Below are 57,671 nucleotides of genomic sequence, written 5' to 3' on the forward strand. Positions count from 1 at the left end.
GAATATTAAACTGTTGACGGGAGAGTAGCAGTGAATGCGGAGTTGAACACTTCGCGTTAGGGATTGGAGCAATTGTTTGAGCTCTCCGTCCGTCTGAGACGGACGGAAGCGAGTGTGAAAAGCCCGCCACCCACAGTTGCAAACTGTTGGGGTGGAACGCCCAAAATAAAAGGCGTATAATCTTTTGATTTGTATTTGATTGATTTCTATTGCTTTTGCTAAAAGGATATGCTGAGCAACAATTTTGGATGGCAGTTCATTTGAAAATAGGAGAAAAGAGATTCTTGCGTTTTCAGTTCAAAACAGTATTTTAGTGAAAAATCTACTTATGTCGAAAAACCATCAAGCAATTCCTAAAAAAGGAAGAGGGATTCCATTGCATTGGAAAATAATTATTGGAATGATTTTAGGGATCATTTTTGGTGTAGTGATGTCCCAAATCGACGGTGGAAAATCATTCACAATTAATTGGGTAAAACCGTGGGGAAGTATTTTTATCAACTTGCTAAAATTAATAGCAATTCCATTGATATTGGCATCTTTATTAAAAGGAATATCTGATTTGAAGGACATTTCGAAGTTCAAAAAAATAGGAGGGCGATCAATCTTAATATACATTGGAACGACTATTGTTGCGATTACGATAGGTTTATTGGCTGTTAATATTATAGAACCTGGTGGAGGAGTAGGGCAAGAGACCATAGATACGATGATAGAAAATTATAGCAATAACCCTGATATTGCTAAGAAATTTGCAGCAGCGGATTCTCAATCGAAAAGTGGACCTTTAAGTTTTATTGAAAACATGATTCCAAGTAATATTTTTGGAGCGATGTCGGAGAATGGCAATATGTTACAAGTAATATTTTTTGTAATATTTTTTGGTATTTCCTTATTACTGATTCCTGATGAGAAGGCGAAACCGATTAAAGATTTTTTTGATGCTTTGAACGAGGTTGTATTAAAGATGGTGGATTTAATAATGCTTTCTGCGCCCGTGGCCGTATTTGCATTAATGGCGGCTGTTGTGGTCTCTTCAGAAGATCCAGAAATTTTATGGGCTTTGATTCAATATACAGGCACTGTTGCGCTAGGTTTATTATTGATGATTGTATTTTATTTGTTTTTAGTTGGATTTTTTGTGAAAAAGAATCCTATTTGGTTTTTGAAGGAACTTTCACCGGCCCAATTATTGGCATTTACGACAAGCAGTAGCGCCGCAACCTTGCCGGTAACAATGGAGCGGGTTGAAGAGCATATTGGTGTAGAAAAAGAAGTATCATCTTTTGTATTGCCAGTTGGTGCAACAATAAATATGGATGGCACCAGTCTTTATCAGGGAGTAGCAGCTGTTTTTATAGCGCAAGCCTTGGGTGTTGATTTAGATTTTATGGATCAGATAACTATAGTTTTAACAGCGTTGATGGCTTCAATTGGATCCGCTGCAGTGCCCGGTGCAGGAATGGTCATGTTAATTATTGTTCTACAGGCTATTGGTAAATTTGAACCAGAACAAATTGGTATTGGTTTGGCGTTGATTTTTGCCGTAGATAGACCTTTAGATATGTTGCGTACAACCGTAAATGTTACGGGAGACGCTACGGTTTCGATGATCGTTGCGAAATCGTTGGGTAAATTAGGGAAACCAAAAGTTAAAAATTGGGATGATCATCCTGAACATTTATAAGCAATTAGATTAGTTCAAGTTGCTTTAGTTTATTGTACATTTTTAGACAGACCCAGGCGTCAGTTGCGGCATATATTTCTTGCTTTTTGTTGAGTGTTTGAGCTTCCCAATTTGAAACCTGTGCATTTTTTGAAATTCTAAAACCGAGAATTATAGCTGTTAACTTTCTAAGTCCGTTGGCATCAATATTTATTTTATTGACTATTTCATTGATTTCTACAAATCCTTTTGCCTTAAATGGTTGCATTTTATTCAGGAACAATAAATCGTCACGTAAACCCACGCCAACCTTGATAATGTTTGGATTCTCGAAAAGGCTAATTAACTCTTGGATTAATCCCAAAACATTGATTCGAATGAGATATACTTTTTCGGGAATTGCAATTTGAACCAGAGCGACATCATTGGATTGTCCTTTAACAAAAACCGGTTTAGTTTCCGTATCAAAACCAACAACTTTGTGTTTTCTAATTGATTCAATACAGTTTTTTAATTGAGCTTCACGATCAACGATCACAATTTCACCTTGATATCGATCAAGTGGGAGCTCGTTGATTTCTTCTTTGGTAATATTAGTTGCGAACATTAAAAATGTTTTGTCTCAATATAAAAAAAATCCATTAGAATTAACACAAAGCGTTGAAAAAGGACAATATTTAGACAATACTAGCCTAAATATTATCCTAGTCATTCATAGGTTGATGGGAATCTTTTTTAGTCGGATGGATTCGATATGAGAAGGTAAAGTTCACTAAGTAATCGGCAAAGGCTGCGTCACCATGTCTTTCACCTAAGGGATCAGAGAGATCATAGACGCTTTTGACTCTATTTCTATACACAGCTGTTGGTACTGATAGTCCAAAATTTAGTGCTTTGTGTGCGTAAGAAATACCTGGCTCAGCAGATAAAACGTGTCCTGGTCTTCTGTAGCCATTGCTTGAACCGATTAAATCGTGACTAGGAACACCTTCAAATCGTGCACCTAGACTAAATGATAAACCGTGGACTTTTGAAACTGTTTGATTTAGGCCCGCACGAATAGCGAATTGATCTGGAATTGAATGATAGGCAATTATTGGGTTTACATTTAGAAGTGTTCCTCTTGCTAAGGTAGTGTTTTCCGTCATTGGATTCGACATATAAAAACCGTTTGAGTAAAATAGCGTTCCTTTAAATAATTTTCTCATAGCTTGGTATTGAAAAATTATACCAAAACCGCCATCACCGAGTTGAATTGATTGGTCTACAGCTTTTGTAACGATAGAATCTTGGTCAATACTTGAACGTTTATGGAAATTACCTTGAACGTTTTCGTTTCCGGTCGGTAATTTAATTCCCAGCCCTAATGCTATATTTCCTTTCGAATCTGAATTTAGTGGATCAAAAAGCCAAAAATTAGTATTGATTCTTATATCGCCTAATCCGTTTGAATTTGTTTCAAACCTTAATTGATCAGGATTCCGGTCCAAAGAGTTTCCGTAATGTTCGTAAAGCGAAGTTCTACTATAAGAAAGATAAGGAATACTAATGCTTGCAGATAAACGACTAGTAACACCATATTCAACTCTTAATTCAAAGCTATGGGAAAAATTTTCGACTTGTGTATTATTTTCAATTCTTTCTTTTTCTTGGTGGCTACCTCGAAAGTGTCTGAAAGATTTAAAGTATTGATAGTTTGTACTGAATTGGAGTGCACCTTTTTCAAGAATGTTTAAGCTATTAGCGTTGGTTGAAGAACAGCTCATTGGTCGAATAGCCACACAACCTTGTGAATAGGAATTCAAAGAAAATAGTGCACTAAATAGTAGGCTCCCAAAAGGGATGAATAGGTGTTTCATAATGTAAAAATTGGTTGAAACAAATCTATTTTTTTTGATGATAAAAAAAAGGGGCAATACACCAAACCTGCTTTTCCATTTATCAACTCACTAAATAAATGTGTGAAAAAAAACCGTTACACTTATCATGCAACGGTTTTTTCTTGAGTGTTAATATTAACTAGCAGAGCATACCACCGCAAACATTAATTGTTTGTCCAGTAACATAAGCCGATAAATCAGAAGCTAAAAATACCGTAGTATTGGCAACATCTTCAGGTGTTCCACCTCTTTTCATTGGGATGTTATCTCTCCAGCCTTGAACAACTGTTTCATCTAATGCAGCAGTCATTTCTGTTTCAATAAAACCAGGTGCGATGGCGTTGCATCGAATATTTCTAGAACCTAATTCTTGCGCAACAGATTTTGTAAAACCGATCATACCCGCTTTGGATGCAGCATAATTTGCTTGACCAGCGTTTCCTGAGACACCAACAACAGAGCTCATATTAATTATAGAGCCTTTCTTTGCTTTAAGCATTGGACGAAGGACAGCTTTTGTTAGGTTAAAAGCTGATTTTAAATTCGTATTCATCACTTCATCCCATTGCTCTTCATTCATTCTCATTAATAAATTATCACGTGTGATACCTGCGTTATTTACAAGAATATCGATTTGCCCGAATTCTTTCATAACAGCATCAGCAAGCTCTTGTGCAGCATCAAATTCTGCGGCATTAGACTTAAACCCTTTTGCTGTACCACCGTTTGCAGTTAATTCAGCTTCGAGTGCTTTAGCTTTTTCATCCGAAGACAAGTAAGTAAATGCAACTTTTGCACCTTGTGTAATAAAAGTTTCTGCGATTGCTTTCCCAATTCCACGAGAAGCTCCTGTAATTATGGCTACTTTACCATCTAATAGACCCATACGTAATGTTTTTTGGTTAAATATACAATAATAATCTACTTTTCAATTCAGATCTTAAATTGAGTAGACAACGAATAAAAAATCCCTTGCCAAAAAATGACAAGGGATGGAAAATATCTTTTTTTGGTTTAATCTTCGTGAGGAGGTTCAACGAGGATTCGGCCACAATGTTCGCAAACGATTAATTTCTTTCTTGCTTGAATATCGAGTTGTCTTTGTGGTGGTATTTTATTGAAACATCCGCCACAAGAATCACGCTCTACAGAAACGACAGCTAAACCATTTTTAGAATTGTTTCTTAATCGGTCATACGCCACTAGTAAACGATCAGAGATAACTTTTCGAGCCTTTTCAGACTTTTTTGTTAATCGCTCTTCATCTTTTTCTGTTTCAGCAGAAATATCATCTAACTCTTTTTGCTTAAGCTCTAAATCTGAAGTACGTTCAGCTAATTTTTCTTTTGAGGTATTGATGATTTCCATCTTGTGCTCAATTTTAGCCTTTGCTTCATTAATTTTCTTTTCAGAAAGTTCTATTTCTAAACCTTGAAACTCAATTTCTTTTGAGATTGAATCATATTCACGGTTATTACGAACATTCTTTTGTTGTTCGGTATATTTTTTGATTGCCGCTTTGGCATCTTTAATCATGTTTTTACGATCACTGATCTCCGTCTCCAATTCTTTTAACTCGTCTTCTAACTTAGATAAACGTGTTTGCAGTCCTTCAACTTCATCAGATAAATCTTGAACTTCTAGAGGTAATTCACCACGAATTGTACGAATTTTATCGATTCCTGAATCGATTTGTTGAAGCTCCCATAAGCTATTCAGCTTTTCTTCAATTGTCTGATCTGCAACTTTTTTCTTAGCCATGTATTAAAAATATTTTACCGGATTAGTGTTAATTTCGGTTAAACAAGGTGCAAATGTACGGAATTTTTTTCTTAATAACTCATCAATTAACTCAATTGTGTACTGTTCACTTTCAAAATGCCCAATGTCCGCAATAACGAGGTCAGATTCTGCATCAAAAAACTCGTGATATTTAAAATCCCCAGTGATATAAATATCAGCCATTTGAGATTTAGCTGCAGGTAATAAAAAGCTTCCAGCCCCACCACACCATGCGACGCGTTTAATGGGTTTATTTAAGAATTTCGTATGTCGAATTATTTGACAGTTAAAGACTTGTTTTACTTGCTTTAAAAAAGCAGCTTCGTCCATTTCTTCGTTCAATTCGCCAATCATTCCTGCGCCTTCATAATAATTTTTATTGTCTATTGGGTAAATATCAAACGCAACTTCTTCGTATGGATGAGCGTTTAGCAAAGAATTTACTACAGAATTTTGGAGGTGTCCATTAATGAGTACTTCAATCTTAACCTCGTCCTCATTGTGTCTTTCACCGATAGTGCCAACAAAAGGATCCGCTATTTCGGAAGGTTTAAAACTACCAATTCCTTCACTTTCAAAACTGCATTCAGAGTAGTTGCCAATATGACCAGCTCCAGCTTCAAAAAGAGCTGATTTAACCTGATGACTTGAGGATTTTGGGCAAAATACACTTAACTTTTTTAAATTTCCATTTGTTGGAGCAAGTATTCGAGGGTTATTTATGCCAAGTGCTTGACCAATTTTATAATTCACTCCAAATTGATAATTATCTAAATTGGTATGAATAGCGTATAAAGCAATTTCATTTTTAATGGCTTTTATAACCGTTCTTTCAACATAGTTTTTACCATTTAATTTCTTTAACCCTTTAAAAACAATTGGATGGTGTGATATAATTAAATTACAGTTTTTTTTAATTGCTTCTTCTACAATATCTTCCGTACAATCTAACGAAATAAGAACGTTTGTACATTCATTATGTGGATTCCCTACAATGAGTCCAGAATTATCGTAAGACTCCTGACTGGATAGAGGAGCCAAAGACTCCAAATATTTAGTGATTTCTACTATCTTCATGAAACAAAGATAATTGAAGAATTAATTCTAAAAAAAACGTTGCTCTATAATTTTCAGACTTTCGTTTGGAGGCTTTTAACCCAATAATATTTCTATTTTTGGATGAAAGTTATAAAAATGAATAGATACAAACTTAGGGGATTACTTCAGAGGAATGGGTTTAGAGAGAATTGCGAAGTATTAGTGGGGGATAACGGTAAGATTGAGGCAATAAATTACGGGATTCCTGCCAGTGAATGTTTAAATGTCTTTGCTCTTCCTGGTTTTCAGAACGCACATTCTCACGCTTTCCAATATGCTATGGCAGGTCTTGCAGAGCGGCATAATACAACAGCAACACCCGATGATTTTTGGTCTTGGCGAGAAGCAATGTATCGATTGGCCCTGACGATTAGTCCTGATGATATTGAGGCAATTGCTTCGATGCTCTATTCAGAAATGTTGCGTCATGGTTATACCAATGTGGCGGAATTTCATTATGTCCACCATAATCAAAACGGTAGTGAATATGATAACCTATCTGAAATGGGAGAACGGCTTGTAGCGGCAGCGAAAAAAGTAGGTATCGGTATTACTTTAATCCCAATTTGTTATCAAAAAGGAGGTTTTGGACTAGATCCAACGGAAGGACAGAAGCGATTTATTACAAATGATATTGATTCTTACTATCGATTATTGGATGCAAGTGCAAATTCGGTGAAAAAATACGAATACGCTAATTTAGGTATTGGAATGCATTCGATGCGGGGCGTTGATCCAAAAGTGATAGTCGAAATTGCTAAAAATGGGCCTCAAAATTTACCATTTCATATACATGTATCTGAGCAGTTAAAAGAAATAGAAGATTCATTAGCATACCTTAATAAACGGCCTGTTGAGTGGCTATTAGAAAATCTAAATTTAAATGAACGTTATCATTTGGTACATGCTACGCATTTGATTCAAAAAGAAGTAGAAGGGATAACGAAATCCGGGGCTAATGTTGTATTGTGTCCAAGTACGGAAGGTAATTTAGGTGACGGTATTTTTCCGTTAAGAAAATTTAATGAATTTGGGGGGAAATGGAGTATTGGAACAGACAGTCATGTCGGATTAAATCCTTTTGAAGAGTTACGAATTCTGGATTACGGTCAACGATTAATCAGTCATAAACGAAATACGTTTTATGATAAGAATCAGGGAGACAGTGGCTTGTATTCATTTGAAAAATCTATAGTTTCCGGTCGAAAGGCAATGAATAACTACAGTAGCGATTACTTTAAGGTTGGCGATTATTTTAATGCTGTTTTGATCGATGCTAATAGTCCATTAATAGGATCTTCATCTTTGGAAAACTTGCCTTCGACCATTTTATATTGTACGGATGCGACCATGCAATATGGAACTATTTCGCATGGAGAGTTATTGGTAAAAGAAGGTAAACATTTCTTATTCGAAGAAATTAATGCCGAATTTGCGGCTACTATGGCCAAGTTAAAGTCTAGATAGTATTAAGCAGGTTGTGCAATATTTTCCATCACTCTTGTTCGAATTAACTCTTCAATGAGTGAAACAGGTAGTGGTTGATCAATAGGAAATTGAATGCTGTCTTTTCGAATTGCAAACTTGTTTATTTTATGTTGCAAGTGAGGTAGGTTTGTAGGGACACCGTACAGGCTGATGTAATTTTTATAGCCGGCGAAGTGAACCAAATTACCATTCAGATAAAAGGTAGGCATATTATAAGAGATTTTTTCAGATGCCTCTGGAGCATTTTTTGCGATAAGCAATCTCAATTCTTCTAATTTAGTTCTAATGCTAGGCGGAAAATTAGAAACATATTGGTCTATAGTGTTAAATATCATATTAAAAAGGGTTTGGTTGGTGAAACCCAATTTAAGAAAAAACACAATACAAGTCAAGTGTTTGATTATAAGCTGGTTGTGTTTGTTGTGGAATGCTAAGAGAAAATTGTGTGTTTCCGGTAGTTTCGAGTTATTGGTTGAATCGATCTTTCAGAATTTTTTCTACTTTTTCACTGTGTTTAACCACTTTTTTTGCCCAATTGAGTTTGATTTCGTTCCGTTCTTTTTCTGATAATTGCCATGAAATGGTATCATTTTCTCTCATACGCTCGCTGGTATTGAATAGGGCAAGAGCTACTGAAACGGAGATATTATAACTCTCGGTGAAGCCATACATTGGCAATTTTACATAAGCATCAGCAGCATCTAAAGCATTTTGCGTTAAGCCGGTTGCTTCAGTACCAAACATCAAAGCAATGGGTTGGTCGAGTGGTAATTCGTTAATTTGGCAATCGTTAGTATGAGGAGTTGTCGCAACAATTTTATACCCTTTTGATTTTAAGTGGTTAATACAGTCAAGTGTATTGTCCGGTTTTTCATTATAGCGATTGATGTTGAGCCATTTAGAAGAGCCCATGTCAATTTCTTTGTTCGGCGAATAGGCATTGTCATTTTCAATCACATGGACATCCTGTATACCAAAACAATCACACGACCTAAGAACAGCTGCGGCATTATGAGGTTGAAAAATGTTCTCTAAAACCACGGTGATATGTCTGGTTCTGTCAAGAACGATAGTGTCAAATTTTTCTCTCTTATTTTCCGAGATATGTTCATAGAATTTCTCCAATAGGTAATCGACTTTTTCCATGGGACCAAATTTAGTTCTAAATTTACGAGTGATAATTTTTTTGAAACAAAAAATCCCCTCCCGAAAGTACGGGAGGGGACAAATATTTTTGAAAGTAAATTCTTAGTTTACTTTAGCAGAAAGATCTGCTCCAGCCTTGAACTTAACAACGTTCTTAGCAGCAATTTTGATTTCTTTACCAGTTTGAGGATTTCTTCCTGTTCTAGCAGCTCTTTGAGAAATAGAGAAAGATCCAAATCCAACTAAAGAGATTTTATCTCCCTTTTTTAAAGCTGTTTCTGTAGCTGAGATGAAACCTTCTAATGCTCTTTTAGAATCTGCTTTTGATAATCCTGATTGTGATGCAATAGCATCTACTAATTCTGATTTGTTCATAATCAATTTTGTTTTTATGGTTAAAAAATTAATGTCGAACAAATATATCTGAAAATCCTTATCCTGCAAGGAATTCCGAAGAAAAATTCAAAAATTTGTTAATAAAATCGGCAAAATGTTGATAAGTGAGTCTGAAAACGCCTATTCACAAGGGTTTTAAGGGGTTTTGTATGGGTGGATTAGTTTTTTAAATCGAGGTATTGATTTGATTAAGGATTTTTATAACTCCTTAAATTAAAAGGAATATACACAAAATTAACAGAATGTTTAAAAATTATGGTGGCTAGATTTTACTCAAATTGATTGATTAGTTTTTCGTCAATTTTTATCTGTTTTTAAAATCTTGTTTATAGGATTGAATTAGTAGTTTTTATAATCAATCGGTAAAGTAAAACTCACGCTTACATAATTAGCGGCTTGAATTCCTGGTTTCCATTTAGGCATATCTCTAAACAAATCTTTAAGGTTTTCATATTGACAATCGGAGACTTCTCCTGCGGTTATATTAAATGAGGAAATGGTGCCATCCCTGTTTACGATAAACTTCACATAAACTTTATTTTTTATTTCATCCTCACAATCATAGGCTAAGTTTTTTTCAATATAACTCGAAAAACCATCAATTCCTCCTGAGCTAAATTCTGGTTCACGTTCCCATGTGTCAAACTTATCTTTTTGACCATTATTGAACAAGTAACCTTGAACAAAAGAACCGTCTTTAAATTTAAGCTTGCCTTCAACTTCATCATCATAATTGTATTTCGTCCAAGTGCCGTTCATTAACCCATTTTTTATCGGACCTTCTATATAATATTCATCGAAATAAATGGCTTGTATGCCTTTACCATCTTTAATTAGTTGTACACCCTCTTCATCCCAAAGTTGATCGACTTTGACATACTGCTGTGGTAAGTCTACTACTGTACCGATATCGCATTTTTTTCCGTTTTCGTACCAAGAGTAGACGGAATCAATATTGTTTGTTGTGTTATAGATGTACAAATCACTCAACTGGCCATTTTCATACCAGTACATTGTTGAGTCTATCTCTTTGTCCATGTCAAACCGTTCATGAGCGCTTTTTTGTCCATTCTCATACCATTCAATATAATCACCATGGTATTTATTGTCGATAAAGGAAGACTCTTGCGCTTTGTTTCCGTTCGAATAATACCAAATAAACTTGCCTGTCATTATTTCATGAGAAGCATCTGCGTATTGCCCTTCCATTTGAAGAATACCTGACATGTAATAATCTCTAACCGGATATACACCCTCAACCGTTTCTCTAGAATAAATGCGATAAAAGGCAAGTTGATTAGAATAAGTGGTCTCATTCCAATCTACATCATAATATATTGTGTCCCATTCTTGCCCAAAAGAGACGGAATGGTTAAAAAGACAAATGAAAAATGCGAAACCCAAATAGTTCATGCTAATAATATCGAAGGGACAAGATAATAAATTCATAAATATATTACCCTAATAATCTAAATTTGATGAATTTTTAAATAGACTTCACTCTTCAAAAACAAATTCCCATTTAATTCCATCCAGGTCTTTAAAGAAAATAGCGTAATAAGATTCACCATGTTGAGGGTAGTATTGAGGTGGGATTATGTCCTTAGCTATTATTGATTTCAGTTTTAAGTAAAAATTATCAACTTCTATTTTAGTACTAGCTTTAAAAGCTATATGATGCACAGCACCTGGTTTTCTTCGATGGATTTCTTCATTTTCGAATTCTTTTCTTGGAGAATTAAAGCCAATGATAAAATCGTCACAATTATATTCGATTACCTCAAACGCATGTTCCGGCACATGGCCCTTAGACTTATTTTTGAGATTAAAACCCAGTAGCGGGAATACCTGATCAAAAAACAACTCTGTTGATTCGAGGTTTTTTACGGTAATTTGGATATGGTCTATTTTTGGTTTCATGTAGGATGTAAATTTCACTTATTAAACGGTGATAACTATTTATTCAAGTTTTTTTTAAAAAAAGTTATGAACAATTTAAAAAAAAATCTTTGGTGATATTCTACGATCTATACGTTTTAGGTTTTTTTAGGAGTTAAGATTACAATAAATCGACGTTAATTTCACCTGATATTTGTTGAAACATATTGTTAATTTTGTATATTTAGCCTGAAATAAATGTTAAAAACTACACAGTTATGAAGAAGATTTACATTGGGTTAGCAGCCTTGCTAACCGGATTAACTGGAATCAGTCAGGTCGTGTACAGCGAAGACTTTAATGATTCCGATGGAGGATGGACTGAAGAGTCAGGATTAGACTGGGCTTGGGGAGCACCAGTAGGAGCAACTATTAATTACGATGGTGATGCTTGTGGCGAAAATGCATGGGTAACTAACTTATCTGGCGACTATTCAAACAGTGCAAATGCAATTATTGAGTCACCAACAATTGATTGTAGTGGATTATTAGACGATCCATACGTAGAGTTCAGCTTAAACTATATAACAGAAAGTTGTTGTGATGAAGGTTGGATGGAGTTCTCTTTAGATGACGGAGATACATGGGTAAAATTGACTGATGGTGGAGAAGCAATCGGTTGGTATAATGACATGTCCAACCAATGGTGGGATGGAGAAGGAGACGGATGGTCTTTTGTTTCGAATAGAATACCTGGTGCTGCAGGTGTTGCAACAGTAAAGCTTCGTTTTGTTTTCACTTCAGATGGAAGTGTTACGCGTGAAGGATTTGGATTCGATAATATCGTGGTTGCTTCGGAAATCGCAAGTGTCTCAATGATTGGGGTTACAAATATTGAGTCAGGATTACCATTGACTGATAGCGAGAATATCGAGATTCAATTAACAAACAATACGGCAAATGATATCCTTGATTTATCGGTATGTTATGTTTTAGACGGAGGTGCTGCTGTTTGTGAAACAATCGGAGTTGTTACGCCAGGTTTGAATACCTATACTTTTACAGCAACTGAAGATTTTTCTGAAACTGGGGAATATGAAATAGTGGCTTATACTGATGCACTTGAAACAGATTATTATCACTGTGATGATACATCAGTAACTAATGCCGTGTTAATATTACCTATTAGTGAATTTCCTTTCGTAGAAGATTTTGAAGGAGCGACTGCATTCACGGGTTCAGGAACTTGGGAAATAGGAGCGCCTTTAGAAGGAAACCCTTTCTTTAATAACCTTGCTTGTGAGGGGGCTACTGTATTAGGAACAACAATTGCGGGTAATTACCCGAACAGTGCATTTGATTTTGCATATTCTCCTTATTTTGATTTTTCAGGATTAGCTGAAGATCCATATGTCTTAATGGATATTTATCGTGAAACGGAAAGTTGTTGTGATGAATCTTATATTGAATATACACTAGATGATGGAGTTTCATGGTCTAGATTCGGAGCTTCCGGTTCAGGTTTAAACTGGTATAATGACGGAAGTAATCAATGGTGGGACGGAACTAATGATGGATGGGAATATGCTTATCACCAAGCTACAGGATTAGCTGGAGAATCAAGTGTTAGATTTAGATTTGTTTTCTCATCTGACGGAAGTGTAACAAGACCAGGTATTGCAATCGATAACTTCACCATTCAAACAGAGGAGCCAATTGTTGTAGATGGTGTTCCTACAGGTGTTACCATGTCTAATGACTTCACTGTTTGTGGATTTACAACTTCTGATTATTTAATTGGAGAGTTCGAAATTTTAGGTGTTGATACATTATTTGGGTATACAGTTTGTTATGATTTAGGTGACGGACTTGTATGTGAAGAATTCCCAGAAGATACATTATTACCTGGTACTTATTTCCATACATTTGAAGGACCTATTGATTTATCAGGCGAATTATCGTATGACGTATTGTTGTCGATCACTTCAGATTCTGACTACAGAGATTGTGGTGGAAAGGTATTTACAATGACCACTGAAATTTTAGGAATGTCAAGCGAAGCTACTATCACTGATATTACTTGTAACGGTGAAGCAGACGGACAAATATTTGTTAATCCAGTTAACGGAGAAGGTGGATACGAAGTGAATTGGGAGTCTGGTGATGTAGGTTTCTTATTAAATGACTTAACTGCAGGTTACCATGTTTATACTATTACAGATGCAAACGGTTGTACTTTCACAGATTCTGCTGAAGTAGTTGAGCCAGATGCATTGGTATTAGATGTTGAAATTTCACATGATTATGAAGGTGGAGTTGGAGCAATTGACTTAACAGTAACAGGTGGAACAGAGCCTTATACTTTCGATTGGGACAATGATGGAACAGGAGATTATGATGCAGAAGATATCGAAGGGTTAGAGCCAGGAACATATACTGTGGTTGTAACAGATGCTAATGGATGTACAGAAGAAATTATGGTTAACGTGTTAAATACAGCGAGTATTGAAGAAACTACATTCGCAGGATTGAACGTTTATCCTAATCCTACTAATGGAGCATTCCAAATTGCGTTACAAGACGTTTCTAACAGTACATTTAATGTGACAATTTTCAATATTTTAGGAGAAGTAGTTTTAGCTCAAGAGCTTGTAAACGCTACTACTTCAATTGAAGCTGGCGTATTAGAGTCTGGTGTTTATTTAGTAGAAATAGCTACTGAAGGACAAACTAAAACTGTACGTTTAGTTGTTCAATAGACATAATAAAACGAATAAAAGAAATGGCGGCAAATTTTTGTCGCCATTTTTTTTTCTCTATGTTTGTCAATGTCAACTAACTAAACAGGTGTAATGTATACGCAACGACGATATCCCCTTAAAAAAGTATTAATTTGGACCAAAAGGGAAACAATTTTCTTTTTTGCACTAGTAACCATTGCTACAGTCTTGTATGAAGTTTTAAATCTAAAATGGATGCAATTACCTTTTACGCCAGTTGGCTTAATAGGAACAGCGGTTGCATTTATGGTTGGATTTCAAAATAATGCTGCATACGCCCGGATATGGGAAGCGCGTAAAATATGGGGTGGAATAGTTAATGTGTCGAGAACATTTATTATCACCGTTCGTGATAGCTTCCATCTTCATCACAAAAATGCAAATCATTTGGAGCGGGAAGAATTGCAAATAATTACGCATCGTCATATAGCTTGGTTAACCGCTTTGAGATATGCTATGCGATCAAAAAAATCGTGGGAAACGACTTATGAAAAACTCCAAGACCTTGAGGTTTTTAATTATAATGTTCCCGAAAATGTGACAAGTTTGGAGGATGAACTAGAAGGGTATTTATCCACTGAAGAATTAGCCTATGTTTTGACAAAGGATAATAAACCAAATGCCATAATCGGTTTGCAGTCACAGCACCTTCGCCGATTATGTGATGAAGATAAGATCTGGGATTTTTCTTTACTTAAACTACAACGTTTTTTGGAAGAAATGACGGCACTTCAAGGGAAATCGGAACGAATTAAAAATTTTCCTTACCCAAAGCAGTATGGCAGTATTGGTTATCATTTTGTCCATATTTTTATGTGGCTGTTGCCGCTCGCAATTATCCCACATTTTCATGAAATAGGAAATGATTTGATGAAGGTTTATAAAGATTCTTATTCATTCATAGGTGAATATTTTATCTGGGTGAATATTCCGTTTACCGTGATCGTTATTTGGGTATTTAATACAATGCTTAGAATTGGATTGGCTGGAGAAAACCCATTTGAAGGATCTCCAAATGACGTTCCCATATCAAATATTTCTAGAGGAATAACGCGAGACATTCTTCAATTGATAGATGAGGATGAGAATAATATTCCTCAACAATTTGAAAATCCTAATCACATTCAAATGTAATTAAAGGTTAGATTCGACTCTTTCTTTTAATGCCTTGTTCATATTGTTAAAACCATCTTTAATTTCCGTCAATAAGTTTTTTTTGAAAAGAAACACAAGTATGCCTGAGAAATCTTCACCATGAATAAAAGTTGTAGTACCATTTGCTTCAGGAATTAGTTGGAAATAATGACGGCCATCAAATAAACCTTTAATAAATAACTTTCCTTTCCAAGTTAAATTTTCTAATGGATCAAACCTTTCAACCTTTGGTTTAAAATTCATTCCTGGTAATTTGACAAATATGTGTTGATTAACAATTACTTTTCCTTCCAGCTTTGAAATGAAAGGGTTCCAGTCTGGATAGGATTTAAAATCTGAGAAAACCTTCCAAACTTGTTCCGGCTGCGCATTAATGTTAATTTTTGTTTCAATCGAGAGTTTCATAATTCTTTTTCTACAAAGATTCCCTCTTTTCGAATAGGTTGACTTGATTTAAATCAAGTTTTGTTTTTTTCTTATTCTGCTTAATGTTTCAGGAGTCATACCCAACATTGATGCAATATAATGAAGGGGTACTTGATTAAACATTTCCTTATTCTCGTTAAAAAATTGATTGTAACGTTCTTCAGCACTTAAAGATAAATGATTAAAAACTCTGTTTTCTAGCGTTAAAAAACATCCCGCAATGAACTTTTTTTCGATTTCATGCCAGTCAGGTAATTGATCAATAAGTTTTGCGTAATTTTTTTTGTCTATTGAATACAGTTGACATGATGTGAGTGACTCCATGTTCCATTGTGCTCGTGTATCAAACATAAAACTTGAGAGGTCGGTTATAAAATAACCTTTGCTTGAAATCCATTGCGTTGTTTCACGGTCATTTCGTTCCAAGAAAATCCGGATAAATCCATCACGAACAAAACTCATTTTATTACAGAATTGCCCTGGTTTTAAAATCGATTTTCCTTTTTCTATAGTTTCCTCATAGAAATATTGAGTGACAAGCTGCATTGAATCTTCTTTAATTCCAAAGTACAACTTTATATACTGTTCCAGATCATTCATTTTTAGTCGAAATAAAATTATCAAACTTAAGAATCCTTTTAAGAAAACGATTAATGCCCCATCAAATTAACGAATTTATATACACAGATTTTGCCAAGTTAACGAATCAATACTATTGAATCAATTACGAAAAACAACAATGGAACAGCTCATTCACTAACTAACACAAAGATTATACGTGTAAGACTTTCAAGATTTAGCGTTAAAATACAGCGTTAAACAACTGACTTTTTGTTAACCGTTATAGCATCGCTACAATGTATAATAGCGTGTACTGAAGTATTTGAGAATTTGTTTTTGAAAGAGATTTTCAAAACATAGGTAGGACCGAATATAAATGATCAGACTCTTAACTTAGTCGAATATACATTGGTTTTAAGCAACCAACTCTATAATGCTGATGAGCTGTTTTAGAAGCGGTATAATGCGATAATCATTGGATTATATCTTCATTAATAAGTCAATCGTTTTTTGTTGAATATTTCGGTAAAGTGAATCAATATTTGATTCAAAAACGAATATGTTTAGTTCCTCAGAATCCTCTTGAATATTATACTGACTGTTCAGTTGAATTAATTCATAGAGTTTGTTTTTACGATTATTGAATTGTTCAATCAGGTGCTCAACTGTTATAATTGAATGATTAATGAGTAAATATCGTTCCTCAAAATCCTTCACGTTAATCTGCTCTTGGTTATTAATTGACTTGATGATTTTATCATATTGTACAAAGGACATTTCATTGCGAGAAGCAGAAACTATGACTTTTTGAACACGATATTTATGTTTTTCGGCCATGTTTTCTTTGACTCCAAGAATTTGTGACGTACAAAATTCTCCAATATCTCGAAGTAAATACTTTTTCGATAGCTCCAACAAATCTGTAAGAATTATAGAGAGTTTTTCTTCATTTTTAGTAAGGCGAAGAATGATTTCATTTACTTTGTCACTGAGCGTTTCATTTACTGATCCTGGGAGTGATTTCAACCATTCATTAATTCTGATGACATCACTGCCACAAGCCTTTACTTTATTTTTTCCACTTCTATAATAAACTTTTGCACGCGCAAGTCCTTTTAAATGAATTCGAGAAGTAAGAGGTGCCTCATATTTGTGAACGGGCAATTCTAAAACACCAAATCGTAGATTATTAAATTCAATTTCGTGGTAACTAAAAACGGGCCGTGGGAAAACTTTGTTTTTTATCTTTTCTTGTAGTAACTCGTTTGTAACCTCATTTTCTATGCCAATAAGCTTTAAACTAGTTTCAGTTTTTTCTGCGACTCCGTATATGATGTAAGCTGTTTCATTACGAATTGTGTTCGCAAGACTTATAATGTCCTTTACCATTTTCGCAGTGTTCACAAAATGGCGATCATTCACAAAGTCATAAACATCTTTTTTAAAATGTAAGACGGAAGACTTAGGACTTTCAACAATTTCTAAAAACTTGTTTTTAGTCAACATTTCATTCATAAATTGGCTACGGGCTCAAATATAGTAGTTTTATACGAGGTATTTAATACGAGTTTTAAATCTATCTCTCAAAAAATGAAAGACTTGCTATACGAACGACAATAATTTAAAACGTAATTATGGATTGAGAAGAATTAACGGGATGGCAGAAATAGCAGTAGTTTAAACGATTTTTAATGGATGGTCTTACTCACTGGAAACATATTTAAGACCAATTACTGAGCCGATTAATGTCATTAAAAAAAAGATTCGCCAAAATGTTGCAGGTTCTTTAAAATACAAAATTCCAACAAGTACAGTACCAATTGCGCCAATTCCTGTCCATACGGCGTAGGCCGTTCCTATTGGTAGTGTTTGGGTGGCTTTAACCAGAAGGATCATGCTAATTGCGAGCGTCATTAAAAATCCAAAATACCAATATAAAGCGGTTCCTTCGTTTCCTTCTTTTGCTTTACCTAAACAAAATGCAAAAGCAACTTCAAACAACCCCGCGAGTATTAAAATAACCCAATTCATAATACTCAAAGATACCGTTAATCTTGATAATTGAGGTCATCGTACCAAAAGATTTATGGCCGAATAAATTTTAGTGTTTGGATTTTATTTTCGGTTTCAATACTGACCAAGAATACACCCTGCGCTAAGTCGCTTATTGGAATGGTATAATTACTTTCGAAAGAATTTATACGAATTTGTTTGATTCTTTGTCCATGCATGTTAAATACTGAAATCGATCGAACATTAACGGCATTTTCAACTGTTAATTCAATCATTTGTTCATGATGCACAAGTTTAAATGTCTCATCAAGAATGCTTTCTTCATTAATGTTAATTTGGTCATTCGAATAAACGAGTATTTTAGCTTTAGACTGATCAGACCAGTCGCAGAAACTCAAATAAAAACGATCATCATTTCCTTTAAAAAAAGCTTGGTATTCACCATCCATTGTTCGAGTAAATGGGCCAGTGTAAATTAGTTCAGGAGCGCTAAAGGAAATTCCGCCGTTAGCAGAAGCAATATAGAGAATTTGAAAAGCTGTGTCCACTTGTTTTTGATAAATTAAATGTAGAACGTTCTCATTGTCCATATAACATGAAGCGTAGGCGCCAGAATCAATCATTTTAGAATCGTAACTTAGCCCATTGTTGATTGAATAATGTAGATTTATCGGAGTGTTTTTTTGGTGCGGTTTATGGCTTATCAAGCCAATAAAATCACTTGATGAGGGGAAATATGGTTTTGTTATGTTGAATGAATCGTTTGCGGAAGGATTGCTTATATTTTGTAAATCCGACCAAGTTAAGCCTGCGTCTGTTGTTGTACTGTAGAAAATTGTATTGTTTTTAGTGTCTCCAAAAGTCAGGAAAACAGAATCTTGAGTAGCGTTAATTAAATCTGCTCCAACGGTTGCTTGGGACGGTATTTCCCAAATCTGTTCAGATTCCCACGACAAGCCAGCATTAGTCGATTTTTTAAAAACAATTTTTGATTCTAATTCACTCAAAATAGGGAAAAAGGTGTAGCTCACTAAGATTTCATTGGCTTTAGTTGAGATGATTTGTGGATAATCGGCTATTCCACTGCCAGATTGCGGAGAGGTTGTTGTTGCCCAAGTTTGTCCGTCATCTTCTGATCGATACATTTCCAATTCAACGCGTAACTCTGGGCTAGTATAGATACGCATAAAAAGCAGGTATATTTTTCCATCTTCATCAACTGTTATTACAGGATCAACAGCATTTAAGCTATGATTCATTCCATAATCTATTTGTGTCCAAGAATTACCTAAATCGACGCTTCGATATAGAAAGACACGGTCCTTAAAACTAATGGTATCCCGTTCCATAACTGTAGTTAGCAACGTGTTTTCCGGTGTCTGAACCATTTCTAATTCCACAACACTGCCGTTTTCTATGGTCTTGTGTATTTGTGTGAAGACGGGTGAATTATTGAAGAGAATCAAGGCGAAAAGGACCAACATTTTTTTCATGGGATAAAACTAAATTTATGTGTAAAAAATGGAGTTCCCCCTGTATTATTAAATGATTATGAATTTTTAGCTAGAGGAATAAACTACTTAAACTATGTGTCATTTTTTTACTTCAATTGGAAGAAACTGATTGGGAAAGCAAATAGCAAATTATTCGAGTGTAATACCCAAAGCATATTTGGTTTTCAAAGCTGCTTTTTGATTTTTTATGAGCGTTTCAACTAATTTTAACCGTGCATCAATCAATGATTTTTCACGGCTATTCACCATAAATAAAGAACTTTCACCAACTTCAAATAAAGTCTTTTCGCTTTGATAAAGTGTTGAAAAGTCATTCGTTGCTCCCTGCCATAAACTCGCCTGTTCATTGGTGATTTGCCATGCATTGATTGTCGATTGAACTTTAAACTGAATTGATTCAGATTTGAAAACCATTTCATTTTGCAAGTTTTCGAGTTCTAAACGATCAATTTTTAGTTGACCTCTTTCTTTTCGCAGAAAAATGGGAATTTCAACATTTGCTCCCCATTTATAATTATTCAAACTATAATAAAAATCAACCTCTTCGTTTGCTGGCTGGGCAAGTGCATTGTATTTTAAACTGATGATTGGTTTAATATTTTCACGACTTAGTTTTAAGTCAATCCGCTGTTGTTCATAAGCGTATTGGGTTTTCAATAAATCTGGGTGATAATTTAACAATGAATCTAGTCGTAGGTAGATGTTGGTTTCAACTGGAATAGGAGATAGGTCAGTAAGCGAAGGAGGAGTCATGCTACTATCCAATTCGAGTGGAATTTGACCATTTTCCCATAAATAAATTTCCAATAAAGCGCTAGCGTTTAGGTAATCAAGTCGCGAATCTAGATAGCTAAAATAACGACTTTGCAACTGTGTTCTGGCTTCAACGGTATCAATTGCAGGATCTGTTCCTAGAATCACATTTTGGACAACACTCTTGTAACGTTCTTCAGCATTGACAACAGCTTTTTCGTATATTTCAAGTTTGGCAGAAGCTTTAAACCATTCCCAGTACGCACTTGCAGCATCATAATACAAATTATTGAGGATGATTCGCCTAGATTGTACCGAGCTTTGTTGGTAAATTTTAGCTTTATCAAAAGCAGCTTTTCGTTGATTCATTAGCATACCTCGCCCTAGGTCAACCGAAAGTCCGGCATAAAATAAACCATTATTGGGTGTGTTTCTTTCAGGGTTTAGGTAATCTCCTGAATTTAAATCATATCCACCTTGAACAGCAACTCCATACCAAGTTGGGATTTTAAGTCCAGCATGCAATAAAGAATAGTAGTTTTTGTCTTTAAAATATTTTTGATCTGCACCTCCATTTATTTTTGGATCAAAACCACCTCGTGCTTTTTGAACATATGCCTCTCCAATTTTAGCAGCATTTTCGGCTTGAACTGTGATTGGGTGATGGTTTAATACTTGCGCAATAAAAGCATCAAAACTCAATATTTGGGTAGAATCCAATTGTGAGCGACCAGAATTGGCAACAAAGGACAACAATAGTATTAATATAGCAGCTGTTCTCATTGTTACTTTTTTGCAGCGGTTTTATCCATATCCGATTTATAATAATTAGGAGGGAAGCCGTTAATTTTTCGCCATAATTCATAGTAAATAGGAACGTCATCTAATAATAACATTGCATTTGCTCCACCACCAAATCTTAGGGCATTTGGCCAGGGTTCGTCGTTAGGATCTTGCCGAATAAGTATTCGATATTTTCCATTCGGCGAGAGGTATTGATCGATACCATAAATTAATCCTCCATAAGTTCCTGAGCTAGCATTGGGCCAACCAGAAAACACGATAGCAGGCCAACCATCAAATTGAATTCGAACAGACTCACCTATATGTACCAAGGGTAAATCAATTGGATCAATATAAATTTCAGCGGCAAGTTCATAAGTTGCTGGCATAATGGATAATAGTGGAGCTCCTTCTTTTAAAACTTCACCAATACCATTAGCAATAAGTTTTGTAATAAAACAATCTTGCGGGGCTAGTATGTATTGATAAGATCTTCTTACCGCATAATTGGTAACTTGATTTTCAAGTTTATTCACAGCTATTTCGGTGTCAAATTTTGCCGATTCGGAGGAATATTTATCACTATTGAGTTTAGCTAAATCGGCATCAAATTTTAATTGGATATTTGAGAGTTCAATTTTTGCAGCAATATACTCTTGTTTACTTGCTAAAAATTTATTTTCCGCGGCTACTTTTTTTGCAAAGCTGTCTTGCATTTTAACGTTTCTATTCTCAATATCAGTCAACGATTTCAATCCTTGTTCATAAAGCTCTTTTGCTCGATCATATTGTTCTTTAGCAGTATTGTAGGCATTATCGAATGCGATTAAGGATGTACTGTCGTTTTTCACCTTTAATGCTGCTTGACTCAGTTTAATTCTAGTTTGTTCTAACTTTAATTTTCGTTGGTTAGATAACATATTGATCTGACTTTCTACTGCTTCAATCTTAGCGTTATAACTCGCTACACTTTGCTCTTTGAACTGTTTTTGGTTGGCAGTTCGGTCGAGTAGATTTGGATCAAAATACGCATCTTTTACCTCAGTAATAAATGCGATTGTATCACCTTTTTTTACGAAATCACCTTCTTGAACGAACCATTTTTCAATTCTACCTGGTATGATTGAATGAATCGTTTGCGGGCGGTGTTCAGGCTTCAAGGTAGTGACATTACCAATGGACCTTATATTTTGAGTCCATGGAAGTATAAGAATTATAATTAGTAGAATGAGTGCCCCACCAATGATTCGAAGAAAAACATTGTTTGCACTTTGATTCTCTACCTTTTTTAAGGTCGGGTAATTTTCCCGATTGACATACTTATTGATTCTATTTTTAGAGATATTCAACATATTATATCAGTTTATCTTTAAGCGATTCGTAGTTTCCTTTATCTGAAATTTTACCATTTTCGAGGAAGACTATGTTGTTGATACGCTCAGCGAGGTAGCGATCTGATGAAATGACCACCACTGTCCAATTTTGTTCCCCGGAAAGAATAAAATCTATGATCATTTTCTTCTCTTTAAACCTGATGGATTTAAAGGCGTCTTTTATTAATAATAATTTAGGTTTATCGGCGATACTTCTTGCGAGTAAAATTTTATCTAAAATCCCCTGTGATAATCGTTGGCCCTCTGGAGCAATTATGCTATTGTAGCCTCTTGGCAAGGATTTTATAAAGTCATTCAAACCAAGACGATCGACCGCCCATCGCACATTTTCTACCGTTGCGTTTTTTCTGCCCATTGCTATGTTTTCCATGACAGTTCCTTCAAACACTTTTTCTTCCATCAAGCAATCCCCGATGACTGATCTCAAATTTTGAACTTCAAGATTTCCCTGTGCAAACCCATTGTAAGTTATATAACCTTCAGAGGGTTGGTATACACCCGCTAGTAGGTGAAGTAAAGTCGATTTACCAGTATTGTTTTCGCCTGTAATCAGTAATTTTTCTCCAGGGTCAAGTTTTAGGTTGATTTGATCTAGAATTCGCTTTGGACCACTCGGATACCCAAAGGTTATTCCATGCAGTTCAACTGCCATTCCGTGATTTTCGCAATGGTTAGATATTTTTTCACCTTCATTTGACTCTAATTCTAAATCAGTAACTTGCGCTATTTTTTCAAGGGAAGTCAGTACGTCGTAGATGGTTTCTAAACTAAGTATGAGTTTTTCTACAGCATTTAGTACCATGATAATAATAATTTCTGCCGCAACAAACTGTCCAATATTCATTTGTTGTTCCATAACAAGGATACTGCCCATAATTAGCAGACCTGCTGCAACAACAACTTTAAAACCCACTAATAAGGAGAATTGTTGAACCAAAACTTTAAAATGATTTTCGCGATACTTGATATAGTTGCCAACTTCCGTATCTGTTTTTGAAAGTGGTAAATCAGTTTCTCCGGCCAATTTAAATGTTACATTGTTTCGCGCTAATTCTTCTAACCAATGGGCAACCTTGTATTTGTTCTTGGATTCTTGTAAGCTGGTTATCATTCCTCTTCGTGCTGTAATTCGGAAGATTGCCACGACCAAAATCACAAGAATAAAACTAAAAATGATAAAAAATGGATGATAGAAAGAGAGGAGAATTAATCCAAAAACGACTTGAACAGCACCAGTCGTAAAATCCATTAACATTTTTGATAGTCCTTTTTGCACTGATATAATGTCGAAAAAACGATTCATCAATTCAGGCGCATAATGGTGATAAAGTGCTTCTAGTTTTATACGTGGAATACGGAAAGCAAATTCAAATGCTGCCCGTGTGAATATTTTTTGTTGCAGGTTTTCTACGATGCGCATTTGACTTATTGATAAGACGCCGTTTAGCACGAAACCTAGCAATACAAAAATGACTAAAATTATCCAGGAGGTATTTACTTGTCCTCCTTGAATGAGGTTAATTATTGCTTGAATTCCAACAGGAAGTGATAAGTTGACTAAACCGTTTACAATGGAATATAAGTAAACGCTTCTAATGTCTTTTTTATCGGGCTTGATCAGTAACCAAAATCGACGAATGGGTTTTGTTTGACTAAATTCTTCCATTTTATTTTAACTCAAGTTGGTTTTTAATTAATTCTTGATAAAAGTTGACGATATGGTCGTTATCTGAATGATTTTGGTCTGTTAATGAAGGTAAGTGGTTTGCGAAAAAACGTTGCCTTTTGGCTCCTTCAATACAGGTGTTAACAAGCATATTTGGGTATGTGTAGTTGGGATTTATTTCCATTATTATTGCGCTTACTCTTTTTAGAATGTTTTTATATGGCGAGAAAAACCCTTCTACATTATCCGATTCAACATTTTTGTTGAAGAATAGTTTTAATGATTCAGAAATGACAATCTGGTACAATTTTATTTCGTTGATGTGCGCAAATTTGGCGTCTTCACGTACTTGCTCAGTCAGTATTTTAATGGCTTTTAATAATCGCTCTTCTGCAGATTTAATATTCATTATTCCAAAAACTAGTTTATACTCTAGCCACCCCCAGTACCAAAAGGTAATGTAGACTAAAAATAAATGTTTGCTCTCAAAATAACGGTAAATTGAAGCTTCAGTTGAGTTGATTTGTTCTGCCAATTTTTTAAAAGTAAACTTTTCAAATCCTAATTCAGCAATTAAATCAATTCCTCCAGTTATTATTTTTCGTCCTAATTCACTGGTTTCTGGGTTTTTAATGTATACTTTTTCGTTGACTTCAATACGAATATTAACTTGTAAATCCTTCATTATAAATCTGATGATTTTATCACTTGCAAAAATAATAGTATTACTATCATCTAACAAAGTGATCAAGTTAAATGTTCGTTAATAAATGTTATTTTTTGCAATAACACTTTTGAATCAAGGATTTAGCAATTATTAACAATCTGAATAGGGGGGGATATTCGCGTTAAGGATTGTAGCAATTGTTTGAGCTCTCCTTCCGTCTGAGACGGACGGAAGCGAGTGCGAAAAGCCTGACCTCAAAATCAATTCTTTGATTTTGGGGGAACGCCCAAAATAATTATTGTAGAACCAGTTCTGCTTCTTTAAAATTGAAACCAGCAGTAAACTGATCGATTGACATTCTTTTTTTGCCTTCGAGTTGTAGTTCCAATAGCTGGATCCATCCATTGTTTGTACCAAAAAACACCCCGTTTTCGTTTTCTAAAATTTTACCGGTGTTATTTTGCTCATCAATTTTATAGCGCGTATTAAAGATTTTTAGCGACTTTTTTTTGCCTTTATTGTCAATAATTTCAGTCCATGCGGTTGGATAAGGAGAGAGGCCACGGATTTTATTATGGATTGTTTTTGTGCTGTGAGACCAATTAATTTTGCAGTCTGCTTTAAAGATCTTAGGGGCATGCTTGAGTGGTGTATCTAAATTCAGTTGATCTTGCGCTATGGCCTCAACCTTGCCCTCGAAAATATTATTAACCGTTTTTGTCAATAGTTCAGCACCTTTTACCATAAGTCGGTCATGTATTGAACCAGCGGTATCTTCCTCAGAAATAGGTAATGTAACTTTATCAATTATTTTACCGGTATCAATTTCCTTTTCTATAAAAAAAGTGGTTGCTCCAGTTTGTTGGTCGCCATTAATAACAGCCCAATTGATAGGAGCAGCACCACGATACTGCGGTAAAAGAGAGCCGTGAAGGTTAATGGTTCCTTTCGGCGGCATATCCCAAACAATTTCTGGTAACATGCGGAAAGCGACAACAACAAACAAGTCGGCATTAAGGGTTTTAAGCTCATTTATAAATTCGTCAGATTTAAGTTTTTCCGGTTGTAAGACGCGAAGGTTTTGTTCTTGAGCAAAGGTTTTAACGGCGGACATTTTAACCTGTTGACCACGGCCTGCTGGACGATCTGGAGATGTGACAACTGCTGCCACTTCAATTCCCGATTCTAAAATTTGTTTTAGAGATTCAACCGCGAAATCCGGCGTTCCCATGAATACGATTTTATGTGGCATTTATATGATATTTATTGTGATAAAATTTAAAATAAGCAAAACTACAAATTCCCATGGAACCAAAATAGATGTATTCTACCCACCAAACTTGGCGAATGTTCCAGTTCCAATGAATGAAGAAAAAGTAACAGCCAGTCAAATACAAAATAATGGCAATGACTTCAATAAAAAACGAGATTTGCGTTTTACCAACACCAGAGATTGAATTAAAAAAGACAACAGTAATTGCGTAAATTATAATTGAACCGCTGATAAACTGTAGGATAAATGTTGAATCGGCCATTACTTGCGGAGCAATAGATGGATTTTGATCAATTAGTCGAATTAGGGTTTCAGGGTATAAAATGGCCCCGTGAAAGATGGTTACCATAAAGATTAAAATGAGTAGAATAATGCGACTTTGAACTTTAGGTATATCCAGTTGGTTACCTTGACCAACAAGTGTACTGACAATGGTTTTAGTAGAGGCTGCAAATCCAAAAATAGGAACAAAAGCAAGGAAGTACATGTATCGGATATTGTGTGCTGTTTCAAGAGCTGAAGTACCCATATGCTCGACTAAGGTGAAAAATACCAACCAAGTGCTGAGTGAAAATACGCCCTGTAGCATGAGAGGGAAACTTAATTTGAGTACGTGTAAGTATTCTTTCAGTCGAATTTTAGTTCGGTCAAAATTATAGTTGAATTTTTTTAGAGATGGTTTGATAAGTAGGTAGATGAATAGGTAGATAAAGCCTAAAGCCTCAGAAATTGTTGAAGCTAAGGGAGCACCTTTTAATCCCATAGGAGCAATCAGCTCATTTCCATTAATTAAAACATTATCTAAAAATATATTGCTTGTAGCAATTAACAAAACGGAGTAGAGGATTACCCGCGTTTTTCCCAGTCCCATGAAAAATCCGACAAGTGCCATGTGTTGAGCAGCAAAAAAGAGTCCGAATCCACGAATACTTAAAAAGTCGTTCATGGCCGATGCTACTGCCGGAGATTCTGAAATACTAGCAGTAATTTTATGCGCAAATAATTGCAGAAAACTGAAGAGAATCAAACTAATGAAGATGTGGTAAACTTGAGCATTGATAAAAGCTTTACCAATTGCTGAATAATTTTCCTCACCATTTAAACGAGCAATTATAATTTGGGTTCCATCAGCCAGTCCTCGAGAGAACATGAAAAGAGCGACGTAAAGAAGGCTTCCATTTCCAAAAGCTCCAATGTTTATTTCTCCAAGATTACTTACAAAAATAGCATCTGTAAATGTAACGATTGATTGAACAAATGTTCCGACCATTAATGGAGCGGCAAGCAAGAAAATCTTTCGATATGTAAACTCTTTCATTTTATTCTACCTGTATTACTAGGCCCTTTAAGTATTCACCTTCAGGATGAGTAGAACTAATTGGATGGTCAGCGGGTTGATGCAATTGCTCAAGAATTCTTACTTTACGTTCGGCAGCAATTGAGGCGGCAATTACCGTATTTGTAAAAAGTTGCTTGTCCACCACCTGTGAGCAACTAAAGGTGAAAATAATTCCACCCGGTTTAATTTGACGAATCGCATGAGCGTTCAATCTCTTATAACCTTGAACGGCATTATGTTTAGCAGAGCGATGTTTAGCGAAAGCCGGTGGATCTAGGATAATAATGTCATAATCTTCTGGTAAATCCTTTATAAAATCCATTGCATCATCAACGATTGATTTGTGTTTTGATTGATCAAAATCACCCAAAGCAACATTTTCATCGGTGAGGTCGATAGCTTTTTGAGAGGCATCAAGTGAGTGTACGAGTTTGGCGCCAGCGTTTAAGGCAAAGATTGAGAATCCGCCAGAATAGCAGAAAGTATTTAACACCTTTTTGCCTTTCGCATATTGTCCAAGGAGCCTTCTGTTTTCACGTTGATCGATAAAAAAACCTGTTTTTTGACCGGTTACCCAATTGATGGCAAATTTATTATCGTATTCCAACGCAATTTGAGGAGTTTCTACCTCATTGTGTAGGAATCGATCGCCCGTATAATCTTCATATGTTTTTGGCAATGTTCCAGAACATTTTAGATAGATCGATTTTACATCATCGCCAATCACAGTCAATAGAGCAGATTTGATTTTTTCTACATCAAGGTACATTCCAATACTATGACATTGAATTACGATATGGCCGTTATAATGATCGATGATAAGACCGGGTAAAAAATCCCCTTCAGCATGTATTAAGCGGAATATATTAGTTTGTTTGTTGTTTGTTAAACCAAGTGCTTGCCTTAAATTATATGCTGAACGAATACGGTCTTCGTAAAGATTATCACTTAGTTCTTCATCTGCAAAGAGAAGCACCCGAACCATTATACTGCCGTTTTGGAAATGACCGTAACCGAGGTGTCGTCCTTTATTGGCGATTATTTCCACAAAATCACCTTCATGGACATCACCTTCAATTTCTTTTATTGCGCCAGAGAAAACCCAAGGATGTTTTCTAGCAATTGATTTATCTTTTCCGGGTTTTAGCCTAATTTTTACAATTTCCACAATACTTGATTTTAGTCGTGCAAAAATACGATTAGTCCTTGAATATGCAAAGTGCTAATTTTTATAGGACCAAATTTGGGTTAGCTACGAATGGAATTGCAAGTTGTAGATAAATTCTTCCAGCATCCTTATGATTTATGGTTTTAACCAAAGAACGGTATAAATGATTGAAATTTTGATAATTTAAATCAAATGTTTCAACCGTTTTTATGGAACTTTCGTTATCACGATTAAAAAGAAGCTTATGAAACGAAACTTACTTATTTACCTTGCTTTCTGTACTGGAGTAACCTGGGGACAAGATGTTAATCAGGACTTTGATGGTGCGGATACTTTGGCTTGTTGTTCTATTTTTATTGAATTGGATACAGCTGCAGAAAATAATTGGCAGATTGGACCACCGACCAAAGAACTATTTGACAGTCCGTTTTCTCCACCAAATGTATTAGTTACGGATACAATCAATCCCTACACTGACAATGCTATTTCTAGATTTAATTTTGAAATCGAATTGACTGAAGAAATCGAAATCTACGGAATTTATGCGATGCAATGGACCCAGAAAATCGATATCGATTCAATAAATGATATTGGTTATATCGAATATTCTGGTGACGGAGAAGAGTGGGAAAGCGTATTCGGTAGTCCTTATGTATATAGTTTTTACGGGTATGGCGCTGATGATGTTGACACTACAGATAGTGGAATAGTCGGATTTCAAGGAACCAATGATACTTGGGAAGATATTTGGCTGTGTTTTGATTTGTCATGGATGTCTTCTACTGATACGTTTCGCTTGCGGTATACCCTTGAATCGGATACTGTTGAAAATGAAGGTCATGATGGTTGGATGATTGATAATTTAAGTGCGCATATTACTTGGTTTCACACAATAAATGAAAATGAACAAGATAATTATCTCGAAATTTTTCCAAACCCTACTTACGGCGTGGTTAATATTCAAGCACGAAAAACAACAGCATATCATGTAATTGAAGAAATGCAACTTATGGATATTAATGGGAAAATTATACGTGAGTATGGATTAAGTCCGACTAAATTTGAGATTGACTTAAGGGATCTGCCCGATGGAGTATATATTTTGAAGATAAGAACGAATATGCAGACAGAAACTTTTAAAATAATTCGTGAACCACGTAACTAATTTTACTGTATTTCTCCTTTTATTTCTAGCGCTGTACTTTGGTCTCTCGTTTGCTTTAGAAGAGGATAAAATAACAGTTTATCAATTTGAGAAAATAGATTACTTTACAGAAATGCCAATTTCAGAAGATAACTTGGTAACGGAACAAGGAGTTGCCCTAGGTAGATTGCTTTTTTATGACCCTATTCTGTCTCGAGATAGTACTTTTTCATGTGTGTCTTGCCACCTTCAGGAGAATGCTTTTGCTAGTACTGAGCAATTCGATAAGGGTTTGGACGGCGAATTAATGCGGCGTAATACTATGCCTTTATTCAATTTGGCATGGTATGAAGGTTTTTTTTGGGATGGACGTGCAAATGCAATTGAAACGCAGGTTTTTCATCCAGTAAGGGATGTTAAAGAAATGGATTTAACTTGGGAAGAAGCTGAAAAACGAATTAGAAGAAGCAGCTTTTATCCCACATATTTTTATGAGGCATTCGGTTCGTTTGAAATTGATAGCGTAAAAATCGCAAATGCAATTGCACAATTTGAGCGAACAATGATTTCAGCAAATTCTAAATTTGATCAGGTTCTTAGAGGGGAATCATATTTAACGACGGATGAATATGAAGGTTTTGGTTTGATGAATAACCAGGTAAAAGGGAATTGTTTGCACTGTCATGTAACGGATGGTAATGGATTAGGAACTACTGGAAGATTTGCAAATAATGGACTGGACACAGCAAGTTATCCCAATAGCTTTAAAGACATCGGCCGAATGGAAAGTTCTGGTAAACACGAAGACGCTGGGGTTTTCAAAATTCCGAGTTTAAGAAATCTTGCCTTCACTGCTCCGTATATGCACGACGGTCGATTTCAAACGCTTCGAGAGGTTTTAGATTTTTATAGCAGTGGAATCCAACCTTCCTTTTCAATTGATAATAAAATGGCCTTTGCACATCAAGGTGGCATTCGCTTAACGGAAGAAGAAAAAGATAAAATTTTGATGTTTTTGGCAACCTTGTCCGATTCAAGCTTTATAATTGACCCAAAATATTCGAATCCATTTCCATTGGATTAACAACTTCAAAATTACTCATCTAATTAAAATAGTCAGCGCAAGCGTCCCCGGTAGCGATACCATTAAAACAAGGAACCAAAATGCGCGATCGTTCTTGCTTGCGATACCACTAATACTAGGTACTAAAAGGCGCAAGCGTCCCCGGTAGCGATACCATTAAAACAAGGAACCAAAATGCGCAAGCGTCCCCGCTTGCGATACCACTAATACTAGGTACTAATAGGCGCAAGCGTCCCCGGTAGCGATACCATTAAAACAAGGAACCAAAATGCCCGATCGTTCTTGCTTGCGATACCACTAATACTAGGTACTAATAGGCGCAAGCATCCCCGTTTGTGATACCACTCAGAAAGTAATTTTTGAAGATTTGCCAAGCTTACTACACTGATCAACGGCCAATACCTACCGCTATACATCTCAGAGCAATAAAGTCCAACTATATTTTATTTTAAATCTTTTCTATTTCCTATAGAATTATTAACTTACAAATAAACCCAAATGTCAACGAAGTACAAATTTCATAATCCTGATGGTGCATATTTTGTAAGTTTCGCTATTGTAAATTGGTACAATCTTTTTACTCAAGAGGTGTATTTTAATGTCTTGATTGATTGTGTTAATTATCTGCGTAAACACAAAGGAATGGAGCTTTATGCTTATTGTTTTATGCCGAATCATGTTCATATGGTATTCGGTTCAAAAACAGGTGAGCCATCCAATTTGATGCGAGATTTTAAAGGTTACACGGCTAAACAACTGATAGAGGTGGTTAAAGGAAATCCGAATGACAACAGAAAAGACTTAATTATAGGTATGTTTAAGAAGGCTGGTAGATTTAAAAGTAATATCAAAAATTATCAAGTTTGGCAACATGAAAGTCATCCAATAGAAGTATATAGCAAAAAATTTGTTCGACAAAAGGTAAATTACATACATAAGAATCCAGTGGTTGCGGGATTGTGTCGATTCCCTGAGGATTATATTTACAGTAGTGCTCGGAATTATGCTGAAAAACAAATTGTGATGGAAATAGATATGATGGACAGTTATTAATTCAAGTTAGGTTAAATTCGGTAGTCACAAGCGGGGACGCTTGCGCCTACCTTCACAGAGTACAAGAAGTTTAAATCCTCTGGTTATCGCGATCTAAGATTCTTGCGTCTAAATTTTCTTCGGATCTGTAATTTAAAACAGTCAGCGCAAGCGTCCCCGCTTGCGATACCATTAACACCAGGAGCCAAAAGGCGCAAGCGTCCCCGGTTGCGATACCATTAACACCAGGAGCCAAAAGGCGCAAGCGTCCCCGCTTGCGATACCATTAAAACCAGGAGCCAAAAGGCGCAAGCGTCCCCGGTTGCGATACCACTAATACTAGGTGCTAATAGGCGCAAGCGTCCCTGCTTGCGATACCATTAAAACCAGGAGCTAAAATGCATGATCGTCCTTCTTTGCGATACTATTTTCAAAAATCGTATAAATCAAATCAACAAAAAGCAATTATCGCCTTTCTTTCCCTACTTTTGTAATCATGCAAAAACAAGAAATTATTCAAGCTGTTGCAAACCATTTCAAAGAGGAATTTGCGCATGAGTCAACAGGGCATGACTGGTTCCACATAGAACGTGTTTGGAAGAATGCTAAACTTATTAATAAGGATGAAAACGCGGATAGTTTTATTGTCGAACTAGCCGCTTTAATGCATGATATTGCAGATCATAAATTTGTAGAGGATGCAGATGAAGTAGCGAAAAAACGAACGGTTAGTTTACTCGCTAATTTGGGAGTTGAACAAAATATAATTGATCAAGTTGTTCATATTGTACTCAATAGTTCGTTTAAAGGTGGAGTAGGAGCTAATAAGATGAAATTAAAAGAAGGACTTATTGTTCAAGACGCCGATCGATTGGACGCAATTGGTGCGATAGGAATTGCAAGGACATTCGCTTTTGGAGGTAAGTTTGGTTCGCAAATTTATAATCCAGAAATTGAACCTATGACTTTCAAGAATGCCGAAGAATATCGCAAAAATCGATCCCATACAATCAACCATTTTTACGAAAAATTATTACTTTTAAAAGACGGTATGAACACCGCAACAGGTAGAAAGTTAGCGGAAGATCGGCATAAATATATGGAAGAGTTTCTCCATCAGTTTTATGCGGAATGGGAAGGGGAGAAATAAACGAAACAATTTATAATGAGAAAGATTTTTTATATCGCTGTACTTATTATTTCCATCGGGTCTTACGGTCAAGAAGGAGTTAAGGTCGGTTTAAATGTATCACCCGGTTTTAAGGTAAACATGTCAAAACAAAAAGGGACAGGTTTAAGAAATAATAACACAGGTTACGGGTTTAATGTTGGATTGCCGGTTAAAGTTTGGGTTTCAGAATTTACGGCGTTAAATACAGGTGTGAATTATGATTTTGCAGCATTTGATTCTTATTTTGATGGACTGTTAATATCAAGTTTCAGGGTTAGCGCAATTGATGTGCCTGTCCTTTTCAATATACACATGAGTGGACAATATTATGGTCTACTAGGAGGAGGTGTTGCGTATAATTTGCGAGTTGCTGATTTAAACGCTGCCTTAGGAACAAACCTTACCGGTGTTTCCAATCGAATTCAACCTTATCTATCGGTGGGAATAAATAATTTAATGGAAAAAGACTTTGGCTTACTTGAAATTGGAATTTTAGGGCGTTATCAACTATTAGATATTTGGAAATCATCCTACCAACCCTATGAAAATATCAGCTCGCACTTAGTTTCATTGGATTTATTGTTTCGATATTATTTTTAACAGCATAAAATCATCGTAAACCTGTAACCAATCCCTCTATTTTAAGTAATATAAATTATCCCGTAATGATGGTATAATTGTTGTCTTTCAAAGTGCAAGACAAATTACCGTAAAGAAATTAGAATGAATTTGAAGAAAAAACTACTGACTTTAATCGTATTACCGTTGTTAGTTCAACCCACATTATTTGCACAAGAAGAAGAAGATGAAAGGTGCATGATGCCTGAAGATAAAAAAGTGGTTAAACTTTTGAAAGAGGCGGAGAGTGGAAAAAATGATGACCGAACGCGATCAATGGCCTTTGCAGAGTCTGTAAAGCTTGCGCCTGATAATGCTTACGTTTATTATGCATATGCCGTGTATAACTTTGGAAAAGCGGATGCTTTACAAAAACAGTTTGATGAGGGTAGAGCTAATTTTAATCAACTTGAAACTGCTTATAAAGGTGCAGCAACAGCCTATAAAAAAGTCATTGAAAACTGTTCAGATTTCCATTCTGATGCTTATTATAAACTTGGTTATATCTATTATTTATTAGGAGATAAGGCGCAAGCCGCCGGTTATTTTCAGTCTTTTGTTGATTTTTCATCTAAGGACCCAGATAAATACAGCGATACTTATTCAAAAAATAAAGCCGATGTAGAGCAAATACTTCCTGAAATGGCATTTTTTGAAGAGTTTTATAAAAATGAGGTTCCATTTGACCCTAAGAATGTTGCAAATGTAAGTTCGGATAAAGATGAATATCTGCCAATTATATCTCCTGATAACCAATTGATATTTTATACCCGAAGAGGTAAATCGGATAATCCCGGTGGTGTGGTAGAATTGGTTGAAGAGAAATTTACCATGAGTGAACGTAAAGATGTAAATTCGCCTTTTAACAAAGGAGAGGCTTTACGAAACCCTTTTAATACTGGGGAGTTTTTGAATTATGGCGGAGTTTCTTTGTCCTTGGATAATAAAGAAATGTTCATTTGTGCATGTGAATCCGTTCCACCACCACAAAAGATTAATTGTGATTTATACAGAACTACTTTTGAAAGAAGTGGAGAGGGAGGCTATGACTTTACTTGGACTCCTTTGGAAAACCTAGGGCCAAATATTAATACTCCGGATGGATGGGAAGCGCAGCCTACCTTATCCCCAGACGGGAATACATTATATTTTGCTTCATGGAGAGAGGGATCTCAATTAACAGATATATACTTCAGTAAACGGCAAAAAGATGGTTCGTGGGGAAGGGCAAATCCTGTTCCTGGGCCAATCAATTCAGCTGGTCATGATAAAGGTCCTTTTATTCATCAAGACAGTGAAACGATGTATTTTGTATCTGATTGTACGCCAGATAGACCGGGTGCTGGTGGATCTGATATGTTCTATAGTCGAATGAAGGAAGATGGATCGTGGGATGAGCCTAAAAATATAGGTTATCCGATAAATACCTCTGGCAATGAAGTGGGGATGGTTGTTTCTACGGATGGTCATCTGGCTTATTTTGCTTCTAGAAATGCAAATTCTAAGGGATTTGATATTTTTTATTTCGAACTATATGAAGAAGCTCGTCCACAAAAAGTAAAGTTTATTTCTGGTGTAGTTAAAGATGAGGCTGGAGAACCTATAAATGATGCTGTTGTTGAAGTTTCATATAAAGATTCTAAAGAGAATGTTGAGATAAAAGTAAATGGGGATGATGGTAAGTTTGCGGCCATTGTAAATGTGGATGAAGAAAAACCTGAAGATGTCATGGTAACTATAAAGAAAAAAGGTCATTCTTTCGATACAAAGCTTTATAAAGCAGAGGATTTAGCAGATGAAACAGCGGTATATGAAGAGGAAATTGCTATGGAGATTGATACGATAGAAGTTGGGAAAGCGTTTACTATTGATGATATATTATATGCTACCGATTCATATGAACTCTCAAGTGATGCAAAATTTATATTGGATCAATTTGCAAAGTTTTTGGAAGAGAACCCAACTGTTGAGGTAACCATTCAAGGACATACTGATGATGTCGGCAATGACGCTACAAATAAAACATTAAGTGCCAATCGTGCTAGAGGTGCAATGGAATATATTGCTTCCAGAGGTATTAGTTCTAATCGCTTAAAATCAGAAGGTTTTGGAGAGTCTAAGCCAAAAGTTCCGAATAATTCTGCAGAAAATCGTGCGAAAAACAGAAGAACCGATTTCTTAATCACTGCCTATTAATGTTTGTAGCTTCAAATAAAATTCAGGCCATTTACCCTTATTTTATGAATGAGCTGAATGGGATTTATGTGGAAAGGGAATTGGAGAATTTATTTTATTGGATGGTTGAGGATCGATTTGCCATCACAAGAATGGATTTTAAATGGAGTGATTATAGGTTGAGTGAATCTGAATTATTAACCATTCGTTCAATTGTAAAGCGTTTAAAAAACAAGGAACCGATTCAATATATTCTTGGAAGCACTTATTTTTATAACGCTAAAATTTTAGTAAATCAACATACATTAATACCACGACCAGAAACTGAAGAATTAGTCGACTTGATTTTAAAGGAAAATGGTCCTAAAAAAACGCTATTAGATATTGGAACGGGTAGTGGTTGCATTCCAATAGCTTTAAAAAAAGAACGTTCAGACTGGGAAATTACAGGTTTGGATATTTCGCACGAAGCCATCTTATTAGCAAGTGAAACTGCTGAAATAAATTCCGTTAAAGTAAATTTTATCAATAAAAACATCTTGATAGACAACTTAGATGTTTCAGGAAATTTTGATATTATCGTCAGTAATCCACCGTATGTGCTGGAATCAGACAAAAAAAACATGTCAGATAATGTTTTGAACTACGAGCCTCATTTGGCGTTGTTTGTAGACGATAATTCCCCTTTGCTATTTTATGAGCGAATTGCAGATATTGGACAAATTAAATTAAATAAAGACGGGAAATTATACTTTGAAATACACGAAAATTTTGGACGTGAAACAAAATTAATGCTGGAAAGTAAAGGATATTCTAATGTTAACATCCATAAAGATTTGCAAGGAAAAGATCGAATGATTAGCGCAAATCTTTAATCGTAGAGCAATCTCAATCTGCCTAATACATAAGAAGCAAAAAATAAAATGCCAAGTATTGAATAAGTACAAGGTGTATAGAAATTCTATATTTGTGGGATAAATTAAAGTTATGAAAGTATTGATGGTTTGTTTAGGGAATATCTGTCGTTCTCCAATTGCAGAAGGAATTTTAAGAGCAAAAGTAGCCGAACAGCATCTTGATATTAGGACGGATTCGGCTGGAACAGCTGCATATCATGTCGGAAATCCTCCAGACTCAAGAATGATTTTGACTGCAAAAAAGAACGGATATGACATTTCGGATTTAAGGGCACGTCAATTTACTGTAGAGGACTTTGATCAGTTCGATTTAATTTTTGCCATGGATCAATCCAACTATAATAATATTTTAAAGTTAGCTAGAAATTCTAATGATGAAGAAAAAGTACGGCTAATGTTGAATGAAACAGCGCCAGGTGCAAATAGCGAAGTTCCAGACCCCTATTATGGAGGTGACCAAGGATTTCAACATGTAATTGATTTATTAGAAGAAGCAATAGAATCGTTTTTATCTCGAACCAATGGCTAAAGGTAAATTATACATTATTCCCATACCAATAAGCGAAAACACGCTCGATCAGGTTTTACCAAATTATAACCACGAAATTGTAAAAGAATTGCGTTTTTTCGTCGTGGAGAAAATTAAAACTGCACGACAATTTCTTCGAAAGATGGATCGAACCTTTCCAATTGACGACTCTGTTTTTTATGAGTTGAACAAACACGATGAATATGCTTTTAGAAGAGAAGCAATTGAAGCTTTAAAAAAGGGTAATGACGTTGGTATTTTGTCAGAAGCAGGTTATCCGGGAGTAGCTGATCCAGGTTCTGAGTTTATTGCATTAGCCCATGAAAATGCGGTCAAAATTGTTCCCCTTATTGGTCCAAGTTCAATTCTTTTAGCACTTGCGGGTAGCGGCATGAATGGGCAGGGGTTTACATTTCATGGTTATTTACCTAAAAAAGATAATGACCGCACTCAAAAGATAAAAGACTTAACGACAGCTGTTGTTAAAACAGGATTTGCCCAATTATTCATCGAAACTCCCTATCGTAACTCAGCCATGTTTCAAGATTTACTGAATACTTGCCATGAGAATTTAAAGCTAACGGTTGCATACGATATTACAGGTGAAAAAGAGCAAATTAAAACAAAGCGAATAGGAGAGTGGAAGAAGCATCCATTTTCTTTTGATAAAACGCCTTGTGTTTTTGTACTTGGCAACTAGTATTTAAAATCGAAGTAGCGAATATTAGTTCTTTTGTTTAAATAAAATGGAAGGGACTGTGTAAAATCCTTCCACTTTATTCAAATTTATTGATTTAGCCTACTTGTTAAGTTTTACTGTTAGAAATTTTGTACAATTCACCTTTACGCAATTTTTTGAGATAGACTTTAAGGTCCGATCTTACCTCACCAGATAGTATGTACAATCCAATGATATTTGGGAACGACATGGCAAGAATCATCATATCAGAAAATTGTAGTACTGAACCTAGACTTACTGATGCTCCGACCACAACAAATACTAAAAAATTAATTTTATATAGTAGTTCTGATCGTTTACTTTTACCAAATAAATAAGTCCAAGCCCGCATTCCATAATAAGACCAAGAAATCATGGTAGAAAAGGCAAATAGAAAAACAGCAATTGCCAAAACAATTGGGAACCATGATATAACCGTTCCAAAAGCCCCTGATGTCAAATTCACACCTGAAACACCTGAAACTTCATGCATTCCTGTAAAGATAATAACCAATGCCGTTAAGGTGCATACGACAACCGTATCGATAAAAGGTTCTAAGAGGGCAACAAAACCTTCGGAAGCAGGATGATTAGTTTTTGTTGTACTATGCGCAATGGCAGCAGAACCCACGCCGGCCTCGTTTGAAAATGAGGCGCGTTGAAATCCAACAATTAATACTCCAATAAATCCTCCTTTTAAGGCACTTGGTGAAAAGGCTCCTTCATAAATTGCTGTAAAAGCAGGTCCAATATTTTCAAAATTCATTCCAATAATAATTAGGGCCGCCAGAATATAAATGGCCGCCATAATCGGGACAATTTTCCCGGTCACTTTGGCAATACTTTGTATCCCTCCAATAATTACAATTCCAACAAGCACTGCGATTGCAATTCCAAAAACAAAACCATGACCTTTTAAAGCAGAAAATTGATCAGCCATAATAACAAATGCCTGATTGGATTGGAACATATTTCCGCCACCAAAAGAGGCACCTATACAGAGTACGGCAAAAAAGCCCGCTAAAAATCGTCCGAGTCCTTTTTTATTTCTTTTTTCTAAGCCATATCTTAAATAATTCATTGGACCACCAAAGATTTTTCCTTCTTTATTAATATGGCGGTATTTTACTCCTAGCGTACATTCAACAAATTTGGTAGACATCCCCAAAAATCCAGCTAAAATCATCCAAAATGTTGCTCCAGCTCCACCTAGAGATACGGCTACGGCAACTCCTGCTATATTTCCCAACCCTACAGTTGCGGAAACGGCTGTGGCTAAGGCTTGAAAATGGGTGACTTGACCGGGAGCATCGGGTTCGTTATACTTTCCAGATACGAGCTGAATGGCGTGTTTAAATCCTCTAAAATTGATGAATCCCATTCGAAATGTAAAGAATATAGCTCCTATAATTAGCCAAATCACAATAAATGGAATTGATTTTTTTTGGATGTCGCCATTAGGATGTCTCAAAGGAACAGGTTCATCGTAAGTTATATCTGCAAAAAAATGAGCACCTTGTTCTATTAAGTGCTCTTCATTATTGGGGTTAAAAATCATTTCGCCTTCAGCGAGACGGTAGTTTAATATTCCTGTCGCATTGGCCTTCACTGTAATTTCTTCCTTATTGTCAATGAGAATGACGGCAATGGGGTCTCCTTTTTTGACATGTTTACCATCTTTTATTATTTTTTGCGCCAGTACAAAGGTTTGTTCGGTTGTGGCTGTCCAGTGAGGAGCAGGAATTTGTTTAGCATCGGCATAAATTACAGGGTCATACAAGCCAATGGAAGCGAAGGGGTCCCAGAAAAGTACATTTCCAATAAAATCAACCGCGGGTTTAAAAAGTCCATTAAAATCTTCAGCAATTGATTTTGTTTTTACTTCGTATGAGCGGGAAACTGATACTTGATTGGCATCTGTAATAATGACATCATAGGAAATTCCTTCCACCAAGTTTACTGCTTTATTTGATTTAAGGGAGGTGTTTTGATCTGTCCATTTGTAAGTATAGGGGGCTTTTCCACCACTGACTTTAATTTCGATTATTCCGTCATTAATTTCACGTGATGGATTGGTGACCTCTACTTCAATGTCGAGTTCATCGTTATCATCTTGAGCAATGGTAGGTGTGTTGATAATTAGAGCTGTAGTGCAGAACGAGAGTAGTAGTTTTCTCATAATTTTTTTGATTTTTTATTTCAACTTTTAGTCTGAATTTTAATGCGTCTTGGTATTACAGAAGAAATATTATTGTTCTATTTCCTCACGCGTAGAAGATATAAAAAATCACCTTTTCTGCAAAAAAAATGGTTAAAACGATTTGTTTTTAAAAGAAAATGTATCAATTTGATGTGAAAATGAACAAAATTGACCTTTTTCGGGTTCTAACAAATTTAGTATTCGTTAAACCCTTTGCCTTGCAATATTTTAGGAATTGATTTTTCAGCTCTTGCGTAACGAGTTTTTGCTTGTTTAGCACTTGACACATGTAAAACATAACTTCTTTTGCGACCTGTTGTCAGTTTGTCAAAAGCTTTTTTTGCATCCGAATTTTGTGCTAAAACTTCAATAAGTTCAATTGGAATCTCGAAATTTTTACTGGCTTTAAAATCTACTTTTAACCCCTTTTCCTCAATTTCAATTGCCTCCTGAACATAGGTTAATAATTCCGATTTAAGATGGAGTACATCGTCGATGTTTGTAAACTTAAAATAGCGCACTGCCTGTGAGTTTTTGCCGGGTTGATGAAGTATTTTCTTTTCATCTTTTAATAAGGAACCTTTAAAAAAGCTAACAGAACAATGTGCTTTTAACGCAGATAATCCCAAAACATTTTTACCATTATACGTGTAAATAGGTGCTCCCCATTTTATGTCTTCTTTTAATGCCGTTGATTGTAAAAAGGATCTTAATATTTCAAGTTCTTCTCGCCAATTATTGACCTTGCAATCGGGAGTTTCACCTAAATCACATCTTCCACAACCGTCAATAAAATAGCGTTCTATATTGGTTTGTATGTTGGTGTTCTTCATAGGCTTAAATTAAGACTTTTTAACTGCACGAATTGCATACACCATAGGAATTTTATCTCCAAGGTGTTTAATTCTGTATTTACCTTTTTCAAACTCTTCAGTTGAATCAAAACAATCGTATGGTGAATAATCAAATTCTTGAAAGGATTTAATGGTTAATTGGTGATTCAATAGCGCAGTAAAAACCTCGCTCAGTCCATGATTCCAAGAGATGTATTCTGCTGTTAAATCTGCATTTTTATCTGCGTATGTGCCTGTTTCGGTTTCAATAATTGGGTCTGAATTAGAATATTTATATGCAATTTCAGTGAAATTATCGTTAAACATCCATACTACAGGATGAAATTCTACAAATATAAACTCGCCATTTGGTTTAAGGAAATGGTCAATTATTTTAGCCCATTTTTCCAAATTCGGTAACCAACCAATCGTTCCGTAACTCGTAAAAACGATATCAAATTTTTCGGCTAAATGATTGGGTAAGTCATAAACATCACTGCATATAAAGTTGACCACATTTCCAGTTTGTTCGGCAAGATTTTTTGCTGCTTCAATCGCTTTATCTGATAAGTCAATTCCTGTGACTTGTGCACCCATCCTACTGAGTGAAATACTATCTTGTCCAAAATGACATTGCAAATGTAAGATGGACTTGCCTTTAATATCACCCAATAAATCAAGCTCAATAGCGTTGAGGGATGTTTTACCTTTTATAAAGTTTGCTACATCGTAAAAAGCGGAATTTAAATGTGTTTCTACTTTATTGTTCCACAAAATCCGGTTGTTATTCAGATAATTATCCTCTTTTTTCACGTTATGTTAATTTAAATTAGGGTTGGTTCTTTTTTTAGGAATTGCAGGTTTAGACGCAATGACTAAGCCTTGCAAGAGTATTAAAATAATAACAATGATTCCTATTGAAAAGTTGGTTAAAATTCTCCCGTTTTGGTAGAGTGTTTCGGCTTTTTCAACAATGTTTTGAGATTCGTTCAGTTGAATTGCTGACAATTCCTTCAAAACTTTAATACCATTTTCTGTGAGTTGCAACTGTTGTATTGCTGACGGTAAAGACTTGGTTTGATAATCATCCATTATCGCAAGAAATTCGTCAAATTTCAAGGTCTCCAGTTGTGTAAATTCTGTTTTGAGGTATAATTCTTTCAGCCGATTAATATCCTCAATTAAATTTTGAGACTTTTGGAAAGTTACTTTTTCACTGGCTTTTGAAGTTAATATAATTTCTCTAATTTGATACAAATCGCTGGTCATATCCAAAATAAACCCCTGTACCATAATACGATCTTGATATAATGTACTAATGGCGCTTTTAACTTTATCGGTATGGTTCCTGTCCAAATAAGTACTGAGTAAGACCAATAAACAGAGTGCAACTAAAGCAAATGATGCAGTAAGTTTATTTTTTAAGCTATAGGTCCATTTTATCATCGCAAGTTAGGTTAGGGGAACTTGAGCAAGTGAATATACTAATATTAAACAATATTTGTCCGAAACAACTGAGAACTGTTTTATTGGAGTAAACTTTGTATTATTATCCTCAAAAAAGAACTATGGAAGCAACTTTAAAATTATTTAGCGTCTCTCGTCACAATATCATCAAAATTGTAAAGGACTTAACCTTGAATCAAATTAATGAAATACCGGCTGGTTTTAACAATAATATTGCATGGAATATTGGACATTTAGTCGCAACGCATAAAGGGTTAGTTTACGGATTAGCAGGAATAGATGGCGGTTTAGAAAAATCTTTTATTCTCAAATACAAGAAAGGATCGAAACCTGAAGGACCAATTGATCAGGCAGAGTTAGATTTTATTTTAGAAGAGCTAGCCAATGCTGTTCCTGCCTTGGAGGCTGATGTAAATGCTGGCCGCTTTGAAAATTACACGCCTTATATGACTTCCTATAATTTCGAGATTACCAATGCAGAGGAAGCACTACAATTTAATAATATGCATCATACCTTACATATTAGTAGTATATTGGCGATTAAAAGAAACCTAAAAGATAATTAACCACTATTAAAAATGAAACAAGTAGTATTAGGATTAATCGTCTCGTTGAGCATGATTAGTTTTGGACAGGATGTTGACGAATTGTTAGAAAGTGCAAGAGCTGCGAGAGAAGCAGAAAATCACAAGAAGGCTATAAAATTGTTAGAAGAAGTAATTGAGCTTGATGCATCAATTGCTGAAGCGCATATCAGTTTGGCTTATGCCAACTGGTACGAAGGGCAATATGAAGAAACATTTAAAGGGTTGAATAGCGCAATAATTGCAAATCCAGATAATGCCTATTTGTATGATACTCGTGGTTTTTTTTATAAAACGATTGGAAAGCCAAACGTGGCGTTAAGAGATTATCGAATTGCTTTAGAAAAAGCGGAGACATTTGAGAACGATACCGCTTATCATTCGGTTTTAATGAATCGCGCAACGGTTTATAGCGATATTCGTGAGTTTGAGTTAGCTTATGAAGATTTGTTACGCTGTTATCATTTTGATTCAACCAATATAAGTGTCTTAAACAATATTGCAATTACTGCTGATGAAGTGGGAAAGGCAGATGAAACCATGGGATATTTGTTCCGTGTAATTGAAATTGACTCCAATTTTGTTGCGGGTTATACTAATATTGGATTTCATTATCAATTAAGGGAAGAGTTTGAAGCTTCAATTCCTTATTTTAATAAAGCCTTAGAGTTATTGCCGGATGAACCTTTGTCATTGAACAATCGGAGCTACAGTAAAATGAAAGTGGGAGATTTAAAAGGAGCCATGGATGATGTAAATGCCTCGATTGATATTTATAGCGCTAATTCATATGCTTATCGGAATAGGGGACTCATATATTTAGAGATGGGAAAAAATAAAAAAGCTTGCGAAGATTTTAATACGGCTTTGCAACTCGGTTTCACTGAAATGTATGGTATGGAAGTGTTTAACTTAGTTGAAAAGTTATGTAAATAACGTAGTTTAACGCATGATTATAACTACTTTCATTTGAACATTTAAACCTTAATCTGAAAATAATTTATTGTTCTTATTGACCGCTTTATTTTTTTAAGTTACTAATTCGAAAAACTGAATTACTCTTAAAAACGTACGATGCGAATAAGTGTAATTCTTCTATTTTTTCTAGTGGCAAATTTGAGTTTTGCCCAATCTTCCTATACCCTAAAAGGATTAGTTAAAGACCAAAATGATAGTCTCGTTTTCTGCAATGCCTTATTGTTAAATACTTCTGACAGCTCTTTGATTAAAGGTGGCCTTGTGAATAATGGAGAATTCATAATAAGAGGTTTGGAACAAGATACCGTTCTTTTAAAAATAGTCTCCTTGGATATCAATGCCCTTTATCAGACAATTGTTCGACCAGATACGACAATTTTAAATTTAGGAGTCATCCATGTTAATTCAGGAATTCTGATGAATAAGGTCGTGGCAAGTGCAATGAAACCAGCCTTTACCACTGGTAGTTCGGGTGAACTTATTGTTCATGTGAAAGGAACGATACTTGAAAGTTCCACGTCGATTAATGACGTTCTTTCCAAATCACCTGGTATTATTGTGGAAGAAGGAATTGTAACTGTGTTTGGCAAAGGAGAAGCGATTGTTTTGCTGAATGGTAAATTAATTTCAAGCGCACAATTACAAGCCATTCCATCGAGTAGCATTGAACGAATTGAAGTTTTGACAAATCCCCCGGCAAAATACGATGCGAGTGGCAAGGCAGTGGTTAATATTTTGCTCTCAGATAATTCAGTTGAGGGGTTTTCAGGAGAACTGGTCCAAAACACAACTTGGGCGAGGTATTTGCAATCCTATTCTACAGCTGCCTTTAATTATAGAAAAGGTAAATTATCCGCACAGCTAAATTATGCGCAAGATCACGGTCGTAATTGGGGAGCAAATGTTATCAAAAGAAATGCATTTTCTGATTTAGGAACAACAGAATCAATTAATGACTTTAAGGACCAATCCAATTTAAAATTTTACAATACCTACAACACAGGTTTTACGTATGGTTTTAATGCAAAAAATAGTCTTACCATTGAATATTTAGGGAGCGTAAGCCTATCCGAACAAGATGCCAATGCGATTACCATTTTTAGGGATGTTGAGGGTGTGAAGACAGGAATCACTACACAAAATTCAGGAGAAAATAAATACCTGCTTCAGTCTTTGAATTTAAATTACTCCCTTTTGTTCGATTCTCTGGGGACGAACTTGTTTGCAGGTGCACAGTATTTCTATTTCAATTCGAATGACGATATTTTTATAGAAGAGGAGATAAATAGGGAGGATAATCTCCAATTGTTTAATCGCCGAAATAATTCCGAGACGTTAATATCTTTTGCTACTGCGCAACTAGATTTTCAGAAATTCTACGCTAACAAATCCACCCTTTTTGAAATAGGGGTAAAGGGAATTCAAGCCGACAATAATGGGGAGGTTAAGTTCTTCTCTAAAAAGCCCGATGAAGAAGAGTTTAAATTCTATGCTAATCTGTCCAATGATTTTATTTACCAAGAAAATATAGGAGCAATTTACGCCCAATATTCTAGAGATTTGAACGAAAAAATCAGACTAAGTTTGGGGGTCCGAAGCGAATTAACCGCAGCAAATGGAATTTCAAAAAAAATCAATGAAACAATCATTGATACAACGTATTTTAATTTGTTTCCAAATGTCATTTTGGATTATGATTTGAAGGAGGATTGGAAGCTTAATTTATCCATGTCATCCTCCATAAAAAGACCTACTTATCAAGCTTTAGACCCCTTTTTGTTTTATATTGATTCGTTAACCACCAGCCAAGGAAATCCCCAATTAAAGCCAGAACAGACCTATTCAATAGAATCCAATATTAATTTTAAGCGTTACGGATTAAAAATAGGGTATAACCATACACAAAATGCATTTCGATATGCTCTATTGCCTGGAGATAACGGTCAGACATCATCCACATTAATGCAGGTAAATGTAGAACAAGAACATTCTTATTTTATTTCCCTTCAAGTACCGTTACAACTAAAAAGGTTTGTTCGATCATTTAACATTATTGGTACGACCTTAGATCAAGTAATTGATAGTCGGTCAGCATTTTCTACCAGCGAATTTCAGCCCCGCTTTTATTTTTTTACCAATAACATGATCAATATTGGCAAGTTGGGTAAAATTCAACTTGCTTTTAGGTTGCTCGGCACAAGATTTGACGGGCTGTATTATCGAAAACCTTTTTATAATTTTTCGGTTGGATGGTCGAAAAGTTTTATTGATGATCGGTTAAGTATAAATTTATTAGCGGATGATATTTTTCACACCAATATTGTTGACGGATATTACACATTAGCGGCCTCAAAAGTAAGCTATATACGAAAAATGAACACCAAATTATTTCGATTAACCCTGCGATATAATTTTGGTAAATTAAAGGAAAAAGCATACTCTTCTACGGATATTGGCAAGACAGCAAGTTCAAGAGTGCGGAAATAAAAAGAAACGCTTATTTAATTCGCATTCCATCGAAACCAGTAATAACAGAAAATCCGAAGGGAAAACTCGCCACTTAGCATATTATAAAAAATACGAATAATAAGCACGAATTCACCTAAAACATCACGGCATTTGAGCGGGTATAAATACCCATAAAATCAACATTAAAAACAATTAAAATTAATGTGCTATATTTACGGCAAACCCAACCCAAAATGATTAATTAATTAGAATATTAATACAAATAAATTAAAGGAATAAAAGTCATGGCTTTTATTTGAGCGTTGTGTGTAATGCCGAAAACCAATATCAATGTATTTAAAAACATTAAAACTTAAAAACTTCAGAAGTTACGATTCTATCGAAGTTGAATTCGACAAAAACCTAAATGTAATTATAGGAAAAAATGATATTGGTAAATCAACATTACTTGAGGCGCTCGATATTTTTTTTGGTCAAGAAAGAATAAAAATTGATATAACTGATAAAAACGTTTTTCAAGGCTCTGAAATGTCAATAAGTTGTTGTTTCATTACGGACGATGACAAAGAATACTTAATTGACACAGATGTAAAAACTAAACTGAAAGACGAATATCTTTTAAATAAAGATGGACTACTTGAAATTAAGAAAGTTTGGGATTGTTCAAAAGATAAACTTACAGCATCAAGCCTTAAAACTTATATTGTTTGCGAATACCCAAAAGAATTTCAAGATGCACCATTACCAATATTAAAAATCACAGATTTAAAAAAAATATTGGAAAATAAAGGTAATGAAAATATAGCTTTTGCTCTTCACGATAAACTTAATAATAATGAACTTGAAGGACTTGAAATTGGGCCTTATAGTTCAGATATGGATAAAAAAATCCCAATTAAAAATATCGACAAACGAAAAAGAGCAGATATCAGAAAGGCAATTTATCAAGTTTTAGATGATAAAGAATGTAAAACAATTGAACTTCCTATAGATAAGGAAGATAGTAAGAATATTTGGAACAGTATAAGTCTTGATTTGCCGTTATATTTCTTATTTCAATCTGATAGACCTAATAAAGATACAGATAAAGAAGTACAAGACCCTTTAAAGGTAATAACGAAAACTGCTATTGAAAATGTTATTGATAAATTAGAAGAAGTAAAAGCATTAATTAAAGATAGTGCAGAAAAAATCGGTAACGAAACTATTAAAAAGCTGGAAGAGATGAATCCAGAATTAGCAAAAGTTTTAAAGCCTGATGTTTCGAATAAAGCTTGGGACACTTTGTTTTCATTTTCATTTATAGGGGATGATAATATTCCAATGAACAAAAGAGGAAGTGGAGTTCGTAGATTAATCCTTTTAAATTACTTTAGAGCTGAAGCAGAGAGAATAAACACAAATAAGAGAAATGTAATTTATGCAATTGAAGAACCTGAAACTTCTCAACATCCAAACCATCAAACTTTATTAATTGAAGCTTTAAACGAAATTGCTCAAAAACCAAATAATCAAGTTTTAATCACTACTCATTCGCCTGAAATTGCAAAACAAACTAAAAGTGAACATTTAATTTTAGTAGATAAAGTTGATGGGAAAAATATGATTATTCAAGACGACAATAAATTAAAAGCTATTACTGAAACTTTAGGTATAACAACATATTTGGGGAAATTAGTAATTTGTGTTGAAGGCGAGAATGACATAAACTTCTTAATGAATATAAATCAAAGTATTTCAGATTTCAAAGAAACCATTGATTTAAAAAAGGAAAAGATTAAACTAATCCCAATGGGTGGTTCAGCTCTAAAAAATTGGATTGATAGACATTATTTAGAAGGCTCAAATGTCATAGAATTCCATCTTTATGACAAAGACTCGAATGAACAATATAAATCATCAATTGAAAAGGTTAATCAAAGAGAAGATGAATCAAAAGGAGTTTTGACAAGGAAGAGAGAGATGGAGAATTATATACATCCTAGCCTATTTCAAAGCGAATTTCATATAGATTGTTCAAATATAAAAGATTGGGATAATACAGATGTAGCTAGTATTGTTACAAATAAAACCAACAGATTTGATGATGAAAAAATAATCAAACAAATTGCCAATGGAAAATTAACGAAACAAATGACCAAAGAACTCTTAATTGAAATGAATTCTTATGAAGAGATAAATAGTTGGTTTAAGGAAATTAAAAGATTAAACGAAAACTAAAAAGCACTATACACAACAATGGCTATAAGTAATTGCTTGTTCCCGCCTACTTCTGAAAATCCTTGCGGATTTTCAGCTCGGTGTATACTTGCAAATTTAAGTACTAACCTCCCTACTGCTCATAGCGTAGACCGTTGTTACTTCAATTATGAATAAACTCATTTTGATTATTTTTAGTGGAATTATCTTTTCATGCTCAAATCAATCCACATCAACTCAAACGGCAGAAGAAAATTTTATACCAAAATCTTTTTTCGACTTCACTGAAGTGGATCATTATTCAATTAATATTTCTGAGAATGAAATATGGAGCCTGGAAGAAATAGATTCAGGTCAAACGAATTATTTATTCAATGAAATACTGACCAATCTTTATCCGGAGAACATAAAAGATACTGCATTTATCGAGCACCTAGAATCATTCGGCTATACAAAGAGTAAAATTTCAAACGCAAAACATGTCGAGCTGGACAGTTTATTCTCAGAAAAAAAACATGAAGAATTTTATCAATATATGTGTCTGCCTGAATTTAGGGATCTACTAATTTTTAAAGACTCCGTTCGAATTGTTGGAATTGCCAAAATTTGTTTTTCTTGTGATGAATCTCATATTCTTGGTGCTAATGCAAACACTGAAAAATTTGGAATGTCTGGAGACTATCGTAGGTTATGGAACCTATTATATGAAAAAAAAGCGCAGATCAAAAAATAAAAAAGTAAACGAAGCTGTTTGCCGTAAATGGCTATTTTTACATAACCGTCTGGCTATCATCAAAAAAAATAATTTGAAAACGAGGTTCGTCATAACAATTTTTTTAATGCTTCATCTTGGTTTAGTATGCGGTCAAAACGATAAGTATTTGACTTTTGAACTCGGAGGTTCGGGAGGATTAGGCTCATTCAACTATGAATCTGTTTTTGGTCAGAAGGAGAAAATAAGATACAGTTACAGAACAGGTTTTAGCTTTATGCCCATAGATAAGAACAATGGTGTAGCTTTAATATTCCCCCAAATGTTACATGGAATATTAGGGAAAAAGTCACATCAAATGGATTTTGGGATTGGACTTGCTCCATCATTTACAACAAATTTTGGAGGGGCTTATGTAAGAATGCCATTATCATTTTCCTATCGATTTGAACCCGAAGGGAAGAACCATTATTGGAGGATCGGTTATACTCCGTTAATCTCATTTCTTTTCGATTTTCAATGGGAGCACTGGGCGGGAGTTACATACGCCTATAAACTAAAATTCAAGAGGAACAAAAAATGAAAAAGGCACTTTTATTTGTTTTGGTAATTAGCTTCTTTAGTTGCAATAAGAAGGAGTTCTTCAAAGGACCTAATTCCTATAAAGATGGTTTTGAGGATTACAACGAAATTGATGAAATAATCGATGGAAATGACAAATACTGGTCCTTCTTTCAAAATACCTTGATTACAAATGACATTCTAATTGACACGACAATTACGCACAGTGGAAATCGAAGTGTAAAATTTATTGGAGGAAAAACGGAAAACGGTTTATCAAAAGCATCTATCAATAAACAAAACATGGCTTTCTGGGAAGGTGAAACCGTTGTGGTAGACTTTTGGCTTTACCTCGTTGGAAATGATCCTGCACAATGGCTTTTCATTTTTGATTTAGAGGAACAAACCAATATTGGTGCTGGCCCTGGGATGCGATTAGCTTTGGTTGATGGAAAATTACTACTTGAACATAAATATTCAAATCCAAATGTAGAGCAAAAAGGAGATGGAATTCCTTTTCCGAGAAATCAATGGGTAAATGTTCGATTTGAAACAAAACTGTCTCAGAAAAAGAAAGGATTTGTGAAGGTTTATCAAGATGGCTTGCTCATCATAAACCAAGAAAAATGGAAAACATTACCTTCAGATGTTTTATACTCTACACAAGGAACTCAAGGTAGGTATAGCCAAATTGAATTTGGAATAACTGCAAATCCATCTGAAAATGATTTAATCATGTATGTAGACGATATATCAGTACTCACTATAAACTAGAAAACGTTGGTTAACAATACCTAAACTACATTAATACGTAGATTAATCAAACCGAAGGCAACAACTGAAAGAAATAGTAATGGCAGGATTAGCAACAAAAGAAACAGGCAGAAGCGTTCAAAATTTTATCGAATCACTTGGTAACAATTCTAAACAAGCAGACAGTAATGTCATTTTAAAATTAATGGGAGAGGTGACGGGATATGAACCTAAAGTTTGGGGTAACGAAAAAGTACCAGACTTCTTGATTGGTTTTGGTAAATATAAATATCGCCGAAAGGGTTCAAAAGAAGAGTTTGAATGGTTTAATGTTGGATTTGCACCACGTAAATCTAAAATCACGGTTTACTTAACCATTGATATTAATGAGGAAATAGAACTCTTAGGAAAGTTGGGGAAGTGTAAATGGGGAAAAGGATGCTTGTATATCAATAAATTGTCAGATATAAATCTTGACATTCTCAAGCAACTCATTGAGAAGAGTAAAAGTGCGAAATGGCATTAACAATGATAAAACCAAAAACTGGTGCCGACAACACCAAAACACAATATTGTTCATAGCTAAACTGTTACTCAATTCAAAAAAACACACAAAACCATACAAGTTCGCCAAAAAAACAAGTTCAATACTGTTAAAATTAATGTGCTATATTTACACAAAACCCTGCCCAAAACGGATAGAATAATTAGAATATAATAACAGGAATAAAAGTCGTGACTTTTATTTTACCGTTGGGTGTAATTTGGAAAACTTACCAATTTTTGGTATTTTTGAACAAATATTTGAATTATGAGCAAGAACACATCAATATCACTCGGAAATTATTTTGACCAATTTGTGAGCAGCCAAGTCTCTACTGGACGATACAAAAACGTAAGTGAAGTAATTAGAGCTGGACTGCGCCTTTTAGAAAACGAAGAAAGTAAAGTCATTGCTTTGAGAAATGCAATTCAAGAAGGAATTGACAGTGGGATTGCACACGATTTTGACCCAGAAAAACATCTTCAGGAATTAAAAGCTAGACATAAAAAGAATGGCTAAATATGAACTGACCAACAAAGCTGTTGAAGATTTAACTGGAATTTGGGAATACACAATTGAAAAGTGGTCAGAACAAAAAGCTGATAGATATTATAACTTGCTATTAGATAGCTGTCAAGACATTGCTAATAATCCTGATTTAGGAAAAAATTACGAGGGAATAACCAATGACTTATTCGGACTTAAAACAAGCCGGCATATAATTTTTTACCGAAAACGAATTAACCTACCGATTGAAATTACGAGAATTTTACACGGACAAATGGATTTAAAAAATAGAATAACCGAATAAAAAAACTACACCCGACAATGAACTAAGCTAAATTCCAAGTTTTTTTGAATTTAATTTCTTGCATAATTAGGATCATAAGGTAAACCAGATTTAGCAATAGCATAGGCTTGCTTAATTAGCTTATTACATACGGCTATAAGTAATTGCATGTTCTCACCTACTTCTGAAAATCTTTGCGGATTTTCAGTTTAGTGTGTACTTGCAAAGTTAACCGCTAACCCACGCAACTACTCATAGCCGAGGCCGTTAACCGCAATTTGAATGAAACTACTTTATATTATATTGGTCTCAATTTTCGCATCAGAAATATCTGCACAAAATACGATTGATTATTATGAAGGAATTAATGTGGGTAAAATATTTGCTATCCAAAATGACTTTGAATCTGCAATTAATTCCTATCACCAAGTTTTTATCCATAATGATTTTGTCTTTGCAAGGGATTGTATTAACGCAATTGAATTTTCAATTCTTGCGAAGGACTCGGTCAAAATTGAGTACTTCATTGAGAGGGCAATTTCACAAGGAATCAAAATAACTGACATAGAAAAATCCTACAACCTAACTGATTACCTGAAAAGCAATGTTTACAATGAAATTAAAGAAAAAGAAGACAGTTTGTATCGTGTCTATACTTCACGAATTAATTGGGAGATAAGAGAAGAGGTTAATCAAATGTTCTCAGAAGACCAGAAACTGAGAGAAGAGTATTACGCTGCTAATGTTTTTCAAAAAAACAAAGTCCGAAAGAGGTGGGAAACATTGAATTCCGAACAAGTAGAAAGATTAATTGAAATTACGAAACAGTACGGTTTTCCAGGCGAAAAATTAATTGGACTTGACAGAAGTGAAATGCATTCTAAAATTAGGACAAACAACTATTCAGCAGGAATGCCAATAGTCATTTTTATACATCATTTTAGTCAACCGAATTTATCATATGATAGTTTACTCATAGATGAAGTGAAAAAAGGGAACCTATACAACGAACACTTTGGGACAATCTGCGATTTTGAAGCTGAATTTGGTAAATCGCGACATGAGAATTTTGGGTATTATGGTTTAAGGTTTCAGCCTAAAAAAATAGATCCAATAATGTTAAATAAAAAGCGCAAAAAAATTGGAGTTTTGGAATTTGAGCAAGTCGAGCAGTTGAACAACATAAAGGAAATTTCAAAATTTTGGAATCGATTATATTAAGAAAGGTGGTTAAAGAGGAGAAAGCATCAAACAAAAGTGAGAGCAAAGCCGACAGGTTTGCTATTAACAATAAACAGCACAAGATGAAATACATTCTATTCCTATTTTTGAATGCAATATGTTTTCTTTCATTTTGTCAATCTGATACCTTAACGAAGGAGGATATTGGAGATATGTTTCATGAAATTAACAAAACGGATCAAACCTATATTGGTGAAAATATTAGAGACACGCAGTTTGTCAAAAATTTCAACCAAATTATAAACCTAATTAAAGTTCAAGGTTACCCCAAATTCTTCGATAACAATGAGAATAAAAAATTAAATCGGTCCATTGAAAATGGAACTAAAAGAACATTTGTGCATATTTTACAAACAAAACCTGAACTATTATTAAACACAGAAATAATTGACATTATAAGTAAAGAAATCTCTGAACAAAGAATTAATTCCGAAATAATGAAGTTCGCTTTATCGATTTATCAATATGATATGGATGTTGGACGAATTGATTACTGGAGTGAATCAATTGAAAAAAATTTTTATCTGGCAATCCAAAAGTGGGATATTAAATTGTACAATGTAAAGAAGAAATAAAAGGTTATGACACTATTTGAAAATGAACTAAATCACATTTTACGCCAATTATTTCAATAATAGTAAAGATGAAGAAACCAAACTTTTATACAGTACAACTAAAGCTTAAAAGACATAAACTTGCGGTACTGGAAATGGAAAATGAAGATGCAATTCAAATAGGAGGGATAGTCGATTTAACTTCTAGGATTATAGTTTCGATTTTATTACCAACTTCTATTGGTTTAACACTAATTATTAGTGGTTTTATTATGAAGATAGGATCGCTTGAAGCTATTGGAGTGGTGCCCCTAATTTATGCTGGATATGCGATGGCTGTTTTGAAAAGTAAAAAGGTGAATAACAAAAACGTTAAAATAATTAGGACAGGGGAACTGGAAGTGAAATCGAATAGTGGGATTACAATATTTAAAAAGGACGCCATTAAAAATTTCAATACTAAAATTCACTTAGTATCGAAGGAGACATATGAAGGTAAATTGTTATTTAGTGATACAAATAATAACCAACATGTTATTCTAAGTATTAATGATACGGAAAAAAGTGTGCTCGAAGATGATTTAATATACTTGAAAGAGTTTATCATAAATAGGATGAACAATAAATGCTAACAATAGCTCAATTGCATAATATGGCTGTTTACTCCAGATCGTTAATTTTGTCTTAACGTGATATTTAACTCAATAATTGCCAAATTTACTTACGTTAATTACTTTAAAACCAAACTTGTTATCCATTAAAATTAATGTGCTATATTTACACCAAACCCTGCCCAAAACGGTTAATTAATTAAGAATCATAAACAGTCGAAATGAAATGAAATCATATCAGATAATGCTTCCGATTGGTCAAGAAAACCTTACTGATCTTTCAAGGTTGCTTGGAGTTTCGGTTGAACCAGACGAGTTCGATAAAGTTGAAAGCAAATTTGAAGATTCGGGATTGGATGAATTGGAACACTTATTTTTCGACCTAGAAATGATTAAAATATCTGTTTTGTTTGAAAAATATGAAGGGTACCTGAATGTAAACGTTAAAGGAAATGGAGAGACCTTTACAATGGTGTCAGAATATCTTTATGACGAATATGTTAAATCGGGAGGGAATGTAGCCTTTCAAGAGAAACCAAAATAAACTAATTACAACAAGGTGTAAAAATGCATTAAAACGCATTTTACACTAAACGTTAAAATTACCTCAAAATCTTACCAATTTACGCTAGTAAACACCCCTAAAAGCAACATTAAAATTAATGTGCTATATTTACACAAAACCCAACCCAAAACGGTTAATTAATTTGAACATTAATACAAATAAATATAAAGGAATAAAAGCCAGGACTTTTATTTGACCGTTGTAGTGCATTAGAGCGAACCTGAAACTCACAAGATTAGAATTGAAATTATGAATAAACAAATGAAAAGATTAAAAAAAGGAACTTCGATTTTTTTAATGATTGGACTTCTTTTTACTATGTCGTGCGGACCAAAGGAAAACAAGAATATACCATTAGAAAACCTTGACCCCAAATTAAAAAAGACTGGTAGTGTGATAGTAAAAGATATTCTAACTTCAATAACTCATGAAGATGGAGCCAGATACCTTTTGGATAAAAATTATATGACACCTTTGGTATATGGAGGAATTATGCGCTACACGGATATGTATAATGAAGCTTATGCAATGATTACTATGACTATTGGAAAAGTATTAACATATAGTTTGTTTCAGGTGGTTGACAAAGGAATTATTAAGACCATGAGATATAAACTTGTAACTGATACAGATGATATGAAATTCATAGAATTAAAAATAGATGTAAATATCGACTATGGGTTAGCTGACTATTATTTGTATTTAACCAGTAAAGATGGATTCTTACAAAGAGAAAATGTTCTACCCAAAGCTGTTAAGTAAATGCAATTTTGACGGAATATTCTACATTCGTGAAATAAACTCCTGTTACAATAAAAAAGCATCTAACAAAACCTAAACTGCAATAAAACGCAGTTTAGCCAAACCGCTACCAACCTCAAAAGCTTAGCAAATTAGCTCACGTAAATTCCAATAAAACCAACCTTAATAAGTATTAAAATTAATGTGCTATATTTATGCAAAACCCTGCCCGAAACAGTTAATGATTGACTATGATTTAGTGGAGTAGGCGAAAGATTCAAAGGAGTTAAGATCATGATTTATAGTCAGCCATATTGTATTAAGAATAAAAGACCATGAAACAAAAAGAAGAAAGATGGTTGGGAAATCAATCCAATCGAACTGACAAAACGAACTGGATTAAAAGAGGTCTAATTTGGGGTGTTTTTATGTTTTTGATTGTGGCATTAATACTACCTTACTATTCTCAACAGGAAATATCGAAAACAACTTTAGTGTTAAGACTTATTTTATGGATAGTTGGCGGTTTTATATTTGGTTATCTGACGGAGTTGTTAATGAATAGCGGTCTCGTTCAGCGTAAAAAATAACAATCAATAGGAATACGCATTAAAAGAAACAATAATTTAACTAATTTACAAAGCTTATTCTTACGAGTGAATGGTAGTTGATATTCATGCTTCAATTCCCTCAGACAAAGATTACTTAATTAGATGCATTCTAAACCCAACTTAAAATAATTATACAGGTATTACTGGATAGGGTAGTGGACGTAAAAATAGAGGGGCATCATATAGTTTTAGATGGAATTAAAAACGAAAAATGAATAAAATACTTTTAGGTTTATCAATTCTGATTTTAGCCAGTTGTGGTAGTGACAATTCAAAGTCGACTAAGACAGAAAATTCAAATGAAACTCAATTTCAATGGGATTTTAGTAAGCAAAGAAAATTTATCTACTCTTTTTCTCAGACAGTAAATGGAGAGAATAAAATGGGTAAAGACAGACCTGCGGAAAAAACATATATGACAGGTATAGGTCATTTAAATGTTCGAGTTAAAGAAAACAATCTTGCGGACTTAAGTCTAACGGGCATTGAAATGCAAATAATAATATTCAACGAAGATGGAACTCCAAGAGACACAATGACTCAAAAAGCTCCAGCAAACGTTGTGCAGGATATGAAACCGGATGGAAGTTTTAGTGATGGCAACGCAGATATTTTGTTTGATATGCTATTCCCTTTACCAAATAAAGACCTAGAAAAAGGAGATTCTGACGAAATTCCAATGAAAATGCCTTTCAACGTAAATGGCTCGCGTCTTTATTCTAAAGGTCAAAATACACTGACTTTTAAAGGATTTAAAGAAATTGAAGGACGAAATTGTGCGGTATTAAAAGGTATTATTAACGTCTCAAAACTTGATGTTCCAGAAGAATTAAAAGGGGATTATGAATGCTCATCAACAGGAAATGCGACATACTATTTTGACCTAGAAAATGGGTACTACGTTGGAGCGGATATTCAAATGGTAATGGATGTTATGGTAGACTCTGAAACTGAAAATGAAGAAGACTTTGGAATGTTTATGAAGATGAAAAGCGACAATGTCTTTAAAATCAGACTTGAGAAAATAGAAGAATAAAAGTGAC

56 protein-coding genes are annotated in these 57,671 nt (G+C 34.7%); 30 read left to right on the forward strand and 26 right to left on the reverse strand.

The features are described from left to right. The first annotated feature begins 328 nt into the window (after positions 1-328). Positions 329-1,687, forward strand: a complete 1,359-nt coding sequence (locus A8143_RS14825) for a dicarboxylate/amino acid:cation symporter (RefSeq protein WP_070138516.1) — start codon at positions 329-331, stop codon at positions 1,685-1,687. Positions 1,688-1,691: 4 nt separating this feature from the next. On the opposite strand, the gene A8143_RS14830 is transcribed toward A8143_RS14825, so the two are convergent. The 5 genes from A8143_RS14830 to A8143_RS14850 all read right to left on the reverse strand — a co-directional run bounded on the left by A8143_RS14830 (position 1,692) and on the right by A8143_RS14850 (position 6,405). Beyond that, positions 1,692-2,273 carry a 3'-5' exonuclease gene (locus A8143_RS14830; protein WP_070138449.1) on the reverse strand — a complete coding sequence of 194 codons (582 nt, stop codon included), beginning with the start codon at positions 2,271-2,273 and terminating at the stop codon, positions 1,692-1,694. Between the two features lie 97 nt (positions 2,274-2,370). After that, positions 2,371-3,525 carry a hypothetical protein gene (locus A8143_RS14835; RefSeq protein WP_070138450.1) on the reverse strand — a complete coding sequence of 385 codons (1,155 nt, stop codon included), beginning with the start codon at positions 3,523-3,525 and terminating at the stop codon, positions 2,371-2,373. Positions 3,526-3,685: 160 nt separating this feature from the next. After that, positions 3,686-4,432, reverse strand: coding sequence for a 3-oxoacyl-[acyl-carrier-protein] reductase (fabG, locus tag A8143_RS14840; RefSeq protein WP_070138451.1), 747 nt, complete (start codon positions 4,430-4,432; stop codon positions 3,686-3,688). A gap of 128 nt (positions 4,433-4,560) precedes the next feature. Next, a complete protein-coding gene (locus A8143_RS14845) occupies positions 4,561-5,307 on the reverse strand; it encodes a zinc ribbon domain-containing protein (protein WP_070138452.1) in 747 nt (248 codons plus the stop codon). A 3-nt stretch (positions 5,308-5,310) separates the two neighbouring features. Then, entirely contained in the window at positions 5,311-6,405 is a 1,095-nt protein-coding gene (locus A8143_RS14850; protein WP_070138453.1) for a Nif3-like dinuclear metal center hexameric protein, read from the reverse strand. Positions 6,406-6,522: 117 nt separating this feature from the next. Between A8143_RS14850 and hutF the strand changes: the two genes are divergently transcribed. Next, positions 6,523-7,893 (forward strand): formimidoylglutamate deiminase, encoded by a 1,371-nt coding sequence (gene hutF, locus A8143_RS14855; protein ID WP_070138517.1) that lies wholly within the window; start codon positions 6,523-6,525, stop codon positions 7,891-7,893. Positions 7,894-7,895: 2 nt separating this feature from the next. Here hutF and A8143_RS14860 read toward each other — a convergent pair whose 3' ends face one another. The 5 genes from A8143_RS14860 to A8143_RS14880 form a co-directional block, all read right to left on the reverse strand. Further along, positions 7,896-8,249 carry an iron chaperone gene (locus tag A8143_RS14860; RefSeq protein ID WP_070138454.1) on the reverse strand — a complete coding sequence of 118 codons (354 nt, stop codon included), beginning with the start codon at positions 8,247-8,249 and terminating at the stop codon, positions 7,896-7,898. Between the two features lie 130 nt (positions 8,250-8,379). Next, positions 8,380-9,060: a TrmH family RNA methyltransferase gene (locus A8143_RS14865; RefSeq protein ID WP_070138455.1), complete on the reverse strand. Its 681-nt coding sequence runs from the start codon at positions 9,058-9,060 to the stop codon at positions 8,380-8,382. A gap of 102 nt (positions 9,061-9,162) precedes the next feature. Further along, positions 9,163-9,435 (reverse strand): HU family DNA-binding protein, encoded by a 273-nt coding sequence (locus A8143_RS14870; RefSeq protein ID WP_070138518.1) that lies wholly within the window; start codon positions 9,433-9,435, stop codon positions 9,163-9,165. Between the two features lie 360 nt (positions 9,436-9,795). After that, the gene (locus A8143_RS14875; protein WP_070138456.1) at positions 9,796-10,869 is read right to left on the reverse strand and encodes a toxin-antitoxin system YwqK family antitoxin; all 1,074 of its coding nucleotides are present in this window, start codon (positions 10,867-10,869) and stop codon (positions 9,796-9,798) included. Between the two features lie 84 nt (positions 10,870-10,953). Continuing rightward, complete coding sequence (locus A8143_RS14880) at positions 10,954-11,376, reverse strand: VOC family protein (protein WP_070138457.1); 423 nt, start codon at positions 11,374-11,376, stop codon at positions 10,954-10,956. A 236-nt stretch (positions 11,377-11,612) separates the two neighbouring features. Here A8143_RS14880 and A8143_RS14885 point away from each other — a divergent pair, with 236 nt between their 5' ends. Both A8143_RS14885 and A8143_RS14890 read left to right on the forward strand, forming a co-directional pair. Next, the gene (locus A8143_RS14885) at positions 11,613-14,093 is read left to right on the forward strand and encodes a T9SS type A sorting domain-containing protein (RefSeq protein WP_070138458.1); all 2,481 of its coding nucleotides are present in this window, start codon (positions 11,613-11,615) and stop codon (positions 14,091-14,093) included. Between the two features lie 93 nt (positions 14,094-14,186). Further along, entirely contained in the window at positions 14,187-15,248 is a 1,062-nt protein-coding gene (locus tag A8143_RS14890; RefSeq protein ID WP_070138459.1) for a bestrophin family protein, read from the forward strand. Here A8143_RS14890 and A8143_RS14895 read toward each other — a convergent pair whose 3' ends face one another. The 12 genes from A8143_RS14895 to A8143_RS14950 form a co-directional block, all read right to left on the reverse strand. Then, complete coding sequence (locus A8143_RS14895) at positions 15,249-15,674, reverse strand: SRPBCC domain-containing protein (protein ID WP_070138460.1); 426 nt, start codon at positions 15,672-15,674, stop codon at positions 15,249-15,251. It lies immediately after the preceding gene. 48 nt (positions 15,675-15,722) lie between these two features. Continuing rightward, positions 15,723-16,295 carry a Crp/Fnr family transcriptional regulator gene (locus A8143_RS14900; protein WP_070138461.1) on the reverse strand — a complete coding sequence of 191 codons (573 nt, stop codon included), beginning with the start codon at positions 16,293-16,295 and terminating at the stop codon, positions 15,723-15,725. A gap of 441 nt (positions 16,296-16,736) precedes the next feature. Beyond that, entirely contained in the window at positions 16,737-17,771 is a 1,035-nt protein-coding gene (locus tag A8143_RS14905; RefSeq protein ID WP_083261411.1) for an AlbA family DNA-binding domain-containing protein, read from the reverse strand. Positions 17,772-17,957: 186 nt separating this feature from the next. Then, positions 17,958-18,287 carry a DMT family transporter gene (locus tag A8143_RS14910; RefSeq protein WP_070138462.1) on the reverse strand — a complete coding sequence of 110 codons (330 nt, stop codon included), beginning with the start codon at positions 18,285-18,287 and terminating at the stop codon, positions 17,958-17,960. A 53-nt stretch (positions 18,288-18,340) separates the two neighbouring features. After that, the gene (locus A8143_RS14915) at positions 18,341-19,762 is read right to left on the reverse strand and encodes an exo-alpha-sialidase (RefSeq protein WP_070138463.1); all 1,422 of its coding nucleotides are present in this window, start codon (positions 19,760-19,762) and stop codon (positions 18,341-18,343) included. Positions 19,763-19,912: 150 nt separating this feature from the next. Next, complete coding sequence (locus A8143_RS14920) at positions 19,913-21,319, reverse strand: TolC family protein (RefSeq protein ID WP_070138464.1); 1,407 nt, start codon at positions 21,317-21,319, stop codon at positions 19,913-19,915. Positions 21,320-21,321: 2 nt separating this feature from the next. Then, a complete protein-coding gene (locus tag A8143_RS14925; RefSeq protein ID WP_070138465.1) occupies positions 21,322-22,671 on the reverse strand; it encodes an HlyD family secretion protein in 1,350 nt (449 codons plus the stop codon). A gap of 1 nt (position 22,672) precedes the next feature. Further along, the gene (locus tag A8143_RS14930) at positions 22,673-24,379 is read right to left on the reverse strand and encodes a peptidase domain-containing ABC transporter (protein WP_070138466.1); all 1,707 of its coding nucleotides are present in this window, start codon (positions 24,377-24,379) and stop codon (positions 22,673-22,675) included. 1 nt (position 24,380) lies between these two features. Further along, the gene (locus A8143_RS14935; RefSeq protein ID WP_070138467.1) at positions 24,381-25,064 is read right to left on the reverse strand and encodes a TetR/AcrR family transcriptional regulator; all 684 of its coding nucleotides are present in this window, start codon (positions 25,062-25,064) and stop codon (positions 24,381-24,383) included. A gap of 277 nt (positions 25,065-25,341) precedes the next feature. Next, on the reverse strand, positions 25,342-26,298 hold the full coding sequence (gene fmt, locus A8143_RS14940) for a methionyl-tRNA formyltransferase (RefSeq protein WP_070138468.1): 957 nt from the start codon (positions 26,296-26,298) through the stop codon (positions 25,342-25,344). Continuing rightward, the gene (locus A8143_RS14945; RefSeq protein WP_070138469.1) at positions 26,288-27,637 is read right to left on the reverse strand and encodes an MATE family efflux transporter; all 1,350 of its coding nucleotides are present in this window, start codon (positions 27,635-27,637) and stop codon (positions 26,288-26,290) included. The genes fmt and A8143_RS14945 overlap by 11 nt, the downstream gene beginning before the upstream one ends. A gap of 1 nt (position 27,638) precedes the next feature. Continuing rightward, entirely contained in the window at positions 27,639-28,826 is a 1,188-nt protein-coding gene (locus tag A8143_RS14950) for a class I SAM-dependent rRNA methyltransferase (protein ID WP_217494819.1), read from the reverse strand. 244 nt (positions 28,827-29,070) lie between these two features. On the opposite strand from A8143_RS14950, the gene A8143_RS14955 reads away from it, so the two are divergent. The 9 genes from A8143_RS14955 (at position 29,071) to A8143_RS14995 (ending at position 38,196) form a co-directional block, all read left to right on the forward strand. Continuing rightward, complete coding sequence (locus A8143_RS14955) at positions 29,071-29,991, forward strand: T9SS type A sorting domain-containing protein (protein ID WP_070138471.1); 921 nt, start codon at positions 29,071-29,073, stop codon at positions 29,989-29,991. Then, complete coding sequence (locus A8143_RS14960) at positions 29,975-31,054, forward strand: cytochrome-c peroxidase (protein ID WP_083261412.1); 1,080 nt, start codon at positions 29,975-29,977, stop codon at positions 31,052-31,054. The genes A8143_RS14955 and A8143_RS14960 overlap by 17 nt, the downstream gene beginning before the upstream one ends. Before the next feature lie 498 nt (positions 31,055-31,552). Continuing rightward, complete coding sequence (locus tag A8143_RS14965) at positions 31,553-32,107, forward strand: REP-associated tyrosine transposase (RefSeq protein WP_070138472.1); 555 nt, start codon at positions 31,553-31,555, stop codon at positions 32,105-32,107. Between the two features lie 475 nt (positions 32,108-32,582). Then, a complete protein-coding gene (locus A8143_RS14970) occupies positions 32,583-33,236 on the forward strand; it encodes an HD domain-containing protein (RefSeq protein WP_070138473.1) in 654 nt (217 codons plus the stop codon). Between the two features lie 15 nt (positions 33,237-33,251). Next, entirely contained in the window at positions 33,252-33,857 is a 606-nt protein-coding gene (locus tag A8143_RS14975; protein WP_070138474.1) for an outer membrane beta-barrel protein, read from the forward strand. A 123-nt stretch (positions 33,858-33,980) separates the two neighbouring features. Beyond that, positions 33,981-36,071, forward strand: a complete 2,091-nt coding sequence (locus tag A8143_RS14980) for an OmpA family protein (RefSeq protein ID WP_083261413.1) — start codon at positions 33,981-33,983, stop codon at positions 36,069-36,071. Next, on the forward strand, positions 36,071-36,925 hold the full coding sequence (prmC, locus tag A8143_RS14985; RefSeq protein WP_070138476.1) for a peptide chain release factor N(5)-glutamine methyltransferase: 855 nt from the start codon (positions 36,071-36,073) through the stop codon (positions 36,923-36,925). Before A8143_RS14980 ends, prmC begins: the two co-directional genes overlap by 1 nt. A 112-nt stretch (positions 36,926-37,037) precedes the next feature. Beyond that, a complete protein-coding gene (locus A8143_RS14990) occupies positions 37,038-37,496 on the forward strand; it encodes a low molecular weight protein-tyrosine-phosphatase (protein WP_070138477.1) in 459 nt (152 codons plus the stop codon). Next, positions 37,489-38,196 (forward strand): SAM-dependent methyltransferase, encoded by a 708-nt coding sequence (locus A8143_RS14995; RefSeq protein WP_070138478.1) that lies wholly within the window; start codon positions 37,489-37,491, stop codon positions 38,194-38,196. The genes A8143_RS14990 and A8143_RS14995 overlap by 8 nt, the downstream gene beginning before the upstream one ends. 106 nt (positions 38,197-38,302) lie before the next feature. Here the strand turns inward: A8143_RS14995 and A8143_RS15000 are convergent, their stop codons facing one another. The 4 genes from A8143_RS15000 to A8143_RS15015 all read right to left on the reverse strand — a co-directional run bounded on the left by A8143_RS15000 (position 38,303) and on the right by A8143_RS15015 (position 42,693). After that, a complete protein-coding gene (locus A8143_RS15000; protein WP_070138479.1) occupies positions 38,303-40,393 on the reverse strand; it encodes an amino acid carrier protein in 2,091 nt (696 codons plus the stop codon). Between the two features lie 215 nt (positions 40,394-40,608). Next, positions 40,609-41,247, reverse strand: a complete 639-nt coding sequence (locus A8143_RS15005) for a YdeI/OmpD-associated family protein (RefSeq protein ID WP_070138480.1) — start codon at positions 41,245-41,247, stop codon at positions 40,609-40,611. Between the two features lie 9 nt (positions 41,248-41,256). Then, positions 41,257-42,060 (reverse strand): class I SAM-dependent methyltransferase, encoded by an 804-nt coding sequence (locus A8143_RS15010; protein WP_070138481.1) that lies wholly within the window; start codon positions 42,058-42,060, stop codon positions 41,257-41,259. Positions 42,061-42,066: 6 nt separating this feature from the next. Then, positions 42,067-42,693: an MCP four helix bundle domain-containing protein gene (locus A8143_RS15015; protein WP_070138482.1), complete on the reverse strand. Its 627-nt coding sequence runs from the start codon at positions 42,691-42,693 to the stop codon at positions 42,067-42,069. A gap of 122 nt (positions 42,694-42,815) precedes the next feature. Here A8143_RS15015 and A8143_RS15020 point away from each other — a divergent pair, with 122 nt between their 5' ends. The 17 genes from A8143_RS15020 to A8143_RS15100 all read left to right on the forward strand — a co-directional run bounded on the left by A8143_RS15020 (position 42,816) and on the right by A8143_RS15100 (position 57,664). After that, positions 42,816-43,280 (forward strand): DinB family protein, encoded by a 465-nt coding sequence (locus A8143_RS15020; RefSeq protein ID WP_070138483.1) that lies wholly within the window; start codon positions 42,816-42,818, stop codon positions 43,278-43,280. A 12-nt stretch (positions 43,281-43,292) separates the two neighbouring features. Beyond that, positions 43,293-44,234, forward strand: coding sequence for a tetratricopeptide repeat protein (locus tag A8143_RS15025; protein ID WP_139134380.1), 942 nt, complete (start codon positions 43,293-43,295; stop codon positions 44,232-44,234). A gap of 138 nt (positions 44,235-44,372) precedes the next feature. Beyond that, the gene (locus A8143_RS15030; protein WP_070138485.1) at positions 44,373-46,763 is read left to right on the forward strand and encodes an outer membrane beta-barrel family protein; all 2,391 of its coding nucleotides are present in this window, start codon (positions 44,373-44,375) and stop codon (positions 46,761-46,763) included. A 312-nt stretch (positions 46,764-47,075) separates the two neighbouring features. Then, positions 47,076-48,965: an ATP-binding protein gene (locus A8143_RS15035; protein ID WP_070138486.1), complete on the forward strand. Its 1,890-nt coding sequence runs from the start codon at positions 47,076-47,078 to the stop codon at positions 48,963-48,965. 148 nt (positions 48,966-49,113) lie between these two features. After that, positions 49,114-49,677 (forward strand): hypothetical protein, encoded by a 564-nt coding sequence (locus A8143_RS15040; protein WP_070138487.1) that lies wholly within the window; start codon positions 49,114-49,116, stop codon positions 49,675-49,677. A gap of 73 nt (positions 49,678-49,750) precedes the next feature. Continuing rightward, the gene (locus A8143_RS15045; RefSeq protein WP_139134381.1) at positions 49,751-50,239 is read left to right on the forward strand and encodes a hypothetical protein; all 489 of its coding nucleotides are present in this window, start codon (positions 49,751-49,753) and stop codon (positions 50,237-50,239) included. Continuing rightward, positions 50,236-50,991, forward strand: coding sequence for a heparin lyase I family protein (locus A8143_RS15050; RefSeq protein ID WP_070138489.1), 756 nt, complete (start codon positions 50,236-50,238; stop codon positions 50,989-50,991). Before A8143_RS15045 ends, A8143_RS15050 begins: the two co-directional genes overlap by 4 nt. Before the next feature lie 79 nt (positions 50,992-51,070). Then, entirely contained in the window at positions 51,071-51,496 is a 426-nt protein-coding gene (locus A8143_RS15055) for a DUF1801 domain-containing protein (RefSeq protein WP_070138490.1), read from the forward strand. Positions 51,497-51,781: 285 nt separating this feature from the next. Beyond that, positions 51,782-52,033: a type II toxin-antitoxin system ParD family antitoxin gene (locus tag A8143_RS15060; protein WP_070138491.1), complete on the forward strand. Its 252-nt coding sequence runs from the start codon at positions 51,782-51,784 to the stop codon at positions 52,031-52,033. Continuing rightward, complete coding sequence (locus tag A8143_RS15065) at positions 52,026-52,325, forward strand: type II toxin-antitoxin system RelE/ParE family toxin (protein WP_070138492.1); 300 nt, start codon at positions 52,026-52,028, stop codon at positions 52,323-52,325. Before A8143_RS15060 ends, A8143_RS15065 begins: the two co-directional genes overlap by 8 nt. A gap of 261 nt (positions 52,326-52,586) precedes the next feature. Next, on the forward strand, positions 52,587-53,525 hold the full coding sequence (locus A8143_RS15070) for a hypothetical protein (protein WP_139134382.1): 939 nt from the start codon (positions 52,587-52,589) through the stop codon (positions 53,523-53,525). Positions 53,526-53,608: 83 nt separating this feature from the next. Then, positions 53,609-54,121, forward strand: coding sequence for a hypothetical protein (locus A8143_RS15075; RefSeq protein ID WP_139134383.1), 513 nt, complete (start codon positions 53,609-53,611; stop codon positions 54,119-54,121). A gap of 68 nt (positions 54,122-54,189) precedes the next feature. Next, entirely contained in the window at positions 54,190-54,732 is a 543-nt protein-coding gene (locus A8143_RS15080; protein WP_070138495.1) for a hypothetical protein, read from the forward strand. 205 nt (positions 54,733-54,937) lie between these two features. Further along, positions 54,938-55,255, forward strand: a complete 318-nt coding sequence (locus A8143_RS15085; protein ID WP_139134384.1) for a hypothetical protein — start codon at positions 54,938-54,940, stop codon at positions 55,253-55,255. Between the two features lie 339 nt (positions 55,256-55,594). Further along, a complete protein-coding gene (locus tag A8143_RS15090; RefSeq protein WP_139134385.1) occupies positions 55,595-56,038 on the forward strand; it encodes a hypothetical protein in 444 nt (147 codons plus the stop codon). A gap of 314 nt (positions 56,039-56,352) precedes the next feature. Beyond that, the gene (locus A8143_RS15095; protein ID WP_070138498.1) at positions 56,353-56,607 is read left to right on the forward strand and encodes a hypothetical protein; all 255 of its coding nucleotides are present in this window, start codon (positions 56,353-56,355) and stop codon (positions 56,605-56,607) included. Positions 56,608-56,839: 232 nt separating this feature from the next. Further along, the gene (locus A8143_RS15100; RefSeq protein WP_070138499.1) at positions 56,840-57,664 is read left to right on the forward strand and encodes a hypothetical protein; all 825 of its coding nucleotides are present in this window, start codon (positions 56,840-56,842) and stop codon (positions 57,662-57,664) included. Positions 57,665-57,671: the final 7 nt, after the last annotated feature.

Origin of the sequence: Crocinitomix algicola, from assembly GCF_001661595.2 — a bacterium.
Classification (GTDB): domain Bacteria; phylum Bacteroidota; class Bacteroidia; order Flavobacteriales_D; family Crocinitomicaceae; genus Crocinitomix; species Crocinitomix algicola.

Excerpts from the sequence above, each read along its gene's own strand:
- A8143_RS14825 (WP_070138516.1), top strand. The coding sequence starts at position 329 with ATGTCGAAAAACCATCAAGCAATTCCTAAAAAAGGAAGAGGGATTCCA.
- A8143_RS14830 (WP_070138449.1), bottom strand. The coding sequence starts at position 2,273 with ATGTTCGCAACTAATATTACCAAAGAAGAAATCAACGAGCTCCCACTT.
- A8143_RS14835 (WP_070138450.1), bottom strand. The coding sequence starts at position 3,525 with ATGAAACACCTATTCATCCCTTTTGGGAGCCTACTATTTAGTGCACTA.
- fabG (WP_070138451.1), bottom strand. The coding sequence starts at position 4,432 with ATGGGTCTATTAGATGGTAAAGTAGCCATAATTACAGGAGCTTCTCGT.
- A8143_RS14845 (WP_070138452.1), bottom strand. The coding sequence starts at position 5,307 with ATGGCTAAGAAAAAAGTTGCAGATCAGACAATTGAAGAAAAGCTGAAT.
- A8143_RS14850 (WP_070138453.1), bottom strand. The coding sequence starts at position 6,405 with ATGAAGATAGTAGAAATCACTAAATATTTGGAGTCTTTGGCTCCTCTA.
- hutF (WP_070138517.1), top strand. The coding sequence starts at position 6,523 with ATGAATAGATACAAACTTAGGGGATTACTTCAGAGGAATGGGTTTAGA.
- A8143_RS14860 (WP_070138454.1), bottom strand. The coding sequence starts at position 8,249 with ATGATATTTAACACTATAGACCAATATGTTTCTAATTTTCCGCCTAGC.
- A8143_RS14865 (WP_070138455.1), bottom strand. The coding sequence starts at position 9,060 with ATGGAAAAAGTCGATTACCTATTGGAGAAATTCTATGAACATATCTCG.
- A8143_RS14870 (WP_070138518.1), bottom strand. The coding sequence starts at position 9,435 with ATGAACAAATCAGAATTAGTAGATGCTATTGCATCACAATCAGGATTA.
- A8143_RS14875 (WP_070138456.1), bottom strand. The coding sequence starts at position 10,869 with ATGAACTATTTGGGTTTCGCATTTTTCATTTGTCTTTTTAACCATTCC.
- A8143_RS14880 (WP_070138457.1), bottom strand. The coding sequence starts at position 11,376 with ATGAAACCAAAAATAGACCATATCCAAATTACCGTAAAAAACCTCGAA.
- A8143_RS14885 (WP_070138458.1), top strand. The coding sequence starts at position 11,613 with ATGAAGAAGATTTACATTGGGTTAGCAGCCTTGCTAACCGGATTAACT.
- A8143_RS14890 (WP_070138459.1), top strand. The coding sequence starts at position 14,187 with ATGTATACGCAACGACGATATCCCCTTAAAAAAGTATTAATTTGGACC.
- A8143_RS14895 (WP_070138460.1), bottom strand. The coding sequence starts at position 15,674 with ATGAAACTCTCGATTGAAACAAAAATTAACATTAATGCGCAGCCGGAA.
- A8143_RS14900 (WP_070138461.1), bottom strand. The coding sequence starts at position 16,295 with ATGAATGATCTGGAACAGTATATAAAGTTGTACTTTGGAATTAAAGAA.
- A8143_RS14905 (WP_083261411.1), bottom strand. The coding sequence starts at position 17,771 with ATGAATGAAATGTTGACTAAAAACAAGTTTTTAGAAATTGTTGAAAGT.
- A8143_RS14910 (WP_070138462.1), bottom strand. The coding sequence starts at position 18,287 with ATGAATTGGGTTATTTTAATACTCGCGGGGTTGTTTGAAGTTGCTTTT.
- A8143_RS14915 (WP_070138463.1), bottom strand. The coding sequence starts at position 19,762 with ATGAAAAAAATGTTGGTCCTTTTCGCCTTGATTCTCTTCAATAATTCA.
- A8143_RS14920 (WP_070138464.1), bottom strand. The coding sequence starts at position 21,319 with ATGAGAACAGCTGCTATATTAATACTATTGTTGTCCTTTGTTGCCAAT.
- A8143_RS14925 (WP_070138465.1), bottom strand. The coding sequence starts at position 22,671 with ATGTTGAATATCTCTAAAAATAGAATCAATAAGTATGTCAATCGGGAA.
- A8143_RS14930 (WP_070138466.1), bottom strand. The coding sequence starts at position 24,379 with ATGGAAGAATTTAGTCAAACAAAACCCATTCGTCGATTTTGGTTACTG.
- A8143_RS14935 (WP_070138467.1), bottom strand. The coding sequence starts at position 25,064 with ATGAAGGATTTACAAGTTAATATTCGTATTGAAGTCAACGAAAAAGTA.
- fmt (WP_070138468.1), bottom strand. The coding sequence starts at position 26,298 with ATGCCACATAAAATCGTATTCATGGGAACGCCGGATTTCGCGGTTGAA.
- A8143_RS14945 (WP_070138469.1), bottom strand. The coding sequence starts at position 27,637 with ATGAAAGAGTTTACATATCGAAAGATTTTCTTGCTTGCCGCTCCATTA.
- A8143_RS14955 (WP_070138471.1), top strand. The coding sequence starts at position 29,071 with ATGAAACGAAACTTACTTATTTACCTTGCTTTCTGTACTGGAGTAACC.
- A8143_RS14965 (WP_070138472.1), top strand. The coding sequence starts at position 31,553 with ATGTCAACGAAGTACAAATTTCATAATCCTGATGGTGCATATTTTGTA.
- A8143_RS14970 (WP_070138473.1), top strand. The coding sequence starts at position 32,583 with ATGCAAAAACAAGAAATTATTCAAGCTGTTGCAAACCATTTCAAAGAG.
- A8143_RS14975 (WP_070138474.1), top strand. The coding sequence starts at position 33,252 with ATGAGAAAGATTTTTTATATCGCTGTACTTATTATTTCCATCGGGTCT.
- A8143_RS14980 (WP_083261413.1), top strand. The coding sequence starts at position 33,981 with ATGAATTTGAAGAAAAAACTACTGACTTTAATCGTATTACCGTTGTTA.
- prmC (WP_070138476.1), top strand. The coding sequence starts at position 36,071 with ATGTTTGTAGCTTCAAATAAAATTCAGGCCATTTACCCTTATTTTATG.
- A8143_RS14990 (WP_070138477.1), top strand. The coding sequence starts at position 37,038 with ATGAAAGTATTGATGGTTTGTTTAGGGAATATCTGTCGTTCTCCAATT.
- A8143_RS14995 (WP_070138478.1), top strand. The coding sequence starts at position 37,489 with ATGGCTAAAGGTAAATTATACATTATTCCCATACCAATAAGCGAAAAC.
- A8143_RS15000 (WP_070138479.1), bottom strand. The coding sequence starts at position 40,393 with ATGAGAAAACTACTACTCTCGTTCTGCACTACAGCTCTAATTATCAAC.
- A8143_RS15005 (WP_070138480.1), bottom strand. The coding sequence starts at position 41,247 with ATGAAGAACACCAACATACAAACCAATATAGAACGCTATTTTATTGAC.
- A8143_RS15015 (WP_070138482.1), bottom strand. The coding sequence starts at position 42,693 with ATGATAAAATGGACCTATAGCTTAAAAAATAAACTTACTGCATCATTT.
- A8143_RS15020 (WP_070138483.1), top strand. The coding sequence starts at position 42,816 with ATGGAAGCAACTTTAAAATTATTTAGCGTCTCTCGTCACAATATCATC.
- A8143_RS15025 (WP_139134380.1), top strand. The coding sequence starts at position 43,293 with ATGAAACAAGTAGTATTAGGATTAATCGTCTCGTTGAGCATGATTAGT.
- A8143_RS15030 (WP_070138485.1), top strand. The coding sequence starts at position 44,373 with ATGCGAATAAGTGTAATTCTTCTATTTTTTCTAGTGGCAAATTTGAGT.
- A8143_RS15035 (WP_070138486.1), top strand. The coding sequence starts at position 47,076 with ATGTATTTAAAAACATTAAAACTTAAAAACTTCAGAAGTTACGATTCT.
- A8143_RS15040 (WP_070138487.1), top strand. The coding sequence starts at position 49,114 with ATGAATAAACTCATTTTGATTATTTTTAGTGGAATTATCTTTTCATGC.
- A8143_RS15050 (WP_070138489.1), top strand. The coding sequence starts at position 50,236 with ATGAAAAAGGCACTTTTATTTGTTTTGGTAATTAGCTTCTTTAGTTGC.
- A8143_RS15055 (WP_070138490.1), top strand. The coding sequence starts at position 51,071 with ATGGCAGGATTAGCAACAAAAGAAACAGGCAGAAGCGTTCAAAATTTT.
- A8143_RS15060 (WP_070138491.1), top strand. The coding sequence starts at position 51,782 with ATGAGCAAGAACACATCAATATCACTCGGAAATTATTTTGACCAATTT.
- A8143_RS15065 (WP_070138492.1), top strand. The coding sequence starts at position 52,026 with ATGGCTAAATATGAACTGACCAACAAAGCTGTTGAAGATTTAACTGGA.
- A8143_RS15070 (WP_139134382.1), top strand. The coding sequence starts at position 52,587 with ATGAAACTACTTTATATTATATTGGTCTCAATTTTCGCATCAGAAATA.
- A8143_RS15075 (WP_139134383.1), top strand. The coding sequence starts at position 53,609 with ATGAAATACATTCTATTCCTATTTTTGAATGCAATATGTTTTCTTTCA.
- A8143_RS15080 (WP_070138495.1), top strand. The coding sequence starts at position 54,190 with ATGAAGAAACCAAACTTTTATACAGTACAACTAAAGCTTAAAAGACAT.
- A8143_RS15085 (WP_139134384.1), top strand. The coding sequence starts at position 54,938 with ATGAAATCATATCAGATAATGCTTCCGATTGGTCAAGAAAACCTTACT.
- A8143_RS15090 (WP_139134385.1), top strand. The coding sequence starts at position 55,595 with ATGTCGTGCGGACCAAAGGAAAACAAGAATATACCATTAGAAAACCTT.
- A8143_RS15095 (WP_070138498.1), top strand. The coding sequence starts at position 56,353 with ATGAAACAAAAAGAAGAAAGATGGTTGGGAAATCAATCCAATCGAACT.
- A8143_RS15100 (WP_070138499.1), top strand. The coding sequence starts at position 56,840 with ATGAATAAAATACTTTTAGGTTTATCAATTCTGATTTTAGCCAGTTGT.